The sequence below is a fragment of the Streptomyces cyaneochromogenes genome, from assembly GCF_003963535.1.
Classification (GTDB): Bacteria; Actinomycetota; Actinomycetes; order Streptomycetales; family Streptomycetaceae; genus Streptomyces; species Streptomyces shaanxiensis.
Genome location: NZ_CP034539.1, coordinates 10386057 through 10442790 on the forward strand (window position 1 = coordinate 10386057; position 56734 = coordinate 10442790).

Below are 56734 nucleotides of genomic sequence, written 5' to 3' on the forward strand. Positions count from 1 at the left end.
CCACGGCCTCATACACATCCACGTCTTCGCGTCCTCTCATTCAACCGGGCCCCTCCACCGTATTCAGCCGTGAGTACCGAGCATCGCCGGGGGTTGGGGCGTCCCGACGATCAGTCCAATCGTTGATAGGACTGTGGGAGACAGAGGCGACTTGACGGATGCTCAGTGGGAGCGGCTGGAGCCGCTTCTACCGGTCAGCAATGGGCGTTGTGGCAGGTGGCGGGACCACCGCCAGGTCGTGAACGGGGTGCTGTACCGGATCCGCACGGGCGTGCACTGGCGCGACCTGCCGGAGCGAAACGGACCGTGGGAGGTGCTCCTGCGGCGGATCCAGGCCGAGGCGGACGCGGCCGGCGAGATCGACTGGGACGTCTCGGTCGACTCGACGTCCGTGCGCGCACACCACCACGCCGCCGGCGCCCGGCACGCTCCGCCGCCCGCCATCAAAGGGGCTCCGCCCAGGCTGTCAGAGCCGTTCGGGGTTGGGAACAAGGACCGCTACACCGTCGAACGGGCGATCAATAAACTGAAGGCCTTCCGCGCGGTTGCAGCCAGGTTCGACAAGCGTGGCTAGGTCTACCTCGGAACCGCTACCGCAGCCGCGCTCGTCATCTGGCTCCGCTCGTGATCGCCAGGACACTGCCTAAACGTCAGGTGTCAGTCTGCCCCGTCCTCCATGCGCCCAAGGCCCCTCCGGCGGATGGGAGTTGTGCAGTTGAACAGGCCGTGCACCGCCGCTGTCAGGCGCGGGTCGGTGAAGAGCCGGAAGCGGAGCCAGTCGGACAGCCCGGCTTCATCGGGCTGCGCCGCGCATGCGCGCCACGCGTTCCCAGGCCGGCGGAAGCCAGCCAATCGACGGTCTCGGCGGACCCGCGCGCGGCTCCGCCGTGAGGCAGTGTCTCGCCAATCGCCAGGTCGTCCCCGGTCAGGGCGACCTGGCGGCGACGACGTTCTCCTCGATATGCCACGCCCGGGTGCGGACCGCCACCGTTGCGAACCACACCACCAGTCGATTGTTGTCGCTGCGCCGGCCCGTGCGATCTGGCGTTCCGTCGCGGGGCGTTGGTTGTTCAGCGGTTGGGTTCGGCGGCGCTGATGTCGCCGAGAGCCGAGTCGGGATCGTGTTCGATGGCGAGGTCACCGATGGCGACGATGCCCACCGTGTGATGTCCTTCGTCGACGACGGGGACACGCCGCACGGAATGCTCACGCATCACGTGCACGGCGAGGGTCAGGTCGTCGTCGGGGCCGACGGTGACCAGGTCCTCGCTGCATGCGTTGGCCACGGTCGTCTGGCCCGGATCGCCGCCTTCGGCCACCGCGCGCACCACCAGGTCACGGTCACTGACCAGGCCGCGTAGCTGACCGCCCTCGGTGACCAGATCGGCGCCGATGTTCTCGTCTCGCATGATCCGGGCCACCGCCGTCACTGAGGTCTGCGGTTCGACGGTTACCGGGTCGGCCGTCATGACGTCGCGGACATGTTGAGTCATGGCAACATCCCTCCGCGGAGCGGGGCGTGCCGTTCACCGCTGTGCGGCCACCGAGTACCCGCAGGTGACCGTCGGGCACCGTCCCGGAAGCCTTGATGGCTGGAACCGCGCTCCGGGTACACGAAGAGTCAGCTGCCGCCGTCGTGCCATCGCCCGTGTGGCACGTGAAGGGGCCAGATGTCGAGCGGCAGATCGCGGTGGAAGACGGCCATGGCCAGCCCGGGGCCGTTGTAGTCGTCAACGATCTTCGTGTCGAAGCCGAGGCTGCGATGGAAGGCGATCGAGCCGGTGTTCTCGATTGACGTGATCGCCTTCAACTGCCGCGCACCGTGACGTTCCGCTGCTTCAGCGAACGCCGCATACAGTCGGCGCCCGAGTCCGGCCCCGCGGGCGTCGTCCCGCGTGGCGATCAGATGCACGTACCCGGTGCCATCTGGGGTGACGAACCCGAAGATGTACCCACGGATTCCGTCCTCGGCTCGGGCAACCAAGCAAGTGGAACCGAACTCCTGGACCATTGCCAGAAGGTGCAGCGACCGAAGGTCGCGTTCGCCCCAGTAACGGGGGTGATCAGTCAGGACCTGGTGGAAGTCGGACACCTCGGCCGGTGCGATGTGTATCCCCATAGTGGCGATCATGGCAGGCGCTCCAGCCGTCACAGGCGAAGGGCCGCACGGGTTGGGCAAGTTGTGACGCAATCCTGGGCCCGTGCGGCCTGTTCCCACCCTGTCCTGTCCGGACTCTCCCGCCCATACTTCGGCAACTTGCTCGAAGAACTCGCCCCAAGTGGCAGGCCGCCCGTGAGTCGGCCATGCGCGAGTGGTGGGGCGGGGATCGCAGGTCGGCCGTTGGTGCCGGGCACAACGAGGGCCTGGCTTTTCGTCGACCGGCTCCTGGTCAGGCCGGGGCGCCTGGGCCCGGGGCTGCCGGGGGCTCTGGCGCAGTTGTACGGCGTCGACCGCTCCACCGTCGCCGCCGCAGTCCGAGGGGGCCGCCGCTGCGGGCGGCCCGCGGCTTCGCCGTCCCTGACCGGGCCGGGCTGCTTCGTACTTAGGGCCGCTGAACGGTTCCGCCGGCACCTGATGGTCAAGGCGGAGGTCGACGAGGGCTACCGGGGCATGGCCAACAAGCTGCCCGCGCAAGTCAGCGCCGCGTCGAAGAATCCCAAGGACGCCGCGCCGAAGGGCGAGCGCTGTGCCTGGCGTGAGCGACGGCACCGGCAATCCTCCCGGCCGATTCTGCGTGGAGCACACCAACGCCGAACACAAGCGGCGGCGGCCCCGGCAGCGGTTCACCGACCGCTGCGAAACCTGTGCCGAGACCCACCAGGCCGTTGTCGGACTGGCCTCCGAAACCGATCTGCCCGGCGGGCGACACGCGTCAAGTCGAGCACCGAACCGGTACCATGCCACCTGCTGATCCCCCACCAGTTGGCCCGCCAGGCCGGCACGTGCAGGAACTCAATCGCCCCCAAGGCCGTTAGACGGCACCTTGAGCCAGGCCGGGTCAATAAGGCCGGCCGAGTGCTCTGGGCCACGTCCTACGCCGGCCGGCCCATGCGCTGGGGATGCGGGACCGCGGGCCAGGGGTGAGGCTGGTGCCATGTCCGAGCCCCGCGTGATCGTCTACCCGCCGGCCGAGAGCGGCGGCCGCAAGGTGCGTGTCGGGGACGAGACGGTCGGCACCGCGCACAGCCTCCACGAACTCACCGTGTTCCTGCAGAACGCCGGCCTGACCGGCTGGGACGAGTTGGATGTCGCCGAGTCGGGTCTGATCGAATGGCATGAGGGCGGGCCAGAGGTCTGGAAACCCTGACAAAGGGCCAGGGCAAGCGGGTCGGGGAAGGGGGAGACCTCAACGGTCGGCCGCCTCGGTTACGCCTCTGATGCTGCCGCAATTCGACGATCTTCCACTGTTTGTGGCTCTCGGTGCGAACACAGCCGCAGGGTGCGTCTGCGGCAGCTGGCCCATGTCTCCCGTCGGCCGGCTGCTGTTGTAGTGACGGCGTGCCCTGGTCCGATCGGGCGTTGGGCCTGATCACCCCTGCCCGGTGGCGGGGGTGTCGGCAGCCCCAGCAGGAGCGGTCCGCCGGGTTCCGCTGAGTCGACCCGGGCGATCTTGGTTTCGGCGCCGGTGAGGCTGACGCGGAGCCCCTCGATTTCGCCGAGCCAGCCCTCCAGCTCGGCCTCGGCGATCCGGTCCAGAAGGTTGTCGCGGATCTCCACGAGTCGGCCACGCTGGGCCAGGTCCGGGCGCAGGAGGGTGCAGCGGACGCTTGCGTGCTCGTGGATGCGGTCGACGAATTGGGCGCAGGTGAGCTGACCGGTGACTCTCTCCAGGAACCGCAAGGTGGTCGGGGCGTCGGCGGGCAGGTGGCCCAGCTTGCGCAGCCACGCGTAGTAGAGGGTGCCGCCGCCACTGACGCCGCGGCATTGCGGCGCAATTCGGCGTCGTACTCCAGCACGTCGCTCACGGTGATGTCCGCCAGGCCGCCTCCCTTGGCCACCATGATCCGTACCAGAGCACGCCGGGCTCGGCTTCCGCTCGCGGACGCCCACCGTTCGGCGCCGGCGAGCTCCTTCAGGCGGGCGAAGCCCTCCGGGTCCCGGCTTTCCTCCACGAAGGTGCGCACGTGGCAGCTGTTCAGGTCTATCTGCCACGGCAGTGACAGCCGGATCACGTCGGCGGCCGCCAGTAGCAGCAGGCCAGCCTGGATGTTGGTCGCCCCAACGTCCGCCGCAGTGTTCACCCAAGCCTCGGTCTCCCGCCGCCACCGCTGCGGGCAGGCGGCGGCCGGGGAGGCCTCCCACCGTTCCTGCCAGCAATCTCCGGAAAGTCCGACAGCCGGGCCAGGATCGCGCGGGCCCCCGACCTGCGGTGCCACCGCGTGTGCGCCTTCTCCGCGCGCAGCGAGGGCCGCTCCAGCACGGCGAGCACTTCGCCGGCCGACGCGTCCGTGAGCGGCCACCGGGCCACCGATCAGAACATCGCGGGCCGCCCAAGATGAGCCGAGAAGAGCTGGATGACGCACTCGCCCGGGCCGGAAGCCGCAAGAAGGCCGCGGCCTGACCGCCGCCGCACTGTGTCCCGGTTGCCGCCATGGCCGGCTGATGCACCGACTTCTGGTCGCCCGCGTTCGCTCCGCGCCCGGCGGCACGCATCGTGTGCGTGGTCCGGGAATGCGGGGGGCGGGTGTCCAGGACGGTAGTGGGAGACCGCTCGCCCCCTTCGGGAAGGGCTGGCAGTCGGGCGGTCCGCGGTGTGGCCGTGCTGTCACCGGGCCTTGGCCGGTGCGGGTGTGGTGGCGTCGCTCGTCTGCGGGCGGGGTGCGGGCGGGCTTGCAGTTGGGGTGTCGGGTGTGCTTGGCGTGGCTGCGGACTGGGTGTGGTGGTTGAGGGTGCGCCAGCGGTGTTGGAAGCGGTGGTGGTGTTGTGCGAGGTCGGCGGTGGTGAGGGGTTTGTTGTATTGGCCGGTTATGCCGTGGTGGGCAAGCTCCTTGGTGACGGTTTCGAGTGAGGGGTGGTCGGTAAGGGCGCGGTGTCGGGCCCAGATGGTGTAGATGCGGAATTGGTTGAAGTAGCGGGCGAGAGCTTTGGGTTTGATGGGTTGGTTGTCGCGGCCGAGGATTCCTTGGTGTGCGAGCTGGGCGGACAGTTCGGTGGGGTCGGGTTCTCTGTGGTGGTGTTGCTGGAAGGTGTGCCAGGCGAGGTAGTAGTTGTCGGCGGCGGTGGGGACGGGCGTCGGCGCCTGGGCGGTGGTGGTGGCGGACTGCGTGGTGCGGGCGGTTTGGCGGGCTGGGTGGGGGGTGTCCGCTGGAGTGGTTGAGATGTAGCCGTGGGCTGTTGGGCGCTGGTGGGGCTGCCCGGGTGAACGCGGGTTGTCGTGTGGCTGGTGCTGCGGGTGTCCTGCCGCGGACGGTGTCTGGCTGGGGCGGGGTGTCGGGGTGCTCTCCGGTGGGGCGGGAGGGCTGTGGCTGGACGTTGTGTGTGGGTCGGAGGGCAGCGCCCGATCCTGTGGTGGGGGCTTGACCTCAGTTGCGGAGTGGTGGGCGTGGCCGGGCTCGGCGTCGTTGCCGGTGGGCGGTGACGGATCGGCCGGGGCGGGCGTCGCCTCGGTGATCGGGATGGTTGCCGTGTCGGCACCTGCTGCCTTGAGCTTCTGGTGCGGTGTTGACGGAATCGGCCCCGGTTCGATGCCTGCTGCCGCCAGCCCTTCCGGAGCCGTTTCCGCCAGGGGGATGCCGTAGCGAATCAGGCGCAGCGCCGTGAGGGATTGCACTGGTGCTTTCCTGCGCCAGGCGCGTCCGTAGTGGGTGTGCAGGCGGGCTTGGTAGATGAGGCGTTGCTGCTCGAGGGTGATGGCCTGCTCGTAGGAGCGCAGTTCCCACAGTTTCATACGGCGCCACAAGCGGAAGGTCGGGATCGGGGAGAGGAGCCAGCGGGTGGGGCGGACTTTCTCCATGTGGGAGTTGGCGGTGATGTCCGCCAGGCGGCCGATGGCGTGCCGGGCTGCCTCCACGGTCACCACGAACAGCACCGGGATTACCGCGTGCATGCCGACGCCGAGGGGGTCGGGCCAGGCGGCTGCGCCGTTGAAGGCGATGGTCGCTGTGGTGAGCAGCCAGGCTGTGTGCCGCAGCAGCGGGTAGGGGATGCGGGTCCAGGTCAGCAGGAGGTCGAGGGCGAGCAGGACGCAGATGCCGGCGTCGATGCCGATCGGGAAGAGGTAGCTGAAGTTCCCGAAGCCTTTGGCGGCCGCGAGTTGGCGCACAGCGGTGTAGGAGCCGGTGAAGCCGATTGCGGCGATGATCACGGCACCCGTGATGATCACGGCCGTCAATACGCGGTGGGCGCGGGTGAGTCGGGCGGTGCGGGTGGCGCGTGTGTGGGCGGCCGGAGCTGTGACCGGGTCCGGTTGGCGTGGGATCCGTGCGGGTGGCGCGCGGTGCGGGGGCGGCATCTCGGGTGGGGCAGCCATGCCGGGGGATGGGGCCGGCGTGTCGGGTGGGGCCGGCGGGTTGGGTGGCGTGGTCATGGGTGTGGGGTGGGGTGAGGGCTGGCGGCGGGGCTGAGCAGATCGTGGATGAGGCGTTCTGTTTCCGGTTCGAGGGGGCAGTTGAGGGTGCGGTTGATGTGCTGGAGGCGGGTGATGGCGGTGTGGAGTCCTGGGCGGTTGCCGGCGGCGTGTTCGATGCGCATCCAGTCGCGGTAGAGCTGTTCGTTGCTGTCGTCGGCTTCGAGGCCGGCTGCGATGGCATGGCGTGCCTTGGTGAGGTCGTGCTGGGGGCTGGTGAGGGTGCGGTAGCGGGCGGCGGTGTGGGCTGCGTCGACGATCCTGGTGATCATTTCTTGTTGGAGGGGCTGGGCCCAGGGCAGGGGTTGGGTGCCGAAGGGCCGCCCCCTGACGAGGCTGAGGGCTTTCTCCAGGTCGGGTAGGCCGTCTGGGCCCAGGGATTGGGCGCGGTCGGTGAGGTGGAGGAAGCGGGTCCAGTCGCAGCGGATGTGAGGGGAGAGCTGGTAGGGATCGTCTGCGGTGTGGCGGCGGGGGACGTAGGGGTGGCCGCTGGGGTCGTCGCCGAGGGCGCGGCGCAGGCCTTGGAGGCGGGCGTTGAGGGTGGTGGTGGACCAGGGGGTGTGGGGGTCCATGTCGGCACACAGGGTGTCGGCGCTGTGGTGGGGGCGGAAGTAGAGCAGGGCGGCGAGTTGGGCGATGCGGGGCCCGTGGCCGCCTGTGTGCACGCGGTCGACCTCGAGGGGGCCCAGGACCCGGATCTCCGGCGCGCCCGGATCACGCGCCGCATCCTTGCCGCGCCCGCTCGTGGTGGGACGGGCGGGCGGTGCGGGGGCGCGGGTCGGGTGTGCGGTGTGCTCCCTGGAGGGGCCGGTGGCGGCCGGGTTGCCGGCGGCGCTGCCGGACGGGCCGGGCCCCTGCGTTGGCGGTTGCGGCAGGTCGGGGGCGGCGAAGGCGGCCAGCAGGGCTGGGAACACGCTCTCCCCGGCGCTTTCGGATGCGGCGGGCGGGGACGTTCCGCGTCGGGTGTTGGCCGCGGGGTGCGCGGGGGTCCTTGCCGGGTCGGGTGCGGGTGGTTGGGCCTTGGATGTGTCCGTCGTGGGGGTCCGGGGTGTGTCGGTGCTTGGGCCGGTCGGGTCGGGTGGGGGGAGGGTGGCGGTGAGGCGCTGGTAGGCGGTGTGGTGAAGGCGTTGCAGGGTGATGTCGGTGTCGAGGAAGGCGGCGGGCTGCGCTGTGGTGAGGGCGGCGTTGAGGGTGGGAGCGGCGGGCAGATGCGTGGCCGCGCCGTGGGCGGGGGCGATCAGAGTGAGGGGGATGTGGCGGGCGGTGGTGGTGAGGGCGGCGTACTGACGGGCGGTGTCGGTGTCCAGGGCGGTGGTGGACAGCAGCAGGTGGGGCCGCAGCGTGGCTTGCGGCCTCTGGTGGGCTTCGAGGAGCTGCTCGGTGACCTCGCGCAGGGCGTCGGCCGGCTGGCGGAAGTGGGCGATGCGGCCGGCCGGGAGCAGCTGCGTGAGCCCCTGACCGAATCCGATGGCGGTGATGTCCGCCTCGGCGGCCCACGGGGTCAGGGCGAGTTCGAGGGCGAGCGCGGTACACACCTCGGTGATGGCGGTGGCCTCGCCGTGGAGGAGGAGAGCGGGCAACTGGGCGAGGTTGGCCAGGATCAGGGCGCCGGTGGTGGCGGTGGTGCCGAGGGTGACCAGCGCTGGATACGGGGCTGGCACGTCGCGGGCCTCCTCCTCGTCAAGCAGGTCGGCGTCGGCGGGCAGTAGCCACCATCCGTCGCCTCCCTCGGTGAACGGAGGCGGGGGCGCTGGGGCGGGCGCCTGGGGCAGGACGGCCACGGCGCGGGGTGTGATCCGGGCGGCGCGCAGAGCGGGAGGTTGCGGCCGGCCGTTTCTGGCTGCCCGGTGGGCCAGGGTACGCAGCGCCAGGTCCAGGCGGGCTATATCGGCGACCTGGCCGGCCGCTTCGTGCTGCGTGTGAGCGCGGCCAGGCACCGGTGCCGGTGCGCGTTCGGTGTGCGGTGCGGGGGTGCGGTGGCGTTGCCGCATGCGCCGCCGGGCGAGGATGCCGGCGACGGCGGCGGCGAGCAGTGCCCCGGCGCCCGGGCCAGGGGCAGCGTGGGCAGAGGGCGGGCTGCGGACGGCGTGCCGGTCTGTTCGGGTGCGCGGGTGCCGTCCGGCGTCGCGGGTGGGGGCTTTGTCTCGGAGGTGCTGCCGGTCGGGTGTGCCGGTGGTGGTGTGGTGTCGGCCGTGCCGGGCTGCCGGCTGGCGCCGGGAGGGGTGTTGTCGATGCGTTGGTGGATGTCGAGTTGGGGTGCGGTGAGGTCGAGGATCTTCGGCTCGGCGAGGGTGGTGCCGGTGGGCAGGGCCAAGTCGGGGTCGCGCGCGTCGATGGCGGACACCGTGCCGGCCGTGCCGGTTGTGGTGCGGTCGGTGGGGGGATGAGTGGCGGCTGCGGGCATGGCGGTGAGGGCGGCCGTGGCCGCGGCGATGAGGGAGGTGGCGAGGGCGGGCAGGCGGCGCACCGGGGAACACCGCCGAGGATGGGCTAGCGCAGCGCCGGGCGGGCAGGGGCCGGGGGGACTCATGGGCTGATCCTGAGGGTGGCGGTGTCGAACAGCGGCAGTTGCAGGTCGACGGCCGTGGTGGCGGCGGGCGGGGCGGGGAACTGCATGAACACGCTGACGCTTTCGTGGGGCCGAAGCGAGGTCAGGCCGGTGGTGGTCAGTGGCCGGCCTTCGGCGTCGCGCAGTACGTAGTAGCGCTTGCGGTGGTGGAAGTCGATGAGGGTGGCGCCGGCCAGGGACTGGCCGGTGCGCAGGACGTGGCGTTCGGTGCCGCGCAGTTCGGCAGGGACCACGGTTGTGTCGTCGCCGTTGTTGGCGAGCGTCCCGCGCACGGTGAGGAATCCGCTGGGATCGCGGTCGGCCTCGGTGATGGTCAGGGCCAGCCGGTTCGGTCCGGTCAGCCGTGCCAGCGGCTGTTGCTGCGGCGTCGGTGAAGCGGAGGAACGGCCGGCGGGTGCGGTGGCCGGCGTGCGCTCGTGCTGTCCTGTCATGTCGGCGCAGCCGGCTGCACCGAACAGGACAGCAGCCACCGCCGCTGCCGCCCTGGCCGCGTGCAGGAGACGGGGTGGTGGGGTGCGGCGGGGGATCACCGGTGCTCCCGGGGGCGGGGCCAGACGGTGATGGTGTCGCCGTCGAGGGTGACGCGGCGGCCGGGGAACTGGTGGCGGACGAGGCTGAGGTCACTGAGGTCGTAGTCGCTGCCGGCATGCAGGATCACGGCGTCGTCGATGCGTGAAACGGACAATGTTGCGGCTGGCCACCCAATGGCCGGTTCTGTTTCGTCATTGCGAATGGCGTCAGTTGTGTGTGTCACCTTTGCATCCTCAATTAGGTGTGTGACATTGGTATTTGCTGCGTGAGTCTGCTGGTGTGGAAGGAAATCTAGTGCTTCGCGTAAGCAAATGTCAAGGGGTGTCGGGTGGTAGTTGCAGGGCTGCGACATTTCATCCGGCCCCGCGCTCGGGGCCGTTACAGGTCGGTCCACGGCCGGGGCGTGCCGCCGGTCAGCGGTATCCACACGTCGCCGGTGGGGCCGTGGGATTCGAGGTCTTCCAGGACGGCTGCGCCGAGGGGGACTTGTGCGGCGAGGGCGGCTGCGAGGGGGTGCTGGGCGGCCATGGCTGTGAGGTCGCTGATGCGGTGGTCGAGGGTGGTGCGGGGGGCTGCGGTTAGCACGAACAGCACGCGGGGGAAGAGCGGGTACCAGCGTAGCCAGCCGGGGCCGGCCGAGGGCGGCTGGCGGGGGCGGACGGCGGGGTGGGGGTGGTAGGTGAACAGGCGGGCGTAGTCGATGAGTTTGGCGGCGAGGCGTTCGCCGGCCATGGTGGCGCGGTCGACTTCGATGAAGGCCCGTAGTTTCGTGCGGTGTTCGCCGTGGTTGCGGGTGTAGTGCATGACGGCGTCGGCGATGAGGGCGGTGCCGTCGCCGAGGGTGTGGCTGACCTCGGGGGTCCAGTCCAGGTGACCGTGCTCGTCGCCGTGGTGGCGGGCGTCGGTGACGAACGCAAGGTGGGTGCGGACCACGGTCAGGGTGTGGGGTGTTTTCAACGCGGCGGCGGCGTTGGAGCTGATCGGACGTGGGGGACGGCCCCGTAGTTCGGGGAAGTCGCGGGCCAGGCGGGCGCCGTCGGGCGTGAGGTACCAGGCGCGGGAGCGGTTGGAGCGGGGCAGCACGGTGGAGGCGACCAGGCCCTGTCTGCGCAGCTTGTTCAGGGGCTGGGAGATGGCCTGCCGGGTGGCGTGGGGCCGCAGCAGGGTGTGGAGCTGGCCGGTGGTGGCCATGCGGTGCTGGGCGAGGGCGGCCAGCAGCTGGTGCGGCAGCGGCTCGATCGGGGAAGGCCCGCGCCCGGCGAGGGAGGGCTCGCGCCTGGTGGGTGAGGGGCAGGGGACCTGTCCGGTGGGGGAGGGGTCCTGTCCGGTGGGTGGGGTCGTGGGGGTGTGGGTCACTGGTATCCCTGGGACGGGTGTGTGCGGCGGGTGGGGGTGTGCTGGGCGAGGAAGCGGGCGACGCGGCTGTGCTGGGCGGCGGCGGCGTGGGTGAGTTCCTCCAGAGGCCGGGATCCGGCCAGGGCGCGGGCGGCGTGGTTGAGGGCTCCGACGGCTTTGGGACGGGAGTGGTGGGCGAAGACCTCGTCCAGGTGCGGGCCGGTGATTTTCACCGGCCCGATCCGGCGGCCGCTGACGGTGGCCGAGAGGTAGTGCTCGAACTTGTTGAGCAGGGCGACCTCGTGGGCGCTGGGCCGCTCGCCCCATTCGGCGGTGATCGGCGCGAGGGCGGTGGTGGAGCCGGCGGTCGAGGAGAGGGTGGAGGCGTTCTGTGTCAGCGACATCCGCACCGCGGCCGGGAGGCGGCCCAGCAGTTGGGTCATGCCGTGCACGCTCACCCGGTACTTGCGGAAGTCCTCGAACATCGCGGCGATGGTTTCGGGGGCGGCGCCGGTCAGGGTGATCAGCTCGTCGAAGTACAGCCGGAACGGGCGCCGCCTGCTTTCGGGCGTGTCGCGGCGCGAGCGCACCGCGCGCAGCAGGTCGCGGGCGATGAGTGCGGTCAGCAGCCGGTCGGTGGGACCGTTCCCGGCCGGGCACACCCACACGATCATCCCGGTGTCCATCGCCGCCCGGCTGTTGTAGATGCCGGTCGGCTGGCCGAGGAAAGCGCGGGTGACGGGGTGGGCGGCCAGCCGGGCGAGCGGGTTGATGACCACGGCGAAGGCGTCCGCGGGCAGGGTGGGGAACACCGTGGTCCACCAGGCGTGGGTCTCCGCATCCAGCCGGTCGGCCACCGCGGCCAGCGCCGCGGCCCTGAAGCCGGGGTCGGTGATCAGGGCGCGTAGGTGGAAGAGGGTGGCCTGGTCCTCGCGGCGGCCGGCCTGGCAGGCTGCCTGGTTGACGGCGGTCAGGACGGCCAGGGCGGCGGTGAAGATGGTCAGCGCCCGGGGTGCGGTGGTGTCGTCCCAGCCGAGCACGGAGGCGAACGCGTCGGTGACCGCCTCGACGACATCGTGCGGCGCCTGCCCTCCGTGCATCGCCAGCGGATTCCACGAGCTCAACAACGGGGCGCGGCTGGAGGTGTTGAGGTCGATCAGGGCGATGCGCGTCATGAGGTCCTCGTGCGCGAGGAAGGGGGCGGCGCGGGGCCAGGAGTCGCGGTGCGGGTCGAGGAACAGCAGCCCGCCGCCGGCGTGGGCCCAGCCGACGGCCTGGGCGAGTGCGCGTTCGGTCTTGCCGCCGCCCGCCTTGCCCACCGCGCACTCGAACAGGGTCTCGTCTGCGTTGGTGGCAACCAGACGCCTGCGGCCGTCCGGCCCCTGGTAGATGCCCTGCAGCAACAGCTTCGGTGTGCCGAAGGCGAAGGTGGGCAGGTCACCGGCGAGCAGCGGCAGCCGGCAGTGCACGGTGGGCGGTTTGAGCAGGCCCGTCAGCTCTTCCAGGCGTACCCAGTTCGCGCGCGGCGGCCGGCACTGCCCCAGCTTCCAACGGCGTTCGAAACCGCGCCGGGTGGGCCACTGGTCGGCGCCGATGCGCCACGGCCCCAGCCGGATCCCGCGCATGGCCCACCGCGAGCGGCCGCCGAACACATCGAGGGCGGCCTGTAGTTGGGCCAGACGGGCCTGGGCGCGGCCTTCGGTGTTGGAGGCGCACATCACCAAGAGCTGTGCGCGCACGAGGTGGTCGTCCTCGGCGAGTTTGCCCAGTGCCTTGGCTGGATCCACCCGGCGCGGCACCGGCGGCATCACCAGGCGGCGCCCGGCAGCAGCGGCGGGCCTGTCGCTGAGCAGCTGGCGCAGCTGCGCGCCCAGCGAGTCCTCGATGCCGTTCGCGTCCTGGCGCACCCAGCGCGCGGCCCGCTCGGCCTCGCGCTGTTCCACCCGGCGCGCGGCACTCATCAGCTGCCCACGGCGCACACGCAAGACCCACTTGGGCGCACGCTGGATGTCCAGGCGGATTTCGGCGAGGTCGCCCAGTTCAGCGCGCAGGTCGCACACGGCGTCGACCAGGGGTTGCAGGGGGTCGGGGCTGAGCGGTACCTCGCGCAGCGGGGCGGTGGGTGTGCCGCGCAGGATGAACTCGGCCCGCACGGTGTGCCGGCGGGGCTCATCGGCGATCGGACGGGCCCGGTGGACGGTGACGTGCTGCCCGAACGGGGCGATGGACAAAAGACGTTCGCCGCCGGCCGGCCCCTCGACCCGGTAGCGCAGCGGCGCGCTGCCGTCCGCACGCAGCCTGATCTGCACCGCCTTCGACCGGCGCGGCGCCCACCAGGGCATGCTCGTCGAGGCACGCGCCAGCTGTACCCCGCGGCGGAAGATCTCCTCCAAGCTGGGGTCGAAGCGTGGGCCGGGGACGAGCTCGAGGGCCATCCGCTCGGCAGAGATCCTCTTCGCCAGGCGGCGCACCACCTGCTCGCCCACGCCCCAGGCCACGGCGACGGCCAGGGCCGGCACATACCAGTGGTCGTGAAGCCAGCCGGCCGCCTCCACGAGCCAGCTGATCAGGCCAGGGACCTGACCGGAGGCCGTTAGGCAGGCCTGGTCGCTCAGATACGGCGCTGCACCGTCCATGTCGATTCACCCTTCTTCGCTGAAGTCGCTCGCGTGACCTGCAGGTCGGTGATGCGGTAGTTCGGTGGAGGGGCCGCCGCGGTCGGCGCCGATGGCTTCGGTGATGCGCGCAGCAGGGCCAGCAGGACCGGCTCGCGGCCCGGACTACGGTGGTGAGCAAAAGCAGAAGCAGCGGTGAGCGTGCTCGGCTGGCGGCGGTCATAGCAGTCGGGCCCCTCCCGTGTATCCGGGCATCGTGTTGACCGCGTCGACCCGTACGGCGGTGGCCGGCCGGGGCGCGTTGACCATCTGGCCGCCGCCGAGGTAGATCCCGACATGGTGGATCGTTGCGTCGCGGCCCGGGACGCGGGCGAAGAACACGAGGTCACCGGGCTTCAAAGCGCTCGTGCCGAGGCCGGCGGCAATCCGCCTGCCGACGCCGGCTTGGGCGGCCGCGGTGCGCGGCAGGCGGATTCCGACCCTGGAATAGGCGTAGAGGGTCAGCCCCGAACAGTCGAAGCCCTTGATGTGTGCGCCGCTTGAACCTCCCGGCGAGCAGCAGAACCCGTAACTCTTGCCGCTGGTGCTGCCGCCGCCCCACGAGTAGGGCACGCCCCGCTGCGTGAGCGCCGCCTCGATCACGGTGCGGGCCCTGGCGGAGATGTTCTTGAGCTCCGGGTCCTTGGCAGCCACCTGGTACTGGTCGATGAAGCCCAGCACGCCTGCCACGTACGCGTTGGAGTGGTTGTACTGGAAGATTGCCGCTTTGAGCTGGGCGCGCTTGGACAGGTCGCGCCCGTTGCCGCACAGGTGGATCGCTGCCCCAAGGGCGGCGTCGTCGGCGTTGTGCGGGTCCGCCTGCCGGTCGCCGTTCGCGTCCTTGCCGACGTCGTTCCAGGTGGAGGGGAGGAACTGGAACGGGCCGACGGCGCGCTCGCCTTGGGCGGTACCGTCCCAGCGGCCGTTGTCGGTGTCCGAGAAGACGGTGGTGTTGCCGCCCGCGCCTGAGCCGTTGAGTAGCACTCCGTAAATCCTGGGGCGGATGTCACCGCCCGCGGAGATGGTGCGGCCCACCGCGTGGTGGGACTCGGCCTTGGCGATGCCGGCCAGGATCGGCCAGCGCATGCCCCGGCACGTCCGCGCGGCGCGGCCCACTTGTCGGGCTGCCTTCTTGTAGGCGGTGAGCATGCGCGGGGGAATGTCTGCGGCTGTGCCGCCAGCGGCGATCGCGCCCTCGGGCTGTGCGCCCGGATTGAGTGCGACGTAGGCGCTGATGGCGTTGCCGACCGGAGCGGCGCAGCACACGGCGGCGAACAGCAACAGCACGACCCCGCAGACCCACCGCCCGAAACGGCGTCGGCTCGGCTTCACTCCTGTTCACCGCCTGAGCCCTCGGCCTGCCAGCGCTCGCGCATTTCGCGCAACGCCTGGGCTTGGCGCGTCCGCTCCTGCGACCGCTCAGCCGTACCGCCCGCCGCAGGCCGAGCCGGCGGGCCCTGCATGGCGCGCGCCAGCTCCGGGTCCACCCGCGCGACGTTCGCGATCGTCTGCCGCCTCAGTTCTGCGGGATCGTCGAGCAGGCGCTGCAATGCCTCCGGTGAGCCCAAGAGGCCCGAACGCCGCGAGGCGGCAGCCGGGGGGCCGCCGGCGGCACGAGCAGTTGCTGTTCCTGCCGACGTGGCGCTCGGCCGTGTGGCACCGGCGGGGCCCGTCGTGTCGCGCCCCGTGGCCCTGGTGCCCAGGCGGCGGCCGGGCACGGGGCCCGGGCCGTCGCGGTTGTCGGTGCGGTTACGGATCACTTGGGCGGTGTGCCGCCCCATGTCACCCCACGCTCGCCGGTCTTCGCGCACGGTGTTGCGCCAGACCTGCACCTGCTGGCGGGCGTCCTGGGTGTAGCGCGAGCCGCTCTGCCGGGTCCGGCGCACGTTGGCAGGCAGCCCGACGGTCGCCCCGTAGGCGGCTCGTCCGCTCCGGTTCAGGATGCGGTACCCGCGCAGCCGCACCAGCTGGTTGTGCGCGCGCGTGGACAGCAGGGTCCGGTCGGTTTCCTGGTCGTGCAGCACCTGACCGGAGTCGCGGTCGACGACCTGCCTGTCGGCATTGCGGTACCGGTCGGGCGGACCGCCGGGCAGGGGCGGCCCGGTGCCGCCCGAAGCCGTGGTGCCGCCGGGCGGGCCACCTGCGTGCGGGTCGCCGTCGGCGGTGGGCTTGCGCCACTTGGCCAACTGCACCGTGTCCGGGCGCTTACCGATCATCAGCCAGTGCGCGCCCTTCGCGCCGAGCCGTGCTCCCAGCCCGCCCACGGCCGCGGCCGTGGTGAGCGGCGCCAGACCGCGCCGGGCCTCGTCGCCCGCATCGGCGAGCATGGCGCCGGTGTCCACCGGCATGCCCGCCCCGTCGACCACAGACGCCAGCGCGCCCATCAGCCGCTGACGGGTGCCGAGCATTCCGAACCTGCCCCCGCCGCCGGTGAAGGAGCGCAGTCCGCCGCTGTACCCGCGCAGCGCCGCGGGGGAGTTCATGGCCAGCGCGGCGCCGAGCTCGGAGGTGTCGCCGGGCAGGTGGGTGCCGCCGACCTTGGCGTAGCGCATCCGCATGGCCATGCGCCGGCCGAAGGAGGTGATCCCGGTCAGCAGGCGGCGGTGCCCGGCCGCGCCGGCGATGGCGAGGACGTCGATCAGCAGGATCCGCTCCACCATCAAGTCGGGCCCGTCCGTGACGGTGGCGTCCACGGCGATTCCGAAGAGCGATACGAACGCGCAGATGCCCACTATCGCGAGCACTGCGATGCCCCACAGGGACAGCCACTTCCACACCGCCTGGCGGGGCGGCCCGGGCAGCATGGCGGCGATGAAGGTGAGCCCGCCCGCGGCCGCGGCCCCGGCGCAGATGCCCTGGGTGCCCAGCAGCACGATCGCGGACGACAGCAGCATGCCGCAGATGAACAGCGCGGCGATCAGCAGCAGCGCGGCGCCGCCGACCCGCCACCAGGTGGGCTTGTGCGCGTAGGCGGCGCACGCCTTACCGACGTCGCCTGCTTTCTTCATGTCGGCGAGGAATGCGGCGAACTCCTGGTCTTCCTCGGTGACCACCGGGGGGGGCGGCGTCCAGCAGTTCACCGCCCGGGGTCAGCGACGGCAGCTCGCCGCTGCCCGGGTCGTCGTCGTTGTACTTCAGGCAGTGCTCTTTGGCCGGGCCCGCAATGTGGCTGCACGCCTCCTCGGCGTCCCTGGAGGGGCCACCGGCCTGGTAGCCGCCGATGACCCACTTCAGGTGCACGGCGTAGGCCTTGCTGTCGGACTTCTTGGCCGGGTCGAGGATGCGTCCGTACTGCAACAGCATGTACGGCTTCACGATCAGCGCGTTGGTCACCGAGTCCTGAAGCGGGCGGGCCACATCGGTTGGCTCGACGGGTGCTGCGGCCTCGCGCTCCAGGCAGGTGATCTCCGCGTTGCCGGCCAGGTCGTCACACGGGCCATAGCCGGCGAGTTTGCCGCCCCAGTCGTAGGAGTTGACGGTCTCCTGGGCCACCTCGGCGGCCAGCTGCTGGCCCTGCCCCAACGGCCCGTCCTGGGTGAGGAGATAGTCGGGGCGGACAAACGCGGAGGCGGCGAACGCTGCGATCAGCAGAGTCAGGAAGATCTCCCCCAGACCGCGCCCGACCTTTCCCAGCACGATCATGAACCCGGCGAACACGAACGCCCAGGCCAGCAGCACACCCTTCAAACCGAGGGCGTCGACGACCACGCTCTGGTAGGCGTCGGCGGCCTTCTGCGCCGGTCCGCTGAGGATCCTCAGCAGTGGGAAGGCGAAGGCGACTTCGATCGCCCACCCCGCCAGCCCCACCAGGAGCCGGATCAGGGTGAACAGCCCGGACAGGGCGAAGGCGAGGGAGTGCGTCTTGAAGCTGACGATGGAGCCGCCTTCGGCGTTCAGCTCGTAGCCGTTGATCGGCACGCCCTCGGACGAATGGATGTTGAGCGGTGCGAGCAGGTCTGCCGTCTCGCCTGTGCTGCCGGCCGCGTACACGACCTGGCTGTTCACCAGGACGAACACGGCCGTGAGCAGCACCACGAAGGCGGCCGAGCGCACGGTGGCGCGGTCTGGGCGCAACATTTCAGCGCCGCCTTCGGTCAACCGCGCCCCGGCTGCGGCGCCGCCACACCGCCAAGGCGGCCAGACCGGCTCCGGCTGGCACCAGCCTCCATGTCTCACCGGCGGCATCGTGCTCAACAGAGGCGGTGCCGGTGTTGTCGCGCGTGCAGTACGCCTTGGCCGGGCCCACGATCAGGTCGCAGGGATCCTCGCGGGGGGAGGGAGGTTGGGATTGGGCGGCGAACGCCGCTGCGGTGCGCGGCGACCACGACTCCGGCAGGCTCGCCCCTGCAACCACAGCGAGCATGGCGGCCACAAGGGTGATCACCGTCAGGATCCTTGTCACGCTGGCCACACGCCGGGGGCGAGACGGGGAGAGAGAAGAAGTGGCCATCAGAATGGCTCCTTCGGCCGGACGGTGCCGGGGGTGCTGGCGGGCGCGGTGCTGGCGCTCGACCGGCTGCCCGGAGTCGTGGTGATAGCCGTGGTGATGCGGGGGATGCGGGGAATGACCGCCTTGACGCGGCCGGTGTTCTGCCGCGGGCAGGCCAGCAGGAACTCGCCCTCGCGGCCGCGTTGACCCACCGGGGACAGACCGGTGGTCACCAGCCGCAGCAGTTCGCCGTCGTTCGGGTCCAGGCCGACGAACTCCAGGCCGCGACGGGCGCGTTCGCGATCGGTCGTGCGGGCCAGCGCCCGGTAGGCCATCAGGCCGCGGTCAGGGCCGAGTTCGGCGGCGTCGTGACTGCCCGCCACGAGCCCGGCGCCGTGTTTGCGGCCGTCGTGGAGGATCTCGTGGACCAGGGCGGTGCCCTCGGCAGACGAGGTGAGCCAGTACAACTCGTCCAGGACGACCGCGCAAAACCGTGCAGGGTCCTCGAACGCCCGCTGGCGGGCGATCGCGGCGATCAGGTAGAGCACGGCGCGGCCGATCAGTGCTTCCAGCGGCTGCTGGTGCAGCACTTCGGGTTTGTCGAAGGCGGCTCTCGGCGGCAGCTTCAGCCCGGCTGTGGTGATCACGATCATGTCGGAGGCGCTGGAAGCCTCGAGCCGCACGGGGGGCAGCGTCGGGTCGAACACCATCGCCGCGAGCGGGTTGGTGGCCACGACACGCAGGAGACCGGCCAGAGTGGCGGCCGTGTCCTGGCGTTTGCCGCCCTCGCGCGCCGCGATGTGCTGCAGGACCTCAAGGACGCGGTGCATGGAGGGCCGCTCGCCGCTCGCGGCCTGCTCGACGGCGTGGTGCAGGACCTCCCCGCTGGTGCTCATCGGGCCGATGCCGAGCTGCAGGGTGAGGTAGGACAGGGCGTAGTGGCGGGCCTGCGGGCCGTCGAACATGCGCAGCGGGTCGATCGAGGCCTCGGCCCGGGCGGCGTCGATGATCTGGCAGCGGCCCGCGGCCGCATTGCGGGCGAAGGCGGCCCATTCCCGCACCGGAGTGCGGTCGATGCAGATCGCGGCCCCGCCGCGCGCCCACACCGCCTCGCAGATCAGTTTCTGCAGGACGCTCTTGCCGGCGCCGAGGTCTCCGACGACGCCCATGGACGCGGACGCGTCCTGCTTGGGCGCGTCCGCCACGTTGATCATCACGGGGCGGGTGGTGCCGCAGTCCAGGTCGATCCCGAGGAACATCCCGTTCGGATCGCCGACCTCACCGAGGGTGAAGGCACCCGACAGCGCCCAGTCCTCGGAGACCTGGTGCTGGGTGAACTCCCGCACCACGCCCGGGCATACAGTGCCGGGCAGGCCGAGCGTGAACAGCGTCTCCTGCAAGCCGGCCGGGCGCACCGCCCGATAGTCGGCGCCGGACAGCAGCGCCACCAGAGCGCGGGCGCGGGCGTCGCAGATCGCCGCGGTCGGTCCCCACACGGTCAGCACGGTCACCGACTGCACCTCGACCTCGACGCTGGTGCGTGACAGGCGGGCGTCCAGCTCGCCCAGGTCGCGGGCGGCCTCGGTCAGCGAGGTGGGCATGCCGGTGGGGCGGGCGTCGTACTGGTCGGCCTGGTCGACAAGTTCGTTCTTCTTGCGCCGCACCTGATCGCGCGCCTTGTCCGCGGGCACGAGCGTGAGGTCGACGGTGTAGTCGACGGGGAAATCGAGCGTCTCCAGCTGGGCGAACAGGTCGGCCGCGTCGCGGCGGACGGCGGGCGGGCACTCCGCCAGCGCCAACTGGGCCTGGTAGCCGGTGCCAGCGTCGGACTCGATCTGCAGCCAGCGCCGCCGCAACGGCGAGGACGTCCTCAGCCGCCACCAGGCCGCGCGGCCCGACCGCGTGAGGTGGCCCGCGCTCGTGAGGTCCTCAGCGTCGTCGAGGAAGGGATCGATACCGCCTTCCTGTACCCGCACATGGCCCAGGTCGGCGTAGCTGGGGGAGTGCAGCACCCCTTCCCGGACCTGCCCGCCGTAACCGGTGCTGGCCTCGGCCTCGGCCAGCAGCGGCTCGTCCAGGCCGCGGTGCAGCGCGTGCTGGATCATCCACACGATCTCCGCCGGACGGGCCGCACGCCATGCAATACCCCCGGCCAGCGCGGCCTGAACACGCGCGGCCTGCGCGTGGTAGGCGCTCACTTCCCGCCGCGCCACCGGCGCCGCCCGCATGCCCAAGACCGGGGCCAGATCCGCCCACCCCGCGCTGAACGGGGCGGTCAACTTCCCGCCGGCGCCATGGGTGTGCAGGGGGACGGCCAGCCACAACGTGCGCCGGTGCATCTCCTGCCCGTCCAGCAGTTCCAAGGTGGCGTCGACGTTCTCCACCCACGGGTGGGCGGCGGGGCCCGGCGCCGTTGCGGGCGGCTCGATGCCCTCGATCATGCGCAAAGCGATCTCACCCGGATCGACCTGCGCGCACAGCCCGATCAGACGCGGCGCACCGGACAGGGAACGGATCAAGTGGGTGGTCCGGGCGAGCTGTTCATCACCGACCGCGGCCGGCACGTAGCTGCCCTGCACTCTCTCCTCACCGCGGCCGCTCTCATCCGGGCCGGGATGCAGCCGATAGACGGCCCACACACTGCCGTGCGTGGACCACACCAGATGCCCGGCGATATGACGAATCGGCACCCTCACCGCACACCCCCGCCCTGCTCGGCCAGCGCATACAGCAGCTGCTGCACCCCCGACACCGGCCGCACCGACAACACCGGCTTCGGCTGCGCTGGTACCGGATGCGGCCGGGCACAGGCGCACAGACGTGCCGCACGGCGGCGTGGACGCCGGCCGCCACGGGGCGTCGCACCGCGGGTCGGCGCGGCTGCGGCGGCCAACCTGGGCGAGGCGGCGGGGGCGCCCTCGAGGGTGAAACCGCCGAGCAGCGCCCGGCCGGCGCGGTCGCGGGCTGCGCGCCCGCTGATCCGTCCGCCGGCCGGCTGCACGGCGAGCAGTGCCCAGCCCCAGGCAGCCGGCAGCGGGGCCCGCCCCCTGATCTTCGGGCGGCGCACCGTCCAGATGGCCAGTACCCAGGCCACGATCGGGACCGGGCCCATCCACGACCACCACCCGAACGTCTTGATCAGAACAAAACCGCCGCCGACGGCGAGAGCGATCTGAGCGGGCGTGTAGGGGCCCAGCGGGATCCTCCAGTCGGCGACCTTGCCAAGCACCCAAGGGTGGCGGCGCGCGCCGGTGTAGTAGCGCCCCATCCGCACCTGGCCGGCCCCGCTCACCGCCCGCCCCCAGCACCCAGAGAGCGGTCACGGACCACTGCTGGATCAAAGCTGCGCACGTTGCCGGGCACGGCCGGCGCACCGGTGGCCGGGTTCTTGACCTCGTCCTCGAACATGTCGGCCAGGTCGTTGCGCGAGTTGTACAGCCCCAGAGCGATCACCATCAAGAGCAGCGCACCGATACCGGCCTTGAGACTGAACTTCTGGATCATGATGATGACGACCAGGCAGCCCAGACCGACCTGCAACCCCTTGGCCGACCAGTTGCCGAACATGGCGAGCCAGGCGTCGCCAAGCTCCTCCAGCTCCCCGGCCAGATACAGGCCGCCCATCACCGCACCCCCTGCGCATCGGAGGTGCCGGAGGTGAGGGCGGCGATATCCCAGCGGCCCGAGCGGGCGGTCAGGCAGAGCTCGTAACCCAGCGGCCACCTCCCGCCCTCGTCCCGGGCTTCCACCTGAGCAAGGACACGGACCGTGGTGTTGTCGGCCGGGACCCGCCCGTCGCCGGATGACTCCTCCACGGCGAGGACCTGGCGCACCGTGACCCGCGCGAACGGGGCGGGGGAGAGGGCGGGCAGCACGGTTCCGGGCCCAAGATAGCGACCAACCTCGCCGGCACCGGTCAGATACGCGGCCAGGAACTCCTCCACGGTGGAAGCCAGTTCACCGCCCGCAACACGCACCCGGTACGGCGACGCCGGCACCTCGGCCCGCCCGGGGCCGGCCACCACAGCCGGCGCAGCCATCACCGCGAACGAGCCGCCCGTGCGGCCAGCAACGACCGGCACGGCGTAATAGCGCACCGTCGCGTCCGCGTATTGCGCAGCCACCGTCACCGACCACGTCCCGCCCGCCCGGCGCGCACTGCGCACCGCAATCACCCCCTGCGGCGCCTGCGCACCCGCGGCCGCCTCGGGCAACTCGACATTCGGGGCCATCGACTGCGCAAGCCGCGCCTGCGCACTCTCGGCGTCATCGGCGCTGCTGCGCAGCCACACACTCACGAACAACTGCGCATAGCCGCCCGGGTCAGCCGAGGCCGCAGCGCTGCGCACGGTCGCGGGCTTGGCCACAGCGGCCGCTTCCACCCCGGTCGGGGAAGAGGCGACGGCGACGCCCAGCGCGGCCGGCCCGGCCGCGATGACGGACCACACAGCCAGCCGTGAAAGGCGGACCCGGCGACGCATCCCCCTTAGCGCGACGCCCGCGGCCACTGGAGCAGTGGCCTGGCTCGTTGAGGCTTGCTTGGCACGAAGCATGGTCGAACTCCCTGGTCAGAACCGACGTTGCTGACTCTGAGGAAACCCACCGGCCCCGACCCGACCACCGACCACCAGCCCCCGACCACGGTCACAATGAGGGCACAAGGCGCATGGAAGGGCCTGTGGTCGGCCCGACCACAGGCCGGAGCACGCCTCCCGCAGAAGGAGGGGAGGACCACAGCCCAAAACCCGCGGGACAACGCCCGGATTCGCGTGGTGCGGAAGCCCGCACCACTGGTGCGTAGACGAACGCCACCGCCACCGCACACCCGGCTGCGCACCACGGCAACGGGAGTGCGCAACCACGGACTTGGCACCAGCACCACACCCGCTTGCACAGCCGCGCCGCCCCCGGGCCGGCTGCGCACAACCCCCTGCCCGATCGCGCCGCCCGCGCACACCCACGGGCTGCGCACCGAGCTGCGCAGCGCGTGCACGGTGGCGGTGCGCACGCGTGGTCGGCCCGACCATGGAGCGACCACGCCGGTCCGGACGGTATGTTGCCGGACCGTGATCGATGGGGTGCCATCTCGTGACCGCTGGGGCTACGTCGCCACGTCCGCACGCTCTCGCCGTCGGGCAGGCCGTCCCGCAGAGTCTGGTTGCGCTCCCTCGAGTACGCACGTGCCGCAGCATGCACTGGCAGGGCGAACTGGGTACGGATGAGCCCGCTTCGCGACCACAGCTTGGCTGGATCTGAGGAAGAAGCCCCCGCCGTGACCGACAGCCTTGGAGGATGGCGCCCGGATCCGATGACTACATGACCCGGGACGCGGCGTCCGCTGACAGATCCCGCGAAGGTGACCGAACCTACGTGAGATCCTTCCGCATCAACGTGCACATCGTTTCGTAGCGGCGCAACGACCCATCAGGGGCTTGCTCGTCCCACCAGTCCGGCTGACGGTCGTACGCGACATAGCCCAGCCTTTCGTACAGCGCACGTGCCCGTGGGTTGCTCTCCTCCACACCGAGCTCGGCCTGCCGCAGACCGCGGTTCCTGATCCGCAGTTCTGCGGCTTCCACAAGCAACGTGCCGATCCCACACGACTGCAATGCGGGGTGTACTGCCAGCTGCCACAAAGTGCCGACACCCTTCTTGACCTGGTAATCGACGCCGCCCTTCGCCACAGGGATGTCGGTGGCAGGGCAGACCGCAAGGTAGTCGACCTCGCCGGTCCGGACACGTTCCAACTGCTTGGCGACGTTGGCCAGGTGGTGGTCAGACCCTGCCCACCCGCACGACGCCAGGTCCGCATGCACCAAATCACGGACTGACACCTTCAACACGACGTTGATCATCTTGAGTACCTCCGGCGAGCCAGCATCCAGGCCGGTCACACAGGGCGCAAAGCCGTTTCGTCTGCCCACACTCCTGGCTCACGGTTCACTGCTGCTCAAGCAATCAGACGAACGCCGCTACTGAAAGCGAACGAAGCCAGCGGCGAAAGGCCACCCCAACTGGGCAGCAGTTGAGGTGATCTTGCTGTGTCTGGTGTGATCACGGCGTCCGAGCCGTCCTGGACAGTCCTGTTCACCGGGCTGAGCCCGCGGCAGTTCGGCAAGCTGGTCACCCCGCTGCGGCGCGAAGGTGCCGACCCGGTCCGCAAGAGTCGGCCGTGGAGCTTGCCGCTGCAGGGCCGGGTCCTGCTGGTCACCGCCTACTGGCGAACAAGCCTGAGGCTGCGGCAACGCTCCGCTGTTTGGGGTGTCCATTGCCGACCGGATCGTCGCTCAGCTCGGGCGGCTGATCAGCACCCGGTCGACGAAGGCCAGCTGGTGATTGGGCCCGGTAACCGGCTCCCTGCTGCCGGTCGTGGACGCGCCGTTCATGCAGCGCTGACTCGCGCTGTGCCGCCCGCGGGCCTGCCACTTCCTCGATCAAGTCGCCGAGATGTGCACGATCAAGGCCGCAGAAGTCATGGGACAGGCCGCGGGCCGAGAGGGACGTCACCGTCCACTCACCCTGCGCGGCCGTCACGGCCGATCCCGCGCTACCGCGTATCGAATCGTTAGGCTCAGAGGCATGACTCTTCAGCGGATGGACAACGTCGCCATCGTCGTCGACGATCTGGACGCGGCTGTCGCCTTCTTCACCGAGCTCGGCATGGAGCTGGAAGGAAAGGCGCAGATCGAAGGCGTTTATGCGGACCGCACCGTCGGACTTGACGGCGTCCGGAGCGACATCGCGATGATGCGGACTCCGGACGGCCACAGCAAGCTGGAGCTGACCAAATATCACACCCCCGCGGTATCCGACGCCGAGCCGCGGAACCCTCCGCCCAACACGCTGGGCCTGCATCGCGTCATGTTCGCAGTCGACGACATCGACGACACCATCGCCCGCCTGCGCGCCCACGGTGCCGAACTCCTCGGCGAGGTAGCGCAGTACGAGAACATCTACCGGCTCTGCAACCTCCGCGGCCCCGCAGGCATCATCGTCGCCCTGGCCGAACAGATTGGCTGACGCGGGCCTGCCGCGCGGAGCATGTCGACGGCAGCACCGCTCTGACGCATTCGCGATAGGGGCGGTGCAAGCTGCTGTACGAGCCGGTGCCGGCCCCTGGCCGGAGGAGATGCCGAAACCGGGGCGGCGCGAGCCGCTCTGGCTCACCGACATGGAACGCAACGTCCCACCCGACTGGGACGATCTGACCGTGTTCGACACCCTGACCCCCCTTCGTGTCGGATCAGGTGAGGGTCGGCTACCTCCTGGTCGTGACGGGGCTCGGCGGCATATTCGCGGTCGAGCTCCACGACCCCGCCGTAAGTCCGCGCATCAGCAAGGTGCATGGGGAGCCAATCTTCGCCGACTCGGGTTTCCTTCCCGCTCTTCACCGCGGGACAGCACGGCGCCGCGGCTCGTACGACCCCGACCTCTTCGAACCGGACGTCGTACGTCGCCTGCCCACCGGCTTGCTGCCCGAGGGGGTGACGGACGCCGAGGCACGCCGCGTTCTCACGGACGTCGGACTGCCCGCCTTCGAAGGCGTCGCCATCCGGCTCGAGGCTCTGGACGAAGTGGGTCTGCCCCGGCTCGCCCCTGGCACCCTGTCGGCAGACGCCGTCTCAGGCGCGTACTACAAGATCGGTACGTGCGGTGGCGGCGACCTGGGCCTGCACGGCGGAACGGGCAGGTCGTCCTGTTCGATGCGGCCGACTGGAGCAGTGCAGCAGACGACTTCGATGCCCAGACCCGATGACCCGCTCCACTTCGCGCAGGGGCGACGGCGGCCAGACCCTCGTCCCCCTACGGCCACGTCAACGCGGATCGATGGCTGCTTCAGCCGCTGCCTTGATCCGGGCGCCGAAGGCGGCCGCATCCTTGCGGGCGGCAACGAGCGCCAGGCCGACGAGGAGCTTGCCGAGACCGTGGCCTTCCAGAACGTTGAAGATACGCACGCGAGTCCTACCGCCGTCCAGAGCCTGCAGGTCGTAGCCGCCTTCGCGGACCGACACGCTGTTCTTCGACACCTCGGCCCACCGGATCTTTGCCGGGGCCTGGAGGTCGGTGATGCGGAACTCCCTGGCTGTTTTGACCCCGGCGTCCTTGACCGTGCTGCGGAAGACCGTCCCCACGGCTGTCGGGGCGTCGGGGACCCGCTCGATCTTGAGCACGCGAGGGCTGAACTGCGGGTCGTTGCGCCCGTCGGCGAGGTAGCCGAACACCGCCTCGACCGGTCGATCGACCTCGACCGTCGCTTCAAACTGTCCCGACATGAGCACTCCTCAATCGCTTGAGCCGCAGCATGCCCGCGATGCCTTCGGTAGATGCCCGCGGACCGCCGGATTGTGAGGGACTGCCTCGTACGCACGCGAAGGGCGGCGCCGCCTGTCCTGTCTTGGCGTCACCGCGACCCTATGGGAGCACCCAGCCTCTCGCGAGGTGAGCGGCGTGGCAACGAGGGTAGGCCGCCGGGGGGAATGTGGACCGGTCACCGGCCTGTATACAGGCGCCGTCCACCGAAGCCCCGCATCTCGTCGGGTGCGAACCTTCCGGCCTGCGCCAGCCACATGCGAGTGGCCTGCAGGCGCGCTCCTGGCAGAATGGGGACATCAGTAACCTCGGCAGCGCCCGACTCAAGGCTGCGCGGCACCACCACCGGGCCGGGGGTTGCTGCCGCACCGAGGGAAAGGCCCGCTCAGCAGCTCCTGCTGCCCGGGCCGCAGGACCTGCCACGACGTCTGCTGTACATGCAGCCACTGCGAGCATCGTCGTCGTCTGGTGCGCCGGGCCACCTATCGACGTCTTCGGGCAGGCCATGGAGGTGATAGCGGGAGCCCCATAGGAACGCTGCCAGTCCAGAGGCCAGGGCGGGGTCCAACAGGTGTCCAGGGCCGTGGGCCGCCGACCGAGGCGGGTGGGCCGGGTGGTGGCGCGCTGGCGGTGGCGCCGCTGGTTGAGTCACTTGCCCAGCGCGTACCGATAGTGGGTGGTGGGCTGTGAGACGGCCAGGTGGCCGTGGGGGGCGTAGGAGCAGGCAGCCTGCCGCCCGTGCATCACGCTGCGGCGCCGCGCGGGCCAGACGTGGAAGCGGCCGATCTCGGCGGGTGTGAGGCCGAGCTGGGCGAGCAGTTGCGCCTATGGCGTCAGCGGATCATCCGCAGGTGAGCCGCAGCGCAGTCCCAGGGCCGCACCGCCGCGGGCCATGACCCGCCGATCGGCTCCTCGTGTTCGCCTGGGCGGAACGCCGGCTGTGACCAGCCCGCGCCGCGCGCCCGGCGCACTGCGCGCATGTGGACGGATTCGTGGACCGAGGGGCCGTCGTGCGGCGACAGCCGGAGCCGTAGCACGCACCGTACCCGGCCCCCAGGGCAGCTGCGGGACCGCTCCTGCCGCGCAAGGCCGCGGCCACCGGCAAGGCCCCATGCCCATGCGGGCGATGGACTGCGCGTCGTCAGCGCCGCGTCGGTTGAAAGTCCCCTCAATAATACGGAGTTGACAGGGTGATCACTCGCGCGTCAGCATCCGGCCGATGGAGATCACCGATCTGACACCAGCGGAGCGCCGTGTCTGGCAAGCGTTCTCACTCGGGGAGGGAGTCGACTTCCGCGACGGTGCCGTCGACGACCCCTCGGCTGGCGCGTCCTGGGGGCCGGAGCGGACCGTACGCGCGCAGGTGCTGCGGACGCTGCTGATCGACGGACCGGCACGCGACGGTGAGATAGCCGGCCTGAAGCTGGCGGGGGCGCGCATCACAGGGCGTCTCGACCTCACCTACGGGACGATCGACCACCCCATACGCCTTCGGTCCTGTCACTTCGAACACGCCCCGCACCTGTACGGCGCTCAGATCCGCGCCCTCGTACTGAGCGACTCGGTATTGCCCGGGCTCAGCGCAGCGACCCTCCGCGTCGACGGGGTTCTGCGGATGACCGGCTGCCGTATCGCCGGTCCCGTGCGCCTGCAGGGGGTGAAGATCACCGGAGCGTTCTTCGTCAACAAGGCGCACCTCGGTCGCCCGGCTGCACCCGGCCATGCGATGACGCCCAGCACGTCGGACCACGAGGCGGCAGAGGAGCCGATCCTCCAGCTCAACCATGCGGAGATCGGCACCGACGTGTGGGCCGTCGGACTCGTCGCCCACGGCCAGATCCGGCTGGATGCGGCCACGGTCGGTGGTCAGGTGAACCTGGAAGATGCCCACCTGCGCGCTCCCGGAGGCACCGCCCTGCAGGCCGAGACCCTCTCGGTCGGCACTCACCTGCACGGCCTGCGGCTCCGCGCCGACGGCCAGGTCGTCCTCGACGGTGCCCACGTCCCGCGCCTTCTCAATCTCTCGCACGCCCAGCTGTCCAACCCGGACGGGGAGGCCCTGCGTGCCACCAGTTGTCTGGTGGGCGAGCTGTGGCTGCGTGAAGCCACCACGATCGTGGGCGCGGTCGACCTGCGCCGCGCCCAGTTCGACCTCCTGCACGTCCTGCCGGATGTCTGGCCCGCCCAGGTCGGCGTCGACGGCCTCAATTACCGCACCCTCGCACCGCATCTCCCGGCCGAACAGCGTCTGCCGCTCCTGGAACGAGAGGCAGGAGGATATCTCCCCAACGGTTACGAGCAGTTGACCACCGCCTACCGTGCCGTCGGCGACGACGCCGCGGCCCGCACCGTCCAACTGGCCAAACTCCGGCGACACCGCCGCACACTGCCCTGGTACGCCCGCTTCTGGGGACGCCTCCAGGACGTAACCGTCGGCTATGGCTTCCGCCCCCTTCGCGCCGTCGGCTGGCTGTCGATCCTCCTGCTCATCGGCGCCGTCGCCTTCACACTGGATCACCCACGCGCCGTGAAGCCCGACGAAGCCCCGGACTTCACCCCCGTCGTCTACACCATCGATCTCCTGCTGCCCGTCATCAACTTCGGGCAGGAGAGCGCATTCGCCCCGCGAGGCTGGCACCAGTGGCTGGCCTATCTGCTCATCGCCACTGGTTGGGTTCTGGCGACGACGGTCGCGGCAGGCGTCACTCGCTCCCTGAACCGCCAGTGACCGGTGCGGGTCCGCGCATCGGCCCGTGCTCCCCGCAGATCCTCTGTACGCGACGATGAACGCCACCTGTTGGAGCTCGATGGCGGGTGCTGTCACAGGCGGTGACGTCACCCATCACGTCGACGGCACTCCAGGGCTCCCGACGCAGCCGCGATTGACGACGTCCGTCGGCACGACTGCCGCTGGCTTCGCTGCCTGTCTGGGCCCCCGCGCCACTCATTCCGGCCGCGTTTGAAGCTGAAGGCTGTGGCACATCCTTCTTCCATCGCCGGCAGTCGAGGTGGAAGCCGTGGGAATGGCCAGGCCAACGAGACAGCAGCGGGCCGTGCCTGGGCATCCCGTGCGGGAGCAGGAGCGTCAGGGTGTGCGTCTCACCAGCCGGTCGCGGGCGATTGGCGTGGCCGTGTTGTGTGGCAGCCTGCTCCTGGTCGCCCTCGTCACTGTGGTGGCCCCCCTCAATAGCTGCTGGACTGGGACGCCCCGTCCACGCCTGCTTCGGACCGGGCGAAGGCGATCAATGACACCCGCACCACGCTGCTGCAGGGCTTGGCGGGTGTCGCATTGCTGAGCGGTGCTTCCTTCACCTGGCGGCAGCTGCAGGTCAGTTACCAAGGCCAGGTCACACAGCGCTTCACGGGAGCGGTGGAGCGACGGGGCAGCCCCGACCCAGAAGTCCGACTCGGCGCGATCTTCACCCTGGAACGCATCGCCGGCGGCATCCCGAAGCTGCCCTGGATGGGGAAGCGGCCCTGGTTCGCCGGACTCTTCGGCGGGCTGTCGGGCGCCGTCGTGATGCCGCTGGCTCTGGGCGTGTTTCAAAAGCCCGCTGCGAGTGAGCTGTCAGTCGGCAGCGACGATGTCGGAGAGACTCACAGCGGGGCGGCCAAGCATGTCTGTCAGCGTGCGCTGCTGGCGCTCGGTCAGCGAGGCAACGAAGATCACTGCGTCGGCGTTGGCCTGGTTGCAGGCCTGGGCCACTTCGCGGACTTTCCCGTAGGTCAGCAGAGTCCGCGAGGAGTAGGGCAGACCCATCTTCTGGACCCCGCCGTCCGAGACGCCTCGCCGTTGCACAGTCTGCGCGACGACCCGAGCGCCGCGCGCTGCCAGTTCTGCGGCTGCCGACGCCATGACCGATTCGAAGTCCTTCTGCTTCGCCGAGAAGTAGCCCACCAGGACCACATCAGCGCCCACGGCCGGGAGTCGGAACGCGCGACGCTGGACCGGCTCCGACGGCACGCGGCGAGCCAGGCGCCGGTCGCGCCTTCGGGGCTGATGCATGCCACAGGCTAAATGCCTGACTACCTGCAGCGATACCGGGTTTCTCGCTGACCGAGCCAGGCGAGCAAGATCAGAGCCCGGCACGCTCACCGCGTTGATCGTATTCGCCGCGGTGCTCTGCCGGCGATTGACGCCAGGCTCCACAGGACCGGAGGCGGCGCGGGGTCACGGTGCGGCCCGACGGGGGTGATTGCCCGCGCCTTCGGATGTCAGTCTGACTGCTGCGGGCTCTCTTGTGCGGGTGCAGCCGGCTCGGCGGCGTCGGCGGTGTAGAAGACGGACGTGCCCTGCTTGCTGCGCTGAGCCTGGTTCTTGGCCACCAGCCCTTCGAGCGTCGTGCGTACGACAGTTGCCTTGACGGTGCGCTCGGGATGCTGCTGTCCCAGCGCGGTGGCGACTTCCGCAGCAGAGCGGGGTTCGCTCTGACCCGCCAGGTGTTCGCGTACGAGAGCCACGAGCGTGGGCGAGGTGGAGGACGCGGTCGCTGTCTTGGTGGGGCTCTTGCTGCTGGTCCGCTTGCGGGCCGTTGCGGCGGGCTTCTTGTCCTTCGTCTGCTTGGCCGCGCGCGGTGTCTTCGTGCGCGGAGCAGGCACCGCTGCGACGGTTTCGACGGCCGGCGTGGCGGGCGCCGCCGGAACGCCGAGGGCCTGCTGGATGTTCACCAGGACCGTGTGGTCTTGCTGTAGAGCGGCCAACTGAGCCTGGAGCGCTTCGATTTCACCGTTGACGCGTTCCTGCTCCTTGAGATTGCTCTCAAGGTCGCCGGCCACCTGCGCGCTGTATTGCGAGGTCAACTCGGTGGTGCCGGAAGTGGTTTCGGACATGGAGCTCACACCTTTCCTGGGCGTCGCGGCCGGCCCGGAGCGCGCCCGCGGCGTATGCGAAATCTAACGCGTGTGCATTTTCTGCCTGGTGTCGTGTGAGCAGTATCAGTTACTGCAGCACAGTCGTGTCGTAGCGATAGTACGGACGACACCCGCATCGGTCTCTGATGCATGGCTGAGAAATTTTGCCGAGCCTGCTTGCGCCTCGCGTGCGGGCAGACGGGTGCGGGGGAGCAAGGACACGCTGGCAGAGGGTGGTTGGCCCGCCAACACAGCGGAAAGCGCTCCGCTTTGCTGGGTTGCCGCAGATGCGTTGCGTCATTCGTTCAGTTCTTGCTGGTGTCCACCGCAAGCGTTGCTTCGTCGAGTGCGGCGCGGGCTGCTGTGGTGAAACCGGTGATGCGTTCGGACACCGAGGTCACCTCGACTGCGTGCCGTTCCACGAACTTGACGTTGTGGGGGTGTGCAGGGGAATCGCACCAGGCGAGGAGTGTCGTGTGCATCGAGTGGAGTGCCGTATTGACGCTGTTGGCTGCCTGTTCGACAGAGTCGGGTCCTTCGACTGCGAGAGCAGACCAGGCTGCCTGGGCCTGGCCCAATGTGTCGTGTGCGGCTTGGAGCTGGCGGTGAGCTTCCTCCACCTCCGCGCCATCGATCAAGGCGCGCGCTGCGCGTTTGAGGGCGTTGCATGTCTCGTGAGCGGGCGCGAGGAACGCGCTGTAAGCATCGCGCCGGGCTTGTCTGCGCCACTGTGCGTGGTCAACTGTGGCCTGGGCTCGTATCTGTTGGCGGCTTGACCACCCGGACATGGCCGATGCGGAGACGGTTCCGAGGACGCCTACAAAGGCCCCCAGCAGCGCTGCGATTCCCTGATCCACAGAGAGATTGTGCACTCCGGGTTGGCCTTTGCCCGGGGGAGGGGGGCGTTGCCAGGGTCGCTCAGCGGGGCCGCTGGTCATGCGCCGTCAGCTTGCTCCTTGCTGAGGCTGAGTCCGGAGCATTTTGCCCCGGCCTGATCGCCGAGGTGTGGTTGCCGAGTGCTCGGTCGGCAGGCTGTACTGGAAGCTGGCATGGCGTCGAAACAGCCTGGCTCCGGCCAGCCTTTGCTCGGCGTCTTGGTTGTAAGGGCATCTCCGGCTTGTGAGCCGTTCGAGGGTCCCTGTCCCACCCCACCACCTCCTTCCCCAACCCCCCGCTGGCCCGACGTGTGCGGGTACGTGGCGTGCCGGCCGGCGGGCGGCCTGTCTCGCCACGCACGAAAGGCATCCGATCATGCGACGGTACGTTCTCACCGGTACGCCAGGCGCGGGCAAGACTTCGATCCTGCGATGCCTGGCGAAGCAGGGCTATGAGGTTGTCGAGGAGGCCGCGACCGCGGTCATCGGATGGGCGCAGGCGCAGGGCGAGGGCGAGCCGTGGACACGGGCATCCTTTATCGACGAGATCGTCGAAATGCAGAAACAACGGCAGTTGGCAGCCTCCGCCACAGACTCCGTCCAGGTGTTCGACCGGTCGCCGGTCTGCACACACGCGCTCGCGAACTACCTGGGGCGACCGGTATCCCGTGCGCTGACGGCGGAGATCGAGCGGATCACCGCCGAGGAGATCTATGAGCGGCAGGTGCTGTTCGTCCGTAATCAGGGATTCTGCGAGCCCACCAGCGCCCGTCGGATCAGCTTCCAGGACTCGCTCGTGTTCGAGAAGATCCATGAGGAGAGCTACCGCGCGTTCGGCTTCGAGCTCATCTACGTCCCTGCCGGCGACCTGGCCGACCGTGTCGCCGCGGTCAGCGCAGTAATCTCGCGACCCGTCTCGTGAGCGGCTCCCGCCGGCATTGGGCGCAGTCCGGCGGATCATGTGGCCGTGATGGCACCAAGTCACTTCTCGTGGACGGACGGACCGCGCCCGGTTGCGAGGCGGTTCTGCCCCGCGGGCTTGGGCAGAACCGCCAGTGCGGTGTCTGCGATGTTCCGCAGCGTCTCCGGGGCCAGGCCGGCCTTGCCTACCGCCTCGATACCGCGGACCACCGTCAGCAGCAGTGCCGCCAACTGCTCCGGATCCGCAGCGCTATCGATGTCGCCGTGGCGCTGGGCGGCGCTGATCTCCGTCCGCAGCAGGGTCAGCAGTGCCGTCATGGTCTCGGCCGACTGTCCTGCGACCGTCGGATCGTGCTGGGCCAGTTCTGCCGCGCCCTTGGCCAACAGGCACCCGCGGCGCTCGGTGTCGGAGGCGGTGTTCTCTGCCATTAGGTGCACGTATCCCGACAACCGGGCCAAGGCCTCTGCGTCCGGGCCCCCTGCCAGCCGCCCTTCGGCCACCTCGACGACTGTGGTGCACCAGTCACCGAACACGCGGTGGAACAGCTTGCCCTTGTCGCCGAATGCGCCGTACAGGCTGCCCTTGCCCAGGCCGGTCGCCAGGGCGATGTCGTCCATCCGGGTTCCTGCATAGCCGGTCGCCCAGAACTGTTCCCGGGCCCGCTCCAGGACTTGGCGTTCGTCGAATGCGCGTGGTCTCGCCATGGTCTCAGCCTATCCATTCTTGACTCGATCGTCCATTACTGCCCACGTTGTGGACGATCTATTCCACAACTGAAGGGGTTCGACATGCCAGGCGTGCTGCAGGAGAAGGTGGCCGTGATCAGCGGAGGGACCAGCGGGCTCGGGCTGGCCATCGCCCACCGCTTCGTCCGGGAGGGCGCACGGGTCTTCGTGACCGGCCGAGACATCGACCGCCTCGACGCGGCAGTCAGGGAGATGGGCCCTGCGGCCGTCGGCGTACGATCCGACGTCTCGGTCCTGGCCGACCTGGACGCGCTCTACGCGCGAGTCCGCGAGGAGGCCGGACGCATCGACGTGCTGGTGGCCAACGCGGGCATCGTCGCGGACGCCGCGCTCGGCGCCCACACCGAGGCGAACGTCGACCTGACGCTCGCCGTCAACGTCAAGGGCCCACTATTCACCGTTCAGAAGGCGCTTCCACTGCTGGCGGAGAACGCCTCCATCCTGGTCGTCGGCTCGAGCAACAGCGTGCGGCCCAATGAGCAACTCGAGGTCTACAGCGCATCGAAGGCGGCGGTGAGCAACCTCGTGCACAACTGGGCCCGGCAGTCGCGGGAGCGTCGATTCCGGGTCAACGTTCTCAGCCCGGGACCCACGCGGACCCCTGGCCTGCTGGGCGCCGCGGGGCCGGACGTCGACCAGTTCGCCAAGGCCGTGGTGCCAATGGGGCGGCTGGCCGACGCCGAGGAAATCGCCGAGGCCGCCCTCTTCCTGGCTTCGGATGCCTCATCGTTCGTCACCGGCGCCGAACTCTTCGCCGACGGCGGCTACACCCGGGCCTGAACGACGGCCGGTGGCGCGCATCCGATTCCCTCGAAGCGATGGGGCGCCCTCCCGGCCGCGCGTGTGCGTCGTACGAGGCCCAGTGCGCCGGGAGCAACGAGATGGTGGCGACGGCCATGCTCATTCATCTCGTCGAGGCGACCGGACGGCACGCGGGACACGCGGACATTGTGAGGGAACTGCTTGACGGGGCGAAGGGGTACTGCTCGGTCTCTCCGGTGGGTTGCGACCGGAGCCAAAGTCGGATCGAGGCAACGGTGACAGTGCCATAGAAGACGTAGGCGCGTTTGTCGAACCTCGTCGCCACAGCCCGGAAGATCTTGAGGGCATTGATCGCCCGCTCCACCTCGTTCCTGCGTTTGCAGATCGCCTGTCGAAGCCGGCGTGGGCGGCGGTTGCGACGGGATGAGTAAGTCTTGTCTGCGGCGAGGTGGCCAAGCCGAGTCCGCGGTCGCCCGCCATCCGGGCGGGCGACACGGACACGCTCCATGACCGGGATGAGCTGGGGAGCGTCGCCCCCTGCCCCGGCCTGATCAGCAAGGCGAGTGGGCGGCGCATCTGCCCGGGCGGCGGCCGGGAGGGGTCCCGGTCGAGGCGGGGTTCAATGGCGGCATGATGCGTAGAACGTCATCCGCCGTCGTCGCAGGCGTTGTTGCCGCTGTCGAATTCGCCGCTCTCACATCGTGTTCCTCGGATTCCTCGGGCGGGGCTCGGGCCGAAGGCCGGCACACTGGGGCCGGCTCCAGGCCACCAGCGGCCGCCCCCGGTGCAACTCCCACGGAGACGGCCACGCCGTCGCCCTCGCCGACCGGGCCGTGTGCTGACGGGACGTGTGAGGTCGAGGTCGCCGTGGGGGACGTCGTGACAGTGCCGGAAAGGTACGGCCTCGGGCCGATCAAGGTGACGGCGATCACCGGCGGCGAGGTCGAGATGGTCGCGCCGCTGACGGGGTCGGGCTACAGCGTTTCGGGCTGTTCCGGTGGCGGCGGCGTGTCCTCGGAGGGCAGCGGCGGGGTCGGGCTGAGCTGCGGGGAGGGACCCGCCGCGACCATCAACGGCGCCATGAGCCTGAAGGTCGTCGAGATCCGCGATGCCGCTGCCGTCCTGCGTATCGCACCCATTGGGTGAGTACGGCTCGGACCCGGGGCAGGGTTCCGTACGGGAGTGCCGGTCCCGCGGGACCGGTGCCGGGAGGGCTGAGGGCTGAGGGCCCGTTGCCCTGCGGCGCGCGGGCGTCGCCTTCTGGCGTCGGGCCGGAAAGGATCCTTTGGATACGCAGCTCGGGGCGGCCATGGCTCAGGGGCCTGGGCTGGGCTCTGCTCATTGTCGGCATGGCCATGTTCTTCATCAACGCCCGAGGCCCTGATGAACGGGGAGGCTGTCGAGTGCGACGGCAGCCCGGTGAGCCCCGGCCAGTGGTGCGTGAGGGCAGGCGGCGAGTCCCTCAGTCACGACGAGGAGAAGGAGAACGCAGCCCGTGGGGAACTGGTCGGCTATGCCGGGGTTGGCCTCGGCGCCCTCGGTGTCGTCGTCTTCATCAGCGAGGGGATCACCACGCTGCGAGGAAACCACTGAGTACGCCGGCCAGGGGTTTGCCGCCCGCCCTCCCCATGGTGGGCTTCAAAAGAGGTGCGCGCCCAGCCGCTGCCCGCAGCAGCACGGAGCGACATCGTCGTGTCGTCGTCAGGCGCCGTGGTTGACCGGCTGAAAGAAGCTCCTGTGCTCTCGACATCACCGTGTCCTTCATGAAGATGCCCCTAATGGGGGACATCGGGGAGGCCGCATGCCTGGGCTCCGGCGCGGTGAACAGCCTCTGCAGGGGCTGATCGGTTTTGTGGCGGTGGTGGTCGCGGGCTGTGTGGCCATCGTGGCGGCCATCACCTGGCTGTCGGGCCCGTGGGCGGCCGGTGTGGGTGCCGCCGTGACCGCCGTCTACGGGCTGACGGCCGAGCTCTTTCGGCCACGACGGCGCAGCCGGGAAGAGACGGATCTGCTGCGTGATGCCAGGGGGCGTATTCCCCGGGCGCGTCAGGTCAGCAGGCCGGAAGCGGCAGGGGTGCGTGCGGCTGAGGGCGCGACGGCACCGCCCTATGTGCCAAGGGACGCTGAGCACGAGGTTCTGCGCCGGCTGGAGCAGACGCGGTTTGTGCTGCTGGTGGGCGAATCAGCTGCGGGGAAGTCGCGTCTGGGCTATGAGGTGGCACGCTCCAGATTCCCCAACTACCGCTTTGTCGCGCCCCGTACGCGTGCTGCCGTCCTGGAGGCTGTGGCCTGCGCCCGCAGCTACGGCCGGGCCGTGCTGTGGCTGGACGATCTGGAGAACTACCTGGGCACAGACGGCATCACCGTGACCATGCTGCGCTCGCTGTTCGACAGCGGCCGAGGCCACCGTGTGGTGCTCGGCACGATGCGCGTGGAGGAATACCGCCGCTTCGAAGCCCGCGAGGAAAGCCGCCTGACCGGCTCTGACCGGGACGCCTGGCGTACTCAGCGGGAACTCCTGCAGGAAGCCGAGGTGGTCCGGTTGTCCCGGCGCTGGTCTCCGAGCGAGTGTCGGCGCGCCGCCGCTCACGCCGACGACGCGCGTATCGCGGCCGCGCTGCATACCTGTGACCGGTTCGGCATCGCGGAAACGATCGCGGCGGGACCGGAACTGATGGACGCCTGGGAGAACGCCTGGGCCCCGGGTACCAATCCGCGTGCCGCCGCCCTGGTGACCGCGGCAGTCGACTGCCGTCGCGCCGGCCTGCGCAGTGCCATGACCCGGGCACTGCTGGAACTGCTTCACGAGCCGTATCTGGCCGAACGCGGGGGCGCCGGTCTGCGTCCTGAGACCGTCAACGCCGCCTTCCAGTGGGCCTGCACACCGGCCTTGGCCACCAGCGGCCTGCTCATACAGGACCAAGGGGGCCGCTACCAGGCCTTCGACTACCTGCTCAACACCCCCGGCCTGGCACCCGTCCCCGACCACCTGTGGAACACGCTCCTTGCGGCGGTCGGCCCGGAAGACGCCTACGACCTGGGCCTGGTAGCCCACCAACAGGCCAGGCTGCAACGGGCGATCACTGCGCTGACCAAAGCACACCAGGGATGTGTGACCGAAGCGGAATTCCCCCTCGCGCTCGCCCTGGGCGACGGCGGACATCCCCGTGAGGCCGCCACGCGTTTGCAGCGCATCGCTGAACGGCCCGGCACCGACCCCCTCCTCACCCTCGCCGCCCGGCACCAGGCAGCCTTCTTCACCGGCGAGTCCGGAGCAACACACCAGGCCGTCCGCCTGTTCGGCGGCATCGTCGACCTGGCCCAGACGCTCCTGAATCCAGCGCACCCCGACGTCCTCGACGCACGCCACCAACTGGCCTACTTCACCGGCGAGAGCGGCGACACCCGCAGCGCCGCAGAACAGTTCCGGGCGCTGCTCAGCGACCGTGAACGCCACCACCCCGACGACCACCAGCAGATCATCGCCACCAAACGCAGCTGCATCTGGTTTTCCACCAGCACAGGCACCCTCGAGGAGTCCGAACGGCACATGCACACGCTGCTGGACGAAGCCGTCACCCGGCTTGGCACCGACGCACCACACACGCTGGCCATCCGCAGCAGCCTCGCCACCTTCGCAGCCCGCGCCGGCCGCCACGACGAAGCCCTGGCCTGTTTCGCCTCCCTCATCGAAGACCGCATGCGCCTGCTCGAGCCAGAACACCCCCACGTCATCCGCAGCCGCCTGGACTTGGTGCAGGCACTCGCCGGTGCCGGGCACACCGCACAGGCCCGCACCGAGGTCTTGAGCACCCTGCACACCGCAGAACACGTCCTCGAACCCGACCACCGCCACCTGCACTACGCCAGGAACCTCCTCGCACAACTCTCCTGAGTACCTGTGCCTGTGCTGGTGGCGGGGGATGTGATGACGGCGTGGATCGCCGCCGGCTCGGCCGTGGCCGGTGCTTTCGCCGGAGGCTCGGTGACCTAGGTGCCCCGGTGCCAGGTAGCGGTCAGAACACCGAGCACGTCTCCCGGTACGGCAGATCCGGCAGGTACGTCTTCCAGTCCGCCGCCGACAGACCACCGCCGGCGCGCTCGCAGGCCTGGTCGGCGAGGTGGGACGGGGAGAGGTCGTAGGTCTGCAACGGCACGTGGGCGCCCGCGACGTGCAGTGTGTCGGCGCTGCTACCGGCGCCGAAGGCGAGGGAGAGAACCGGGCCGCCCGAGGTCGACAGGGGAGAGCCGAGTGGGCGGCGGGACGGTACGTCCCAGAGCTGGACCCTGCCGAAGGGGTCGCCGACCGCGAGAGTGCTGCCGTCGGCGGAGAAGGCGAGCGCGGTCACGTTGCCCGTGTCGCCGCCGGACGCGTCGGAGTCGGAGTCCGCGTAGTCGTCCGTGCCGGGGAGCAGGCCGAGGCGCCGGCGCACGGCTCCGTCCCAGAGAGTCACGCCTCCCAAGGAGTCGGCAACCGCGAGGTGGGCCCCGTCGGGGCTGAAGGCCAGCTCGTCGGTCAGATCGTCGCCGAGACTGCGGTTGCTGACCTCCCCGGTGGAGAGGTCGGCGATCACTCCCTGCGGGGTCACCACGGTGTCTCCGTTCCGATTCACTGCCAGCCTCTGCGTACTCCAATCTCAACTGCCCACCTGCGAGGCCCCCCCGCCCGCCGACGGCCCGGTCCGCTGTCCGCACGCGCTCGCGGCGGTGCACGTCCCACACGTCGACGGCCTTGTCGTCCCATGACCTGAACGTCAGCAGAGAAGCGCCGTCATGAGTGAGGGCCACACTCTGCACCCCCCACAGGTCACGGCCGCCCGGCGGATCGATGACAGCGTGTTCTCTCCGGGCTCCGATGTCCCATACCGTGATCCGGGGCCGCTTCGTCACGTCGTCGACGGCGTCGGACCAGCTCCTGCCGTAGGCGAAGTACCTGCCGTCACCGCTGAATGCCATGAGATCGACGCAGGCCGACTCCAGCTCGCTCCCGTCCTCGAAGTCCGGCGGCACGTCATCGCACGGTTTCTCCTTCGGCCGCAGGAGAACGGCGCCGTCGCGGGTGTCCAGCAGCCGTACTCCTCTTCCGGTGCCCTGCTGCCGGAGGACGGCCAGCGTCGTGCCGTCCTGGGAGAGTTGGGCGTGGTCGGCGGGCCGCCGCTCCCACCGCTGCGCCGACTCCGCGAAGCTCAGCGACCGTACAGCCGTCGTGGGGCCGTTGAGATAGCGGATGGTGTGCGCGTCGGGATCGAGTGCGTACTCATCGATCGAGACCGGCAACGAGTACCGGAGGACCGGGATGGGGGCGTACGGCTCCGACAGGCGCCACACCATCAGCCCCTCGAACCCGCTCGCCGCGAGGAACCGCCCGTCCGCGCTGAACCGGAGTGTGTCCAGGTCCGCCTTCTCGATCCTGGTGAGCTCACGCCCGGAGCGGAGGTCCACCCTGCGGATGCCGGTTTCGGTCGGCAGAGCGAGGGTGCGATTGTCCGGGGCGAAGGCAAGCCCAGTCACGTCACAGGAGTGCCGTTTCAGCCCAGTCGGCCAGGGCACGGGTGCCGGTCCCCGACCGGAGGTGTCCCAGATCTCCAGGGGGCGTTTGTCCGAGCACAGCGCCAACCGGCGGCCGTCCGGGCTGAGCGCCGCCTCCGCCACCATCTCGCCCTTCCGTATCCGGACCTCCCACTGCATTCGCTGGGTGCTCAGGTCCCAGGCCTGGACGGAACCCGAGTCGCCGAGTTCCAGTTCCGGTGGTCCCGCGTACACCAGGAGGGTGTCCCGGCCGGGCCCGAACTCCACACCGTCCGTCAGGCCCATCGGCAGCTTGGCGGTGACCCGCCCGGCCCGGACGTCCCATATCCGAATCCCGGTGTCCACCCACAGCGCCAGCTGACGGCCGTCCGGCGAGACCGCCTCAACCGTGGCAAGGTCCTCCTCGCCGTACCCCGGATACACATGGGTACGGCGATGCGTGGGCACGTCCCACGTCGTGATCTTCTCCGGAGTGATGGAGATCAGGGTCCGGCCGTTGTCGACGAGACGGCGGTCGACGCCCATTTCCACCTCCCTGTCACCGACATCGGCACCGGGTATGGCGAACGTGTCCTCCTCCTGCTGCGCCACCGCTCCCACCACCGCCCCTCGGCTCTCCGTGGTCTCCGCCAGGCTCAAGGCCGCCACACTCAGCCGCATCGACGTCACCGGATCGGAGAACCGCATGCTTTCCGCCACCGCCGCGATCCGGCGGGCCTCCGCCTCCGCGTGCCGCCGGTCGCTCGTGCGCCCCTGCTGCCAGGCGACGACCCCGGCGACGAGGGACAGGACGACCAGGAGGCTGAGGGCGCCGATCAGTCCGCGCCGGCGGCGCCGCGAACCGGTGCGCGCCTCGCGGCTAGTGGCCAGGAAGGAACGTTCCAGCGAGGTGAGGGCGGCCGCACGCTCAGGCGCGGCGAACAGTTCGTCAGCCGTGTCCAGACGGGCTCCCCGGTACAGGGCCCCGTGGTCGCGCCCCAGGTCGTCCCACGCCTGGGCTGCCTCCGTCAATCGCCGGTGGGCACGAAGCCACTCGCGATCCTCCTCGATCCACTGACGTAGGCGCGGCCACGAGGAGATCAGCGACTCATGGGCAAGGTCGACCCTGTCGTCGTCCAGAGTGACCAGGCGTGCGGCGGCAAGATCGGTCAGGACGCGGGCAACACCGCCCGAGTCGCTGAGATCCAGTTCTGCACGGTCGACGGGACGCCGGGTGTCCGGCGTCCCGTCCCCCGGGGTGATCAGGCGCAGCAGGATCCGCCGAACGAGCCGGCACTCATCTGGGGACAGCCGCCCGTACAGGGCCTCGGCGGTCTGGGCGATGGCCGCGTGGATCCCGCCCGTTGCCTCGTACGCCTCCAGGGTCAACATGTGGCCCCTGCGCCGCCGCCAGGTCTCCAGCAGGGCGTGCGAGACCAGCGGCAGGCTGCCCGGTTCCCCTGCCGCCTGCTCGGTCAACCGGGCGGTCAAGGCGCGTTCCACGATCAGCCCGTGGGCCTGGGCCGGTTTGACGATCACTGCGCGCAGCGCGTCGGCGCCCATGGGCCCAACCGGCACGGTGGACTCGCCTATGGCTGCGGCCAGTTCAGGATGAGCCAGGCAGTGAGCATAGAAGTCGGCGCGTACGCCGAGGACGACGCGCAGCCGGCTTGCGGGCTCGGCGGCGGCCAGCAGACGGGCAAGGAAGTCGGCCCGTTCGCCGGTGTCGCGGCAGAGGGTGAAGACCTCCTCGAACTGGTCCACGACCAGCCAGGTGTCCCCCTTCCCCGGGGCTGGGACGCACACGGTGTCGTGGGTGCGCAGCGGATGCTCGCCCGGGGTGAGGATCCGCACCGCTGCCGGCCGGTCCGGACCGTCGAGGCTGCGCAGGCGGGGAATCAGCCCCGCCCGCAACAGCGACGACTTGCCGCTGCCGGACGGCCCGAAGACAGCAACCACCCGGTGCTCCGCCACCGCGCGGGCCAGCGCGTCGGTCACCTCGTCCCGACCGAAGAAGAGCTCCGCATCGCCCACCTCGAAACGGGCCAGGCCGCGGTAGGGGGAAGGAACAGTCCCATCCGCGACGAGGTCGGCTGACCGGGCCTGCTCCGTGACCGCCTCGCGCCAGCGCCGCTCCCACGCCTGCACATCACCGCCGCACGCCCGCACATAGGCCAAGGCCACCTGCAGGGAGGGCAGTTGTTCGCCCTTGGCCGCTCTCGACAGGGTGGAGACCGAGACCTCCACCTGCCGGGCCATCTGCCGGTAGGTGATGCGGCCCGCTTCCTGTCGTAGCTTGCGCAACTCGAACGCAAACCGCTGGACCGGACCCAGCCCCGGATCGAGATCCGCCTCCGGACGCCCCATAACGCTTCCTTCCCGCGTCCCGCCCCCCGTGAGCTGCAGCGGCGTCCCATCCCAACACGCGCCCCACCACCGTGAAAGACACCATCTCGCCAACCCGGGGCCTGTGACCTGCTTTGTTTCACGCCCGCGACAGGGCTGAGCAACAACCCCGGCACCGCTGGACTCGATCCAGGACGCCCCCGGCGCCGCGTGCCGCGCAGCACGAGCAGCAGGTGCGCGCCGCGGCGGGCGTCCGCAACGGACCACACGGATCACACGGAGAATGAGGTCTCAGTGACATCGAAGCTGCAAACGGGAATCATCACCCTGGTGTCGAGTGCCGTCCTCGCGGGCGGCGGTGCCGCCCTCGCCGGACCTGCGGCTCAGGCGATGGAGCGCCCGGGCGACCGGGCCGCAGCCGCCGTGCCGGACCCCGGCGTGACCAAGCCGGTCGGTGGCGGCAAGTGCACCTACACCAAGTGGGGCGGCACCTTCCTGTGCAAGAGCCAGGTCAGGCACAAGCTCCCCAACGGGCACTGGCAGGTGTTCGTCATCGGCACCAACAAGCAGGCGTACAGCCGCTGGTCATCGCCCGGCGGCGGGGTAAGCCGCTGGACGTCCCTCGGCGGACAGTGCATCAAGCCGGGCCAGCGGTCCATCGACATGGCATGGGCCAATGGGTGGAACTTCGCCATCACCTGCATCGGCACCAATGACAAGCGCTACTACAAAGAGCGCTACGCCAGCGGCAGCTGGAGCAGCTGGCGCCTGAACAAGTACTGACCAACAGGCGCACCGCGCCGAGCCGGGGCCGGCCGACCGCACGGGCGGCCGGCCCCGGCGTATGTTCCATCGAGGTTGGGGATGCCTGCTCAGGCGTCACCCCCTACTCGACGGTGACGGACGGGCGGCTCGGCGACCACGGGCGGAAGCCCGGGAGTCGTCCGGGTCAACCGGCGCCGACCCCACCACGTCGTCACCCCGGTCGCGGACAAGGGCCGACCCCGACCCGCACGGCGCCGCCGCGACGATCCAGGACAGCCTGCATCAGGTCGGCGATTGGCGTCTTCCCTGCGCCGGACTGACTCGCCACGACGACCGGGACCGGCTGCTGCTGGCGCACCGCCTGACGCGTCGCCGCCGGGAGGTGATGAGGCTCCTCGAGAAGCCGTCGTCCTATCGATCGGGAGCGCGGTGCTGATCGAACGGGGTTCTGATCTGTGACGGCCTCTCAGCTTGTTCTTTATCTACCAAGATCTTCCGGGCTTGCCGATGGCTTTGAGGGTCTCGGGGCGTTTGACGGTTTTGCCGACGTCGTAGCGGGTGGCGGGTCGCCGGTTCTTCGAGCCGAGGGGGCGTCCGGGACCGGTTCCGGTGGGTTGAGGAACACGGGCCGGGCAGAGCAGGTGGGCGCGGATGTTCCTGAACCCTCGGCGGACCCGGGCCGGGGTGAGGCGTTCGGGTTTCGCAGGCTTCTCCCAGGGCCGGCGGAGATCGGTGGCCAGCGGCCGGGCGAGGCGGAGCTGGGTGTGGGCGACGACCTGGAGCCAGGTCCAGCGGTCCGCTGCCTCGGGAGTACGGATTTTCGGGGTGGTCCAGCCGAGCGTCTGTTTTCCGAACCGGAAGGTGTGCTCCAGGTCGAGTCTCCTGAGGAACACCTGCCACCACAGGTCCACGTCCGCAGGGGCGGCGCCGGTCTTCGAGGACCACAACCACACGGGCGGGGCCTCTCGTTCCTTCGAGAGGTGCTCGACCTTCAACCGGACCAGGGTGCCTTCGACGATGGGGAGTTCGCCGTCGTGCTCCAGCCAGGCCGAGCGGTGGGTCAGTCTCGGGTGGACCCGGTCCCACGCCTGGGCTTCGGCCTTTCCGTAGTTCACCGTGTCGGTGGCCGTGGTGATCGCCGGATCGGGCCAGGTCTCGGGCCTGGCAAAGCGGAACTCCGGCCCGTGCTTGGGTGGCCGGCCGTTGACGCCGCGCATCCTCGGTGGTTTCGGCAGACGCATCACCCGGTCGCTGCGGATCCGCCCGACCAGCTCGACGGGCAGATCCCGCAGTACCCAGGCCAGGCGGGTGACGTCGTAGCCGGCGTCCATGACGATCGTCATGTCCGGGTCTCCCGGCGTCCACTGGCCGGCCGTGATGAGCCGTTCGGCCACGGACCTCAGCTGGGCAGCGGTGACCGCGGTCGCGTCGTCCTCGGGCCCGAGCCGGACCACGTCCAGGATCCCGGTCCACGACGTGGCACCGGGCTCCAGGACAGCGACGAAGGAGTACGGCCAGCCCGGAATGAACTGCGACGCCGACTTCGCCCGCCCGTAGACGTGGCAGAACAGCCGGTCCGCCGAGCACGGCGCGTCCGACCTCAGCCACGGCGACACATCGACCGCCAGCACCAGACGCCCGCCGTCGAAGCGCGGCAGGGGCATGTCGGCCAGCAAGGACCGCAACCTGTCGACGTCGATCCGGCCGTGGTTGAGGGCGCCGTACAACGCTCCGTGCCCACGACGGTGCTCGGGCACCAGCGTCAGGTCCACCGGCGAGACCACCCGCCCGTCGACACACAGCAGCGCGTCGGTCAGCTCGAACAGTTCGTCACGCCGGGCGGTCAGACACTCATAGAACTCACCCCGGAAGCGTGACGCTTCCGCGAACGCTTCCCTCCGCACAGCATCTGGCAGCAGACTCAACCTCACGGCCTTCGTCGTGGATATGTGCACCTTGGTCGGAGCACATGATTCAGACGAAGGCCGCCCCCGTGTCCGGGGAATCCCCAGGTGAGCGACCTAGTGCGAGACGTCGTTCGATGCCAGGTGCCACACCGACCCAGGCATGCCGAGGCGAGTACGACCGACCGACTCAACAGCGCGTCCCTCTGCTCACCAGTCGATCTCTCCGTCCTCGTCTACGGAGGGATGGGCGACGGAGTCGAGCCGGTCGGTCCGATCGTGGTGTTCCATGGCCTCGGCCACCTCGTGGAGCCAGGTTCCAAGGCTCGGCCACCCCAGGAAGTAGGCATGGTCGGCGTGCGGGGCGCGACCGAGATGGTCCTGCCACAAGCCCGGGCCCGCGTCGATGAAGTGCTCATCGCCATCGCCGCCTGCGAAGGGGATCCACTGCCTTCCCCACCACGGAGTCTCCTGCTCGTCTGGGTCGTCCTCGCCCTCCCAGGTCTTCATGCGCCTCTGTCTCACGTCGGCGATTGCGTCCGTGGAGTACAGCGGGCCGCACGGCAGAATGCCGAGATAGGACGAATCCCCGTCGTGGCACAGGAGCGATGCGCGCAGGTCGGTGGGAAGACGTACGCCCAACGCGACTTCGAGCTGGTCGATGGCCTGTGGCGAAGCCGAGAGAGCAAGCTCTGCGAGTCGAGCGGGCGCATGCCGGGCCAGCCATGCGTCGATGCGCTGCAGGAGGTGGCGACGGGCGGAATCACCGGCGTGATGCCGATCAGAGGCGGCTCGATCATGAGCTGAAGCATCTCAGCCCGAGACCAGCCGCAGGCTGAGAGGTGCAGGTTAAGGGGCGCTCCTCATGTGCCTGGGCAGGCTGGTAGATAAAGAACAAGCTCAGAGATGCAAGCGTCACCGAGTCCGCTGCATTGTCCTTGATCAGTCACGCTCCGGCACGGCCGGCGCGGAACGCCCCGTTCCACACGCACTCTTCCCAGGCACCGATTCATTGACCATGCGCATTACAACGTACGCACTACCACTGTGTGACTGAGCGCGCTAGTTGGTTGTGACCGCGCTAAGTGATGGCTACGCCTTGGCAATGAGATCGGCTCGACAGGGGGTATGCGGCCGCTCAGCAACTAGGGAGCTCCTTTTGGATCTCGGAGTCCTGGTGTGTGATCGCGCCGGTTTGTGGCCTGTTCGCGTGTTGGGCAATGTAGATCCAGTCGAAGCCGTCGTATCCCTCGGTGTCGAGATGCTGTGCTCGGCTGAGCCCGGCGCGTATCGCCACGCGCTGAGAAGCAACGTTGGCTGGTCGAACGCGGGCGATCAGCGGGAGGTCGGGCAGGTGGCGGGATGCCCAGGTGGCAACCGTGGCTGCGGCTTCACCAGCGAAGCCTTGGCCCCAGGCTGAGGTGGCGAAGCGGTAGAAGAGGTTCAGAACCGGGTCCCCGTGCAGTTCCATGAGCTTGATTCCGCAGAATCCGAGCTGCTGAGCGGAGCCGTGGCGCCGGACAACCCAATACCCGTATCCGTACTGCTGCCACTGGTCGTCCCAACGCTGGTAGAGCGCCTCTGCTTTCTCGAACCGGGCGAGTGCATCGGACGGGTTGTGGGTGCAGGTCTCAGGATCACGGTGGACGGCGAAGATCGCGTCAACATCGCCTGCGGTCGGGCGTCTCAGCAACAGCCGGGCGGTCTGCAGCTCCACGGCTGCTGGGCTCCGGTCGCTCATGTCAAGACCGCATCACCGGTGCGGAAGATGCGGTTCAGGTGGTGGTCCAGGACTGTGGTCGCGGACTCCGGGCTGCGCTGGCCGACGAGGATGCTGGTGCCGAGTCCCGCGGACATGGCGAGCAGGCCGGCCGCCTCCAACCGCGCGTCCACATCGGGGTCGAGCAGGTCTGCCTCTTGCGCCTGCCGAAGGAGTTCGGTCAGGGCGTCCTCGGCGGCATCAGGGTTCTTGATGAACGGCTGGGCTGCGAGCGCCCGGTCGGTCATGGCCAGAACTGCGTAGGAAGTGTAGAGGTGGTGGAAGGTGCGGCTCTCGTCGTCTGCCGGCAGCGCCGCCATCAGCAGTGCCTCGACCATCGCACGCGGACCAGGGCTGTCCCCGGCGGCCCTTACCCGGGCGGAGACCCGCTCCCCGAATCTCTCAGCCAGCTGCTCAAGCCCGAAGAGCAGCAACTTCTCCTTGGTCTGGAAGTAGTACTGCACGAGTCGCAGTGATACTCCCGCCTCCGCTGCCACATCGCGCATCCCCACGGCATGCAGCCCGCGTCGGCCGGCGACCCGGATGAGCGCCTCGGCGATGTCGGTACGCCGTTCTGCGTGGTCCACGCGCTTGGGCATCGACCGGTTCTCCGCTCGTCGTTCCTGCTGTGGCTTCCCTCGGACCTTTTGATGATACAACTGTACCAACGTCATGGTACGTTCGTATCACGAAACCGAGACGCCGGAGGTGGCCATGCCTGAGACCGCTGCTCGCACCCAAGCCGATGTCGGCCGCTACGTGAGCGATGCCTGGCGGGAGCGCCACTTCGCGGCCTGCGACGCGGTCTACGCACTGGGAGCGCCCGCACTCGCGGAAGAGGACGTGGAAACGTCCTTCGGTACCACGCACGTCTACCGCTACGGCCCCACGGACGAAGCCGCGCGATCCCGCACCCCCGTCGTCCTGGTGCACGGGGCGGGCTCCTGCTCCGCCATGTGGTACCCGAACACGCCCGCCCTCAGCTCGGAGCGCCCGGTCTACGCGATCGACACCCCGGGTGATCCCGGCCGCAGCGTGCAGCGCGCGCCGATCCACGACCCCGAACGCGCCGCACAGTGGCTGGACGAGACACTCGCCGGACTCCGCCTCGATCGCGTACACCTCGTCGGCAGCTCCTACGGCGGATGGCTCGTCCTGAACCAGGCACACCGCAGGCCCGGTCGCCTCGCCTCGGTCACGCCGCTCGACCCCGGCGGCCTGGAGAAAGTGGGGCTGCGTTTCTTCGTCTGGATCTTCGCCGGCCTCTTCGCGACCTTCGCGCCCAAGGCGTTCCGCCCGCGGCTGGCGGCCTGGCTGGAGCAGCCGGTTCTCGTCGTTCCGGAACTGCGCACGATGATCAGAACGGCGGTTCGCTCCTACCGCATCCGCCGCCCGTCGCCGCTTCCCCTGTCTGAGGAGGAACTGTCCACCATCCGGACTCCGCTCTATCTGGTGCTCGGCAAGCGAAGCCTCCTCGTGCACCCGCAGCGGCAGGTGGAGCGGGTGCCGCGCCTGATCCCCGGCGCTCAGGCCGAGATCATCTCCGATACGGGCCACGGGCCGCAGATCGACCACGCGGATGAGGTCAACCGCAGGATGCTGAACTTCATGGACTCCGTCGACTGACTACCACCCTCGCCAACGGGCCAGGACAGTGCCGAGGGATGGCCCGGCCACAGCCTGGGCCGGTGGCGCCCGGCCTGCAGGACCGTTCCACCAGGGGAGCCCTCCGTCATGCGAGTGGAGACGCTTGGGGACCTCCTTCTGCCGGGCCCGAACCTCATGGTGCGGCAGCTCACGACCGTCAACAGGTGGCAGGCCTGACCGAATCACGTCACCGTTCCTCACAGGCGGCACGGTCGGCGATGAGGGCGGTGGCGATGGATCTCGGTGGGCGTCCGGGCCAGCGTCTGTGCGCGAAGCTGCGGCTCCCGGGCCGACGGTCAGCTCTGCTGAGTCAGCTGGTCGCCCCGCCCGTGCCGGCCCAGGCACCGCGGGTATTGGGCATCGATGAGTTCGCGTTCCGCAAAGGGCGGACCTACGGCACGGTCCTCGTCGACGTCGTGACCTTCAGGCCCGTAGACGTCCTGCCTGACCGCGAGACCTACTCGGTTGCCGCTTGGCTCCAGGAGCACCCCGGCGCCGAGATCGTGTGCCGTGACCGCCTGATGGCCCTCACCAAGGCCATCAGACAGGCGGCCCCCGGCGCTCTGGAAGTCGCCGATCGCCGGCACCTCCTCCCAAACCTCTCGACGGCCGTAGAGAAGATGTGCCGCCGCCACCGCGCATGCCTGCGCCGACATGCCACCACGGAAACAGGACCGCCGTCGGCCCGCCCCCAGCGAGTCCCCTTCTGGATCGCGTGCGCCAACGCCACAGAGACGTTGACGAATTGGCCACCACGGGGCTGTCCCTCAGCGCCATCGGCCGCCGCCTGCAATTGGACCGCAAGACGGTACGGCGCTATCGGCACAGTGGCCTTGACGACCTCCTCGCCTCGGCGCGCGACCGGGGCGCAGGTGTACTCGACCCGTTCGCCGACTACGTGCAGCACCGCTTCAGGGCCGGTTGTACGAGTTCCATGCAGCTCTACCGCCAGTTGCTTGCGCTCGGCTCTACCACGTCGTGAACCGCTACGTGTGCACCATCCGCGCTGGCCGCCACAGCCAGCGGCGAACTCCTGGTTGCCGGCAGCGGGGGAGAACTGGTGCTCGTGTCCGTGCTCTCCGGCTCCACGCAGAACTGCACTGCGAACAGGGACACTTCCAGGGCTGCGGCGGCGGCGTTCCTGGAGACCACCGCTGAGGTTCCGGACGACGGCGACGACCTGGAGACGCACCTTGTCCTGACCGACGGAACCCGCACATGGGAGGCAGACGATCTGGCAACGACGACTACGGCTAGCTCCACAGACCCAACCTGGCTTCAGCTTCAAGCCGCCATCAACGCGGCGCGGGTCCAGTGAGAATGAGCCGACGAACGCGACACGCCACCTGCGCCAGCGATGGGACCAACGCTACGGACACGGATATGGACCGGTCAGATTTTGGGGTGAACGGATGAGCGCTGATGGGGAACTGGAGCGCTGGGAACCGCGGTCCGACGGCGGTGTGGGGCCGTTGCGCCTCGGGATTTCTTTAGCCGAGGTCGCCGATGCCCTGCTGGTTTCCGAGCCGCAGGCACGGATTGGTGGCCCGTGCGGACAGCAAGACTTTCGGGGCGTTCTGCGTGGGTGTCGAGCGTGTTTGTGAGGGCAGCGTAGCCCGTACTGCCCCCGCGTGTGAGGTAGTGCCGCCCGGGGTCGCTTTGCGCTCCTGGTGGGCGGGGGCGTATCGCTGCTCGCCTTTGGTGACCTGCGCCCAGACGTAGAGGGAGCAGGACAGCCGTTTGTCGGCGTCGCCCGCGATGTCTCGCCGTGCCTTGGGCGTGGGCGTCCGTTCGAGCAGGTCATGCCATGTATCGGTCGGGATCGTCCAGCCCAGCCCGATGGCGACTGAGCTTGATCTGGGAGCCGCTGTCTCTTCCATCATGAGGGCCCTACTGATCGAACAGGATCCTTCTCTGGGAAGCCAGGCTGCTTCCGGCATCACGTAACCGTGGGCGACTCCAACTGTCCCCAGTTTGGGGATGATTCCTAAGACGTCATCCGCTTATCGATCACGGGGCTGGTCCGGTCGCAAAGGGTTCCTGATCGGGTGATCGCGTGAGGGCCGAGGCATGGCAGCAGGGCCTCTTGGTAGTTCGGGGTGCGATCCCAACCGAGTGCCAGGAGGCCCTGCTGCCGCAATCTTTCGCGTCCGCCTGCGTGGAGTCCAACTCGCCCCCACCGTCGTGTGACTGCCTCGCGCACAGGTTCGGCAACGCGGCGGACGGGTCGGACAGCACCCCGAGTTATGGCTCCGACATGACGGAGGCGGAGTGGCGGGTAGTCCGGGCGGGGCTGCCGGTTCCGGCCTGGCTGGAGGGGCGGGGCGGGCGGCCGGAGGGCTAGGGCCACCGCAATGATGCTCGACGCGGGGCCCTATGTCGTGGACAACGGCGTCAAGTGGGCCAACCCGTCCTCGGACTTCCCGCCGTATCGGCGCGTGCATGCCTTAGGACCTGTCCGACAGGTCATGTGACTCGGTGTGTTGCTGCCTGAGATGGGGTCAGGGTGGTGAAGGTGCGGGTGCTGCAGGCCGTGCTGCGGATGACACGACCTGCGGTACAGGTCAATCCGCCGCAGACTCGGCCTCTGGCAGCGCCGGATAGTCGGTCGGGTAGAGCCCGGCAGCGAAGCCGTACACCACATCGCCTCCGCGGGGCAGTTGCGCGTAGTCGTTGGCAAGCTCCAGCACCCGCGCCCAGAACTCGCGGGCCTGCTCCCGCGGGATCCGCACATGCCGCACGATCGAGGAGAGCTGATCCGCCTGATGTGCGGAGGCCGACTCGGCCGCGGCGAGGGCGAGATCGTTGTTGCAGTAGGGTCCCTCGGCTCCGTCTGTGGGGCTGACCGTGCCGACGCGAAAGATGCGCGCGGTGCGGCCGTAGTAGCGCTCATCAATGGCCCGCACCCGGCGGGTCCGCACGACTTTCAGCAGCTGGGCATCCACCAGGACGCTCACGTGGTGCGCGACCGTGCTCTTGGGGCGGCCGAGTGCAGCGGCCAGTTCGCTCACCGTCGCGCCGCGTTCGAGGAGCAGCTCAAGGATGGCGTTGCGTAGTGGGTTGGCCAGCGCGCGAAGCTGGGCTGGGGCTGTCACATCTGTGACGTCGGCAAGGTCGTAGTCGGGGAGACGGGTATTGTTCGACACATCTCGATTATTCTAAACTTCCGGATCATTCGCTACCGACAAGCAAGGGGCTTGGGCATGACAGAGGTCGTACTGTTCCATCACTCGCAGGGACTGACGCCCGGAGTCGCCGCTTTCGCCGACGAACTCCGCGCGGTCGGCCACACCGTCCACACGCCCGACCTCTTCGACGGACGCACCTTCGACTCCCTCGAAGAGGGCCAGGGCTACGTCGAGCAGATCGGCTTCGGCGAGATCACCGAGCGCGGCGTCCGCGCGGCCGAACACCTGCCGCAGGACGCCGTTTACGCCGGCTTCTCACTCGGCGTGCTTCCCGCCCAGAAGCTGGCGCAGACGCGGGCGGGTGCGCGGGGCGCGCTCCTGTTCCACGCCTGCATCCCCGTCTCGGAGTTCGGCGCTGCATGGCCTGACGGCGTGCCGGTGCAGGTGCATGCGAAGGAAAGCGATCCGTTCTTCGCCGAGGACATCGACGCCGCCCGGGCGCTCGTCTCCGACTGCGCTGACGCGGAGATGTTCCTGTACCCCGGAGACCAGCACCTGTTCGCGGACAGTTCGCTGCCGTCCCACGACCTGGACGCTGCCAAGCTCCTGACCCAGCGGGCGATCGAGTTCCTCGGCTCGCGCTAGGTTTTTGGAGGGGTCATGCACAAAGCCAGAGGCGCAGAGCTGCGACGGTCACGGTGCCGTAAAAGACATACGCCCTCTTGTCGAAACGCGTGGCCACTGCCCGGTTCGCCTTCAATCGGTTGATCAGCCGCTCAACTTCGTTTCTGCGGACATAGCGTGCCGCATCGAAGCCGGTGGGCCTGCCGCCGCTGCTGCCACGGCGCAGGCGGTGGGCCCGCTGATCACGGCGCTCGGGGATGGTGTGCTTGATCTGCCGACGCCGCAGATAACGGCGGTTGCGGCGTGACGAGTACGCTTTGTCGCCACTGAGATGGTCCGGCCGGGTGCGGGGACGGCCGCCGTCCAGCCGAGGCACGCGAAGGCGGTCGAGAACAGGGATCATCGTGGAGTCCACACTCACCATGGACCAGTCGATCCGGCCATCCGCGTCGGCGTCCGCCTGGACGGCCCGGACGATCCTCTCCCAAGTGCCATCCGTGGACCACCGCCGGTGCCGGTCGTAACAGGTCTGCCAGCTCCCGAACCTCCTTGGAAGGTCCCTCCACGGGATGCCGGTCCGTATGCGGAACAAGATCCCATTGATGATCTTCCGGTGTTCCTTCCAGCGTCCGCCCCGACCGGTGTTCTTCGGCAAGTGCGGCTCCAGCTGGAAGATCCCGCGCTCGGCCTCCGGCTAGGACGGCGGGAAGAAGGTGGCCGGCCGCAAGTGGCACCTGGTGGTGGACTGCTGTTGGAAGGTATCGCGATGGTGTTCTCCTGGCTGGCTTCGCCGGATGCCGCTCGCGCCGCCACCCCGAAGGTCATCGACGGCCGCGGCACCCTCAACGCCGACCCGAATCTCGAGCCTGGCGCCCGCCCCGCAGCCCGGGTGCGTGGCCGTCCCGGCGTGTACGAAGCGGGCAGCAGTCGGCCCACTCTGCGGTGGGGTCGTGCTCCCGGTAGGACCTTGCCAGAGAAACTCTGTGCTGCGCAGTTCAGCCAACGCGCCGCTGTCACATACCGGGGCCAGGGGAACCTTGTGGCTGGCTGGCCCGCCACTGGACGCTGCCGTCACCGTGACGCAGCACGACCACAAGGCTCGCTCTGATGAGAGACCTTACTGAGTTGTGATGCCTCAGAAGGCGAATACCGAAGCCGCCTGGGTCTCCTTGATGCATGAATTGGCGAAGGTGTGCTCGTAGTTCACGCGCGTGCCCCGCCATACGCCTTGCACGGTGACCACAATGGGACGATATTCCTTCGTACAGAACCGTCCCGTGTCATTGGCACGGAGTGTGGCCAGCCGGTCGAGATCCCCGTTCACGCGATCCAGATCGGCACAGGCCTGCCGCGGATCGGGATGCGTCCCCGATGTGGCGTATGCACAGTTCACCGTTACTGCGCGTTCCGGTGCTGCGGCGGCGGCATTCTCGCCGTGACCAGTGGTCAGGACCAGAGCCGAGGGGGCATACAGGGAGGCGGGAGCGCTGTGTGCGGGCGTGCTCAGGGGGCCCGCCACGGCTGTGGTGAGCAGGGCTCCTGTCATTGCCCAGCGTGTCATTGGTTGCATGGTGTAACTCCTTTCTGCTTGCAGTGCTCAGTGCCTCGAAGTACCCGTCATGTCGCTTGCGTCTCAGGGTGAATCACTTTCGATTCCCCGATCGGTGTAATTCGGACCAAATTGCCTATTCAATCAGTGGCTTGATTAGTCAAACGCTCCTCATGGTTCAGGAGGTGAGCGGTCTTCCGCCCTGTCCGCCGGTTGAAGACGTGGCCGATGTGCCCCGGGCATGAAATGGCTTGAACTTGTGAGCGTGCTTCAGGTAACGGGTGGCCGACGGCGTACGGCACAAAGCTGGCCGTGGGTGGGCGCCTCGTCTTCTGACGGTGTGGAGCGGTCGCGCGGCGCGTCCATGCGTCGGGGTTCGGCACCCTGGCTGCCTGCGACCTGGTCGCACAGGGCGGCATCGGCGAAGGCAGGGCCTCGCTGCGTTGCTGCCACGTCGCTTCCAGTTCGGCTTGCCGGGGCTATGAGAGTGTGTCGCGGCGGGTGCGCCATGCTTGCTGGCTCTCCCCACCAATCCACGTGAGTGGCACGGCGAACCGTGCCGCACGAAACTTTCCGACGACTGCAGAATCGTTGCAGGCTTGACGGCGCGAGCTGCAGGAGCCGGCAATGAGCGACCAACGCACCCACTCCGTGATCACCAGCGATGGCGTCACCATCGTCGGGACCGTGCACGGTCAGGGTCGGCCTCTGGTGTTCCTACAAGGATCATGGGTGATGGCGACATCGATGGGGACCTGCTGCTGGAACACCTGGCCGGCCAGTTCACCTGCCACCTGTCGCGCCTGCGGGGGTCGTGGCCGCAGCGGCGATCACGATGACCTCAGTCCCGGTCGGCTCGTCGAGGACGTCCTCACCTTTGTCGGCAGCATCGGCGAACCGACCGGGCTGGCGCGTGGGCCTACGGCGCCCACCTGGCGCTGGCCGCGGCGGCGCGGTCTGACACGGTGGATGCAGTGGCCTCCCTTGAGCCCGTAGTGCTGAGCCTGATCGACGAGCGGGAGCAGGCGATGCTCGGTGCTGCCGTCGCCCGGGTGGGCGGGCTGGCCGCTGAGGGCAGGTTTGCAGACGCGGCTCGCGCTTTCGCTGTCTGGCCCTTCAACGACGAAGAGATTGCCGTGGCCGAGCAGGCGGGCTACTTCGAAGCCGCGGGGCGTTACGCCCCGAACCTGCTCAACCTCCTCCGGCAGTCGATGGAGTACGAAGGCCCCACCGCTGATGACCCGGCCGTGCTGGGTGCGATCTCTGCCCCGGTGGCGGTGCTGCATGGCTCGCACACCAGGCCCTTTCTCATCGCCAGTGCGCATTACGTGGCGGACCACGTCCCCCACGCGCACGTGCACCAGATCCCCGGCGCGGGCCATGCCGCCCTCCTGACTCACCCCGAAGCGCTCGCCTCGGCACTCATCGAGTTCTTCGCGCAGGCCCAGCAGTCGGCCTGAACCTGCTCGTCCGGCCTGCTGTGACTCGTTCCTGGCTTGCCCCGGAGCCTTCGCCCAGTCACTGGGCAGAAGGCAACTTGCCGGTGTGCCTCCGGTCCGTGGCTTCGTGAGTCCTGACCGCTCCGTGCGGCAGCCCGATTGGCGCCACTGCTCGATCTCGGAGCGGGTTTGGGACGGGGTATTTTGGCCCCACCGGGAACAGGAGTGAGGAACCGATGGCGCTTGATCCAGCTCGCGTTGCACGGATTTCCGGTCTCGTCGTGGAGTGCCAGCCGATGCTTGGCTCAGATGCAGGGATGGACGCCGTGCAGCGGCTGCTGAGTGACCGCAGGGTGAGCGTGATGGACTCGATCATCATCACGCGAGAGCTGCTCGGTGCGGGTCTCACTGCCTTGGGCGACGCCAAGGGCATCGTGCTGTCCAGCCCGTCACGGACCGTGGAACGGCAGCGCCATGAAGAGCTGGTGGATGCGCTGCTCGACGCGGTGGACCAGGACGCCGAAAACGGGTGACCAGTCCAACACGTCAGCGGGTTGTGCAGGCTTCCTGCTGGTACTTGGCATGGGTGAGGCGGTAGGAGTCGGGGCCGGTCTCGATGATGTTCCCGCCGACGGGTGAGCCGGTCGACGATGGCCGCGCAGAGCCGCGAATCCGTGAATGTTGTCGTCCAGCCCCTCTCCAACTTTCGTTGGAGGCGATGGCCACGCTGCCCCTTCCCTCCCGTCGGTCATACCCTGCTACGGCAGTTCGGCGCCGCGTTTGTCGAGTTCGATGCCCCGGACGCGGCAACCATGAGTGATCCGCCTCATTGTGTTGGCCGCTGTAGGGCTCGTGTCGCCGTGGCCGAGGAGTGCCCCGGACTTCACGTGTAGTACGCCTGTTCCTCCGCTGAGTAGGTGAGCAGGCCGCCGAACTGTTCGAGGTCGTTTAGAACGACATTCTCTCCAGGTCGGTCGCCTCCAGGCTCACTTCTCGGACGGTCGCTTTATCGCCCAGGACGGCAGCGGCGCGTGCCTGCAGGGGTCAGGCAGCCTCAGGCCGGTTTCTGCTACCTCCGGGAGAAGCGGTTCGAGGGGCCTGAAGTGGGACGACAAGCTTCGGCTGTTCACGATGCTTCAGGACGTCGGCGTGCTGTGGCTTCAGATCACCGGCGGCGAGGCACTGGCCGACCGTGAACTCGCCGCTGCGTGTGACTTGCGGACGAACGCAGCCCGTCCCATGCGGTCGCTGTTGCGGTGGCGGGCTTCTGGAGCCGCGCCGTGCTCCGCTTCCGCCTCTTCGATACGGGGGGCCAGGAGGCGTAGGTAAGGGGACCATCAGACCGCTGTCCGGCCCGGCCCAGTCGCTGTAGCGGGTCTCGCCAAGGATCGCGTCACTGCCCGGCACCAGGTTCCCTCGCTTCGGCTCCGAAGCAGCGGGCGTGAGGGTCCGTGACAACCTCACGCGGGCCGTCCCGGGACAGCACAGCTAGGGCTTGCCGGAAGAAATCGTCCA

At 69.4% G+C, this 56734-nt stretch carries 51 protein-coding genes and 6 pseudogenes (2 of these 57 only partly in view); 20 read left to right on the forward strand and 37 right to left on the reverse strand.

From position 1 onward, the window contains the following. Positions 1-22, reverse strand: the beginning of a protein-coding gene (locus EJ357_RS46605) for a nitroreductase (RefSeq protein WP_126398779.1). It extends 644 nt beyond the left edge of the window; only the first 22 of its 666 coding nucleotides appear in the window; its start codon is at positions 20-22; its stop codon lies off the left edge, out of view. Positions 23-133: 111 nt separating this feature from the next. On the opposite strand from EJ357_RS46605, the pseudogene EJ357_RS46610 reads away from it, so the two are divergent. Continuing rightward, positions 134-424: pseudogene (locus tag EJ357_RS46610) on the forward strand (transposase); the annotation flags it as partial. A 646-nt stretch (positions 425-1070) separates the two neighbouring features. Here the strand turns inward: EJ357_RS46610 and EJ357_RS46615 are convergent. After that, positions 1071-1493: a CBS domain-containing protein gene (locus tag EJ357_RS46615; RefSeq protein ID WP_126398783.1), complete on the reverse strand. Its 423-nt coding sequence runs from the start codon at positions 1491-1493 to the stop codon at positions 1071-1073. Positions 1494-1621: 128 nt separating this feature from the next. After that, the gene (locus tag EJ357_RS46620) at positions 1622-2131 is read right to left on the reverse strand and encodes a GNAT family N-acetyltransferase (RefSeq protein WP_175647780.1); all 510 of its coding nucleotides are present in this window, start codon (positions 2129-2131) and stop codon (positions 1622-1624) included. Positions 2132-3095: 964 nt separating this feature from the next. On the opposite strand from EJ357_RS46620, the gene EJ357_RS46625 reads away from it, so the two are divergent. After that, a complete protein-coding gene (locus EJ357_RS46625; protein ID WP_126398785.1) occupies positions 3096-3308 on the forward strand; it encodes a hypothetical protein in 213 nt (70 codons plus the stop codon). 1458 nt (positions 3309-4766) lie between these two features. On the opposite strand, the gene EJ357_RS49975 is transcribed toward EJ357_RS46625, so the two are convergent. The 16 genes from EJ357_RS49975 to EJ357_RS46695 all read right to left on the reverse strand — a co-directional run bounded on the left by EJ357_RS49975 (position 4767) and on the right by EJ357_RS46695 (position 23939). Continuing rightward, positions 4767-6470, reverse strand: a complete 1704-nt coding sequence (locus tag EJ357_RS49975; RefSeq protein WP_228472834.1) for a DUF2637 domain-containing protein — start codon at positions 6468-6470, stop codon at positions 4767-4769. 53 nt (positions 6471-6523) lie between these two features. Next, positions 6524-8347, reverse strand: a complete 1824-nt coding sequence (locus tag EJ357_RS46635) for an AfsR/SARP family transcriptional regulator (protein WP_126398787.1) — start codon at positions 8345-8347, stop codon at positions 6524-6526. 101 nt (positions 8348-8448) lie between these two features. After that, positions 8449-9033, reverse strand: coding sequence for a hypothetical protein (locus EJ357_RS46640; RefSeq protein WP_126398789.1), 585 nt, complete (start codon positions 9031-9033; stop codon positions 8449-8451). 59 nt (positions 9034-9092) lie between these two features. Then, positions 9093-9566: a hypothetical protein gene (locus EJ357_RS46645; RefSeq protein WP_228472835.1), complete on the reverse strand. Its 474-nt coding sequence runs from the start codon at positions 9564-9566 to the stop codon at positions 9093-9095. 95 nt (positions 9567-9661) lie between these two features. Then, positions 9662-9820 (reverse strand): hypothetical protein, encoded by a 159-nt coding sequence (locus EJ357_RS48775; protein ID WP_175647781.1) that lies wholly within the window; start codon positions 9818-9820, stop codon positions 9662-9664. Between the two features lie 224 nt (positions 9821-10044). Next, entirely contained in the window at positions 10045-10905 is an 861-nt protein-coding gene (locus EJ357_RS46650; protein WP_228473246.1) for a replication-relaxation family protein, read from the reverse strand. A 113-nt stretch (positions 10906-11018) separates the two neighbouring features. Next, on the reverse strand, positions 11019-13637 hold the full coding sequence (locus tag EJ357_RS46655) for a P-loop NTPase family protein (RefSeq protein WP_126398793.1): 2619 nt from the start codon (positions 13635-13637) through the stop codon (positions 11019-11021). A gap of 198 nt (positions 13638-13835) precedes the next feature. After that, a complete protein-coding gene (locus tag EJ357_RS46660) occupies positions 13836-14987 on the reverse strand; it encodes a C40 family peptidase (RefSeq protein ID WP_126398795.1) in 1152 nt (383 codons plus the stop codon). Further along, positions 14984-16708, reverse strand: coding sequence for a hypothetical protein (locus tag EJ357_RS49980; RefSeq protein WP_228472836.1), 1725 nt, complete (start codon positions 16706-16708; stop codon positions 14984-14986). The genes EJ357_RS46660 and EJ357_RS49980 overlap by 4 nt, the downstream gene beginning before the upstream one ends. Next, positions 16638-17732, reverse strand: coding sequence for a hypothetical protein (locus tag EJ357_RS49985; protein ID WP_228472837.1), 1095 nt, complete (start codon positions 17730-17732; stop codon positions 16638-16640). The genes EJ357_RS49980 and EJ357_RS49985 overlap by 71 nt, the downstream gene beginning before the upstream one ends. Before the next feature lies 1 nt (position 17733). Continuing rightward, the gene (locus EJ357_RS46670) at positions 17734-18039 is read right to left on the reverse strand and encodes a hypothetical protein (protein ID WP_228472838.1); all 306 of its coding nucleotides are present in this window, start codon (positions 18037-18039) and stop codon (positions 17734-17736) included. 65 nt (positions 18040-18104) lie between these two features. Further along, positions 18105-20780 (reverse strand): ATP-binding protein, encoded by a 2676-nt coding sequence (locus EJ357_RS46675; protein ID WP_126398799.1) that lies wholly within the window; start codon positions 20778-20780, stop codon positions 18105-18107. After that, complete coding sequence (locus tag EJ357_RS46680; RefSeq protein WP_126400951.1) at positions 20777-21352, reverse strand: hypothetical protein; 576 nt, start codon at positions 21350-21352, stop codon at positions 20777-20779. The genes EJ357_RS46675 and EJ357_RS46680 overlap by 4 nt, the downstream gene beginning before the upstream one ends. A gap of 20 nt (positions 21353-21372) precedes the next feature. Next, a complete protein-coding gene (locus EJ357_RS46685) occupies positions 21373-21708 on the reverse strand; it encodes a hypothetical protein (protein ID WP_126398801.1) in 336 nt (111 codons plus the stop codon). Then, positions 21708-22637, reverse strand: a complete 930-nt coding sequence (locus EJ357_RS46690; RefSeq protein WP_126398803.1) for a conjugal transfer protein — start codon at positions 22635-22637, stop codon at positions 21708-21710. Before EJ357_RS46690 ends, EJ357_RS46685 begins: the two co-directional genes overlap by 1 nt. A gap of 813 nt (positions 22638-23450) precedes the next feature. Further along, a complete protein-coding gene (locus EJ357_RS46695) occupies positions 23451-23939 on the reverse strand; it encodes a GNAT family N-acetyltransferase (RefSeq protein WP_126398805.1) in 489 nt (162 codons plus the stop codon). A gap of 186 nt (positions 23940-24125) precedes the next feature. Here EJ357_RS46695 and EJ357_RS46700 point away from each other — a divergent pair. Both EJ357_RS46700 and EJ357_RS46705 read left to right on the forward strand, forming a co-directional pair. Next, positions 24126-24408, forward strand: a pseudogene (locus EJ357_RS46700) (IS5/IS1182 family transposase); the annotation flags it as partial. Positions 24409-24663: 255 nt separating this feature from the next. Further along, complete coding sequence (locus tag EJ357_RS46705; RefSeq protein WP_175647782.1) at positions 24664-25104, forward strand: VOC family protein; 441 nt, start codon at positions 24664-24666, stop codon at positions 25102-25104. Positions 25105-25898: 794 nt separating this feature from the next. Here the strand turns inward: EJ357_RS46705 and EJ357_RS46715 are convergent. Then, on the reverse strand, positions 25899-26357 hold the full coding sequence (locus EJ357_RS46715) for an SRPBCC family protein (protein WP_126398809.1): 459 nt from the start codon (positions 26355-26357) through the stop codon (positions 25899-25901). Positions 26358-27613: 1256 nt separating this feature from the next. Here EJ357_RS46715 and EJ357_RS46720 point away from each other — a divergent pair. Further along, positions 27614-29122, forward strand: coding sequence for a membrane-associated oxidoreductase (locus tag EJ357_RS46720; RefSeq protein WP_126398810.1), 1509 nt, complete (start codon positions 27614-27616; stop codon positions 29120-29122). An 840-nt stretch (positions 29123-29962) separates the two neighbouring features. Here EJ357_RS46720 and EJ357_RS46725 read toward each other — a convergent pair. The 3 genes from EJ357_RS46725 to EJ357_RS46735 all read right to left on the reverse strand — a co-directional run bounded on the left by EJ357_RS46725 (position 29963) and on the right by EJ357_RS46735 (position 32102). Further along, on the reverse strand, positions 29963-30313 hold the full coding sequence (locus tag EJ357_RS46725) for an HflX-like GTP-binding protein (protein WP_228472839.1): 351 nt from the start codon (positions 30311-30313) through the stop codon (positions 29963-29965). Positions 30314-30609: 296 nt separating this feature from the next. After that, positions 30610-31224: a hypothetical protein gene (locus EJ357_RS46730; protein ID WP_126398812.1), complete on the reverse strand. Its 615-nt coding sequence runs from the start codon at positions 31222-31224 to the stop codon at positions 30610-30612. 326 nt (positions 31225-31550) lie between these two features. Continuing rightward, positions 31551-32102, reverse strand: coding sequence for a hypothetical protein (locus EJ357_RS46735; RefSeq protein ID WP_126398814.1), 552 nt, complete (start codon positions 32100-32102; stop codon positions 31551-31553). 394 nt (positions 32103-32496) lie between these two features. On the opposite strand from EJ357_RS46735, the gene EJ357_RS46740 reads away from it, so the two are divergent. Then, the gene (locus tag EJ357_RS46740) at positions 32497-33042 is read left to right on the forward strand and encodes an ATP/GTP-binding protein (RefSeq protein WP_126398816.1); all 546 of its coding nucleotides are present in this window, start codon (positions 32497-32499) and stop codon (positions 33040-33042) included. A 59-nt stretch (positions 33043-33101) separates the two neighbouring features. On the opposite strand, the gene EJ357_RS46745 is transcribed toward EJ357_RS46740, so the two are convergent. Continuing rightward, entirely contained in the window at positions 33102-33746 is a 645-nt protein-coding gene (locus EJ357_RS46745) for a TetR/AcrR family transcriptional regulator (RefSeq protein WP_126398818.1), read from the reverse strand. Positions 33747-33830: 84 nt separating this feature from the next. Between EJ357_RS46745 and EJ357_RS46750 the strand changes: the two genes are divergently transcribed. Continuing rightward, positions 33831-34568, forward strand: a complete 738-nt coding sequence (locus EJ357_RS46750; protein WP_126398820.1) for an SDR family NAD(P)-dependent oxidoreductase — start codon at positions 33831-33833, stop codon at positions 34566-34568. 116 nt (positions 34569-34684) lie between these two features. After that, the gene (locus EJ357_RS50930; protein ID WP_407698540.1) at positions 34685-34840 is read left to right on the forward strand and encodes a mycothiol transferase; all 156 of its coding nucleotides are present in this window, start codon (positions 34685-34687) and stop codon (positions 34838-34840) included. On the opposite strand, the pseudogene EJ357_RS46760 reads toward EJ357_RS50930, so the two are convergent. Beyond that, a pseudogene (locus tag EJ357_RS46760) lies at positions 34798-35120 on the reverse strand (IS5/IS1182 family transposase); the annotation flags it as partial. The gene EJ357_RS50930 and the pseudogene EJ357_RS46760 overlap by 43 nt on opposite strands. Before the next feature lie 297 nt (positions 35121-35417). On the opposite strand from EJ357_RS46760, the gene EJ357_RS46765 reads away from it, so the two are divergent. From EJ357_RS46765 to EJ357_RS46775, 3 genes are all read left to right on the forward strand, one after another. Beyond that, a complete protein-coding gene (locus tag EJ357_RS46765; protein ID WP_126398823.1) occupies positions 35418-35696 on the forward strand; it encodes a hypothetical protein in 279 nt (92 codons plus the stop codon). Between the two features lie 237 nt (positions 35697-35933). Beyond that, positions 35934-36143, forward strand: a complete 210-nt coding sequence (locus EJ357_RS46770; protein ID WP_228472840.1) for a hypothetical protein — start codon at positions 35934-35936, stop codon at positions 36141-36143. 208 nt (positions 36144-36351) lie between these two features. After that, on the forward strand, positions 36352-38445 hold the full coding sequence (locus EJ357_RS46775) for a tetratricopeptide repeat protein (RefSeq protein ID WP_126398825.1): 2094 nt from the start codon (positions 36352-36354) through the stop codon (positions 38443-38445). A gap of 121 nt (positions 38446-38566) precedes the next feature. On the opposite strand, the gene EJ357_RS49990 is transcribed toward EJ357_RS46775, so the two are convergent. Then, positions 38567-38707, reverse strand: coding sequence for a hypothetical protein (locus EJ357_RS49990; protein WP_228472841.1), 141 nt, complete (start codon positions 38705-38707; stop codon positions 38567-38569). Positions 38708-38741: 34 nt separating this feature from the next. Continuing rightward, on the reverse strand, positions 38742-42425 hold the full coding sequence (locus EJ357_RS46780; RefSeq protein WP_228472842.1) for an nSTAND1 domain-containing NTPase: 3684 nt from the start codon (positions 42423-42425) through the stop codon (positions 38742-38744). A 273-nt stretch (positions 42426-42698) separates the two neighbouring features. Between EJ357_RS46780 and EJ357_RS46785 the strand changes: the two genes are divergently transcribed. Continuing rightward, positions 42699-43187, forward strand: coding sequence for a hypothetical protein (locus tag EJ357_RS46785; RefSeq protein WP_126398827.1), 489 nt, complete (start codon positions 42699-42701; stop codon positions 43185-43187). A 193-nt stretch (positions 43188-43380) separates the two neighbouring features. On the opposite strand, the gene EJ357_RS49995 is transcribed toward EJ357_RS46785, so the two are convergent. The 3 genes from EJ357_RS49995 to EJ357_RS46800 all read right to left on the reverse strand — a co-directional run bounded on the left by EJ357_RS49995 (position 43381) and on the right by EJ357_RS46800 (position 45715). Beyond that, a complete protein-coding gene (locus EJ357_RS49995) occupies positions 43381-43527 on the reverse strand; it encodes a zeta toxin family protein (protein ID WP_228472843.1) in 147 nt (48 codons plus the stop codon). Positions 43528-43651: 124 nt separating this feature from the next. After that, complete coding sequence (locus tag EJ357_RS46795) at positions 43652-45094, reverse strand: NF041680 family putative transposase (RefSeq protein WP_126400955.1); 1443 nt, start codon at positions 45092-45094, stop codon at positions 43652-43654. Positions 45095-45283: 189 nt separating this feature from the next. Next, positions 45284-45715, reverse strand: a complete 432-nt coding sequence (locus EJ357_RS46800) for an SMI1/KNR4 family protein (RefSeq protein WP_175647783.1) — start codon at positions 45713-45715, stop codon at positions 45284-45286. Here EJ357_RS46800 and EJ357_RS48780 point away from each other — a divergent pair. Beyond that, complete coding sequence (locus tag EJ357_RS48780) at positions 45668-45880, forward strand: hypothetical protein (RefSeq protein ID WP_175647228.1); 213 nt, start codon at positions 45668-45670, stop codon at positions 45878-45880. The two genes, EJ357_RS46800 and EJ357_RS48780, sit on opposite strands and share 48 nt — an antisense overlap. A gap of 331 nt (positions 45881-46211) precedes the next feature. Here EJ357_RS48780 and EJ357_RS46805 read toward each other — a convergent pair whose 3' ends face one another. Together EJ357_RS46805 and EJ357_RS46810 are read right to left on the reverse strand one after the other, a co-directional pair. Beyond that, the gene (locus EJ357_RS46805) at positions 46212-46790 is read right to left on the reverse strand and encodes a GNAT family N-acetyltransferase (protein WP_228472844.1); all 579 of its coding nucleotides are present in this window, start codon (positions 46788-46790) and stop codon (positions 46212-46214) included. 20 nt (positions 46791-46810) lie between these two features. Further along, on the reverse strand, positions 46811-47431 hold the full coding sequence (locus tag EJ357_RS46810; protein WP_126398831.1) for a TetR/AcrR family transcriptional regulator: 621 nt from the start codon (positions 47429-47431) through the stop codon (positions 46811-46813). A gap of 115 nt (positions 47432-47546) precedes the next feature. Here EJ357_RS46810 and EJ357_RS46815 point away from each other — a divergent pair, with 115 nt between their 5' ends. The 4 genes and pseudogenes from EJ357_RS46815 (at position 47547) to EJ357_RS50010 (ending at position 49797) form a co-directional block, all read left to right on the forward strand. After that, complete coding sequence (locus EJ357_RS46815) at positions 47547-48458, forward strand: alpha/beta fold hydrolase (RefSeq protein ID WP_126398833.1); 912 nt, start codon at positions 47547-47549, stop codon at positions 48456-48458. A gap of 254 nt (positions 48459-48712) precedes the next feature. Further along, positions 48713-49072: pseudogene (locus EJ357_RS50935) on the forward strand (transposase); the annotation flags it as partial. 152 nt (positions 49073-49224) lie between these two features. Beyond that, on the forward strand, positions 49225-49461 hold the full coding sequence (locus EJ357_RS50005) for a hypothetical protein (RefSeq protein ID WP_228472846.1): 237 nt from the start codon (positions 49225-49227) through the stop codon (positions 49459-49461). A gap of 84 nt (positions 49462-49545) precedes the next feature. Further along, positions 49546-49797 carry a hypothetical protein gene (locus tag EJ357_RS50010; RefSeq protein ID WP_228472847.1) on the forward strand — a complete coding sequence of 84 codons (252 nt, stop codon included), beginning with the start codon at positions 49546-49548 and terminating at the stop codon, positions 49795-49797. A 1246-nt stretch (positions 49798-51043) separates the two neighbouring features. Here EJ357_RS50010 and EJ357_RS46825 read toward each other — a convergent pair. Beyond that, positions 51044-51625, reverse strand: coding sequence for an ArsR/SmtB family transcription factor (locus EJ357_RS46825; RefSeq protein ID WP_126398837.1), 582 nt, complete (start codon positions 51623-51625; stop codon positions 51044-51046). A gap of 57 nt (positions 51626-51682) precedes the next feature. Here EJ357_RS46825 and EJ357_RS46830 point away from each other — a divergent pair, with 57 nt between their 5' ends. Continuing rightward, positions 51683-52252 carry a dienelactone hydrolase family protein gene (locus EJ357_RS46830; RefSeq protein ID WP_126398839.1) on the forward strand — a complete coding sequence of 190 codons (570 nt, stop codon included), beginning with the start codon at positions 51683-51685 and terminating at the stop codon, positions 52250-52252. A 13-nt stretch (positions 52253-52265) separates the two neighbouring features. Here EJ357_RS46830 and EJ357_RS46835 read toward each other — a convergent pair whose 3' ends face one another. Then, entirely contained in the window at positions 52266-52907 is a 642-nt protein-coding gene (locus tag EJ357_RS46835; RefSeq protein ID WP_126398841.1) for a transposase, read from the reverse strand. 459 nt (positions 52908-53366) lie between these two features. Next, on the reverse strand, positions 53367-53801 hold the full coding sequence (locus tag EJ357_RS46840) for a subtilase-type protease inhibitor (protein WP_126398843.1): 435 nt from the start codon (positions 53799-53801) through the stop codon (positions 53367-53369). Positions 53802-54754: 953 nt separating this feature from the next. Between EJ357_RS46840 and EJ357_RS48785 the strand changes: the two genes are divergently transcribed. After that, a complete protein-coding gene (locus EJ357_RS48785) occupies positions 54755-55240 on the forward strand; it encodes an alpha/beta fold hydrolase (RefSeq protein WP_175647785.1) in 486 nt (161 codons plus the stop codon). Positions 55241-55536: 296 nt separating this feature from the next. Next, on the forward strand, positions 55537-55752 hold the full coding sequence (locus tag EJ357_RS46845) for a hypothetical protein (protein ID WP_228472848.1): 216 nt from the start codon (positions 55537-55539) through the stop codon (positions 55750-55752). Positions 55753-55765: 13 nt separating this feature from the next. Here EJ357_RS46845 and EJ357_RS50015 read toward each other — a convergent pair. Both EJ357_RS50015 and EJ357_RS46855 read right to left on the reverse strand, forming a co-directional pair. Further along, positions 55766-56013: pseudogene (locus tag EJ357_RS50015) on the reverse strand (ATP-binding protein); the annotation flags it as partial. A 565-nt stretch (positions 56014-56578) separates the two neighbouring features. Further along, positions 56579-56734, reverse strand: a pseudogene (locus EJ357_RS46855) (SDR family oxidoreductase) (its annotated part continues 579 nt past the right edge of the window); the annotation flags it as partial.

Excerpts from the sequence above, each read along its gene's own strand:
- EJ357_RS46615 (WP_126398783.1), bottom strand. The coding sequence starts at position 1,493 with ATGACTCAACATGTCCGCGACGTCATGACGGCCGACCCGGTAACCGTC.
- EJ357_RS46620 (WP_175647780.1), bottom strand. The coding sequence starts at position 2,131 with ATGATCGCCACTATGGGGATACACATCGCACCGGCCGAGGTGTCCGAC.
- EJ357_RS46625 (WP_126398785.1), top strand. The coding sequence starts at position 3,096 with ATGTCCGAGCCCCGCGTGATCGTCTACCCGCCGGCCGAGAGCGGCGGC.
- EJ357_RS49975 (WP_228472834.1), bottom strand. The coding sequence starts at position 6,470 with ATGGCTGCCCCACCCGAGATGCCGCCCCCGCACCGCGCGCCACCCGCA.
- EJ357_RS46645 (WP_228472835.1), bottom strand. The coding sequence starts at position 9,566 with ATGACAGGACAGCACGAGCGCACGCCGGCCACCGCACCCGCCGGCCGT.
- EJ357_RS46655 (WP_126398793.1), bottom strand. The coding sequence starts at position 13,637 with ATGGACGGTGCAGCGCCGTATCTGAGCGACCAGGCCTGCCTAACGGCC.
- EJ357_RS49985 (WP_228472837.1), bottom strand. The coding sequence starts at position 17,732 with ATGTTGCGCCCAGACCGCGCCACCGTGCGCTCGGCCGCCTTCGTGGTG.
- EJ357_RS46680 (WP_126400951.1), bottom strand. The coding sequence starts at position 21,352 with ATGGGGCGCTACTACACCGGCGCGCGCCGCCACCCTTGGGTGCTTGGC.
- EJ357_RS46685 (WP_126398801.1), bottom strand. The coding sequence starts at position 21,708 with ATGGGCGGCCTGTATCTGGCCGGGGAGCTGGAGGAGCTTGGCGACGCC.
- EJ357_RS46690 (WP_126398803.1), bottom strand. The coding sequence starts at position 22,637 with ATGCTTCGTGCCAAGCAAGCCTCAACGAGCCAGGCCACTGCTCCAGTG.
- EJ357_RS46695 (WP_126398805.1), bottom strand. The coding sequence starts at position 23,939 with ATGATCAACGTCGTGTTGAAGGTGTCAGTCCGTGATTTGGTGCATGCG.
- EJ357_RS46705 (WP_175647782.1), top strand. The coding sequence starts at position 24,664 with ATGACTCTTCAGCGGATGGACAACGTCGCCATCGTCGTCGACGATCTG.
- EJ357_RS46715 (WP_126398809.1), bottom strand. The coding sequence starts at position 26,357 with ATGTCGGGACAGTTTGAAGCGACGGTCGAGGTCGATCGACCGGTCGAG.
- EJ357_RS46720 (WP_126398810.1), top strand. The coding sequence starts at position 27,614 with ATGGAGATCACCGATCTGACACCAGCGGAGCGCCGTGTCTGGCAAGCG.
- EJ357_RS46730 (WP_126398812.1), bottom strand. The coding sequence starts at position 31,224 with ATGTCCGAAACCACTTCCGGCACCACCGAGTTGACCTCGCAATACAGC.
- EJ357_RS46740 (WP_126398816.1), top strand. The coding sequence starts at position 32,497 with ATGCGACGGTACGTTCTCACCGGTACGCCAGGCGCGGGCAAGACTTCG.
- EJ357_RS46745 (WP_126398818.1), bottom strand. The coding sequence starts at position 33,746 with ATGGCGAGACCACGCGCATTCGACGAACGCCAAGTCCTGGAGCGGGCC.
- EJ357_RS46750 (WP_126398820.1), top strand. The coding sequence starts at position 33,831 with ATGCCAGGCGTGCTGCAGGAGAAGGTGGCCGTGATCAGCGGAGGGACC.
- EJ357_RS50930 (WP_407698540.1), top strand. The coding sequence starts at position 34,685 with ATGCTCATTCATCTCGTCGAGGCGACCGGACGGCACGCGGGACACGCG.
- EJ357_RS46770 (WP_228472840.1), top strand. The coding sequence starts at position 35,934 with ATGAACGGGGAGGCTGTCGAGTGCGACGGCAGCCCGGTGAGCCCCGGC.
- EJ357_RS46775 (WP_126398825.1), top strand. The coding sequence starts at position 36,352 with ATGCCTGGGCTCCGGCGCGGTGAACAGCCTCTGCAGGGGCTGATCGGT.
- EJ357_RS46780 (WP_228472842.1), bottom strand. The coding sequence starts at position 42,425 with ATGGGGCGTCCGGAGGCGGATCTCGATCCGGGGCTGGGTCCGGTCCAG.
- EJ357_RS46810 (WP_126398831.1), bottom strand. The coding sequence starts at position 47,431 with ATGCCCAAGCGCGTGGACCACGCAGAACGGCGTACCGACATCGCCGAG.
- EJ357_RS46815 (WP_126398833.1), top strand. The coding sequence starts at position 47,547 with ATGCCTGAGACCGCTGCTCGCACCCAAGCCGATGTCGGCCGCTACGTG.
- EJ357_RS46830 (WP_126398839.1), top strand. The coding sequence starts at position 51,683 with ATGACAGAGGTCGTACTGTTCCATCACTCGCAGGGACTGACGCCCGGA.
- EJ357_RS46840 (WP_126398843.1), bottom strand. The coding sequence starts at position 53,801 with ATGCAACCAATGACACGCTGGGCAATGACAGGAGCCCTGCTCACCACA.
- EJ357_RS46845 (WP_228472848.1), top strand. The coding sequence starts at position 55,537 with ATGGACGCCGTGCAGCGGCTGCTGAGTGACCGCAGGGTGAGCGTGATG.